The sequence below is a fragment of the Bacillus sp. 05T22 genome, from assembly GCF_056396765.1.
Genome location: NZ_JBFTMC010000071.1, coordinates 1 through 42,169 on the forward strand (window position 1 = coordinate 1; position 42,169 = coordinate 42,169).

Consider the following 42,169-nt stretch of genomic DNA (forward strand, 5'->3'; position numbering starts at 1 on the left):
CTGATTATTTTCAAGATGGCAGAATCAAGAAAGGTACAGAGTATATCCAGATAGATATGGAGGTTTTAATGAACTCTCTTCAACCAGGACAAACATGTGAAATATCCAACGCTTATGTAGGAATGACTGATAAAGTCCCAACTCGTGTGATTGTTCATCGACTAACAAAAGAACAACAACAAAAACGATTACAAGATCAAACTGTAAGAGAAAAAAAGAAAGGAATGAAGTATTCTGCTCGTAGTAAACGACTTAGCGGTATCAATGTATATATGACAAATACCTCTACAGATATTGTCCCGATGGGACAAGTACATGATTGGTATTCTTTACGTTGGCAAATCGGCGTGTCCAGATAAGGACACATTATCTAGTTGGTGAAAGTCCAATCGGGAGAATAGACTCCACTCCCGTAGCCTGAGAGGCGCCATGAAGTGAAAGCGACATGGCGAAGCCTTCTGACATCACATGCAAAAGGCATGTGGGCAAATCTCCAGGTTGTAACGTACAGTGAACGTAGACGTAGCCTCGTTACACGCAATTCCGGTGGCTGAGACGGTCGATAACGTGCGAAAGCAGCAAGAACTGACCGAAACGAGTCTGGAACGGCAGTTCTCACCGGCGGGGTATCAGCGGCGACATGGAGAGAAAGATAATGTAGAAACTGGAGAAGCCCTGGACACCCGATGAAGAAACCTCATCGAGGAGACCGTCTCTATAACCGCGATCGGGAAGTGAGAACGGTAGGTGTCAGGGTGGCGGAACGGATCGTAGTACCAGAGATCTGCGTGCAGCAAAACGCGCGGGGAGGAAAGGGTCCGAACCTGTAAACATTTCGTACGACCAAAGGAGGCAAGGGTGCCATGACAAAAACACCTATTACTTTGCAGGAACTAAGGCGACGAATCTATCAAAAGGCGAAGTCTGAACCTACGCATCGGTTTTGGGGACTATTTTCCCACATTACCAAACTAACAACCCTCCACGAAGCATATCAGCATGCGAGGAAAAACGGCGGTGCCCCAGGTATCGACGGTCAAAGTTTCGCTGATATAGAGCTAGAGGGAGTTATGCCGTTTTTAAAGAACATCCAAGCAGAACTACAGGCTGGAACATATCAACCACAAGCTAATCGTAAAGTAGAAATCCCAAAAGCAAACGGAAAAATGCGGACACTGCAAATCCCTTGTATACGGGACCGTGTGGTCCAAGGAGCACTAAAACTCATATTGGAAGCCATCTTTGAGGCTGATTTCTGCCCAAATCCCTACGGATTCCGACCAAAACGCTCCCCACATCAAGCGCTGGCAGAAGTGCGACGCAGTGTGCTGCGTCGTATGACCACAGTCATCGATGTTGATTTGTCACGTTACTTTGATACAATCCGACATAACATCTTACTGAGGAAAATCTCAAAGCGTGTCCAAGACCATCAAGTTATGCGCCTAGTAAAACAGGTGGTGAAGGCCGCGGGAAAGATTGGAGTCCCGCAAGGGGGACCGTTCTCTCCACTAGCGGCAAACATCTACTTGAATGAGGTAGATTGGACATTTGATGCCATTCGGCGTAAAACGACGGAAGGCAACTATGAGGCGGTGAACTATCACCGATTTGCCGATGACATGGTTATCACCGTAAGTGGGCACTCCAGTAAACGGGGGTGGGCTGAACTGGCACTGCGACGACTGCAGGAACAACTGGAGCCTTTGGGAGTTGAACTGAATCTTGAGAAAACTCGGATGGTCGATGTCTTACAGGGAGAGTCTTTTGCCTTTCTGGGATTTGATTTCAGGCGAATACTGAACCGAAATAAGACCCGACACTTCATATGCATGACCCCAAGGAAGAAAGCCCGTACGGCAGTGAAAGCAAGAATTCGCGAACTCATTCAAAACGCAGGAGCCAAACCAGCACAAGACTTAGTAAAACAAATCAATGCCGTACTAACAGGATGGGTGAACTACTTTCGGGTTGGAAACTCCAGCGGAGCATTTAGTGAAGTGCGTGACTATACGGAGATGAAAATCCGCACATTGCTGACGAGAAGGAAACGGCGACGAAAGCGTAGCATCGGATGGCAGAGATGGAGTAATGAATATCTCTATGGTGTACTGAGGCTCTACTGGGACTGGAAAGTCCATTCCCTCAAAAGTGCAGAGGGATACCGATGAAAGTGTCTGCCATTTGATAGGTCTCATAACCCTTTTGATGAAGTTTATGGGGTGAGCTGCTTGAGGGAAAACCTCACGAGCAGTTCTTATGGGGAGGAGCTGGAAACGGGTCATAACCGATACTGCGCCAGTTCTTTACCCGACAAATTTTATTTAAAACGTGGAAGTCATTCTTTCAAATTCATCAGTGTAAAAAGATAAAACCAGAAAGATGGGAGTGCCATTTGTATGGACAATTGATTGCCATTCTACTCTGTTCTTCTATCATGTTTCAAATGCGGCAATTACTTCTTATGAAAAAGAAACGAGAACTGAGTGAGTATAAGGCCATATATATGATTAAAGATTATTTTCTTCTTCTTTTCCAAGCTATACAGAAAGACACCCAAGAGCTATCAAAGGTTCTACTTCGCCTGTTCAACCTCCTACAGCAAAATGGGCGAAAATCTCATCGATATGAGAAGAAAACAGTCTTTGATATATTAGGTGTCGTATACAATTGTACCATGTCTGATAATCAAGCGGCTTAATTTAAAAAAGGAAACCCGTTAGGGTTTATTTCGTATGCAAATCTTTAAAGCATCTACATATAGACTTTCGAAAAAAGAAACAATCTTGCTTATCATTGACGTTACATGAGCTTAGCTTGATAGCGATGGGGCGGGACCCCTAATAAGAAGAAAACATCTTTTTTGTCATCATACTTTACTGATTTTATTTTTAAATACTTTGACTTACTGTTAAATAACTTTTTTATTTTTTGGTAGTATCATCAAGGATTGTTTGTCATTTCACTATCCGCGATTTTTAATTAATTTCGCTCTAAATAATTTTTCGCTTTCTAGAAGAATTAAGATAACCATTGATAGAATTATTAATTCTAATTTAACTCAAAAAAGGACATCAATATAAAATCTGGTTGCTGTAGAAATCCCTAATTTTTTCAGTTCAGGAGTGGCAGCCAACACAATAGATCCATTTCGATTTACGTCTCCAACAACAGCTAATTTCACTTTTAATGGATCTAATCCTCGCATCACACATGCACAACTGGCAAAAAATGAACAAAGGTCGATACAGAATATCATTCGATTCATACATTTTGAGTAATCGAACATCATTTTACCCTCCAAAAACAGAACGTTTGTTCTTATTATAAACCCATTGTTTTGTATTATACAATCCTTTTGTAAATAATTTTTAATACTAATTTGGTACGTGAAATTATATATAGTTCTTCAAAATTCGACTACGGAACAATTTAGTATCTCTTAACTTATTAAACTCGTTTTCATTTCTCTATAAATTAAGAAAGGCTCAAACCCTTATGTACCAACAGATTTGAGCTTTTCATTTTATAGGAATATCTGTTGCAACAAGTTGCCATTAGGCTAGTGTATAAGCAACTTGTAGCTATTACTATGAATGCTAGATTCCTCAAAATTATTACATATTTTTTTATCTTATTCTCTCTTAAACTATATGCTGTATCCAACAAAATTATTCACTTATCTAAAGTTTAGAAAACTAAAGAATTGGACATGCTCTTAATAAAATCTAACAATCGAGGTGAAACACATGTCTTGGTTTAAGAAACCTAGATCTAACTTAGGTAAGTTTTTAGACAATCATAATATCAAACAAGTAGATTTAGCCCAAAAATCCGGTGTAAGTGAAGGAACAATTAGTAAATTGTGTCGAGCAAATACTTTTTATCCCTCTTTTAAAAATGGACAAAAGATTATTAAAGCATTGAAAAGAATGACTCATAAAGAAATCCACCATGATGATTTTTGGATGTGACTAAAATAAATCATGCATTATAAAAGTTCTTAAAAACACATTTTGTTTTACAGCATATTGCTCTAATTTAGATTGCCGATAGTCTGATAGTGTGAAAAAGATAATTACTGGAACAATAGCATTCTGTCTTTTATAGATATCTGTTATATGGCCATATAACTGTATTTTATGTTCATTTGCTTTCATGTGTTGCATCCGATCTATTTCAACGAAATGAGGGACTTTATCATCAAAATAAGTTGCATCGGGAATAATTTGATATCGCTGACCACCAGTTGAAAATTCTATCGTTTGTTCTGTTTTCCACTCCGGAAATCCTAGCCACATCCAGGCTTCATTTCTCATTAATATGTGCTGTAATTGGATACTTTTTTTCACTTCTCTTGTAACACCCAATAAACTACGCCCTTTTTTATTGAGGTAATAAACATGCTCACGAGCTATTTTTGTAATGTGACAATACGGGTGCATATCCTTTAATACACGATTTGCATTTCGAATACTTCCTAAACAATGAATCGCTTGTAATTGTCTTCTTGTTGCAAAATCTAACTTACTCAAAGTGGATAAAATCTCGATTTGTCTCGCTTTCTGTTTGAGTGATTGATGCCTCATTTTGTTTCACCACCCTATATTGCTTTAGTAAATTCCACATATCTTTATCCTCCAAATAGGGTACTTGGATTTCTTCTGTACGATCAGTTTTAAATAATGCTCTTCCTGGAAGGGAAGGTAAATCCTCAAGCCCTGGTTCATCCAAAGCAACCTGTGAAGCAATCGCTGTTGGTAATCGAAAGCCTAATTTCGCATCAGCATTTTGTTTAATTTGCCTTGGTAATGTATCCGAAGTGGGATATTGAGTGCAAAATATGAGTCGGAATCCTAAGCCTCCTCCAACTCGTGCAATTTCGGATAACATCTCCTGACACATATATAATAAATCCCGTTGTTTTTTCGGAAGCCCTTGTGTCGGACAAAGATTTGCTCCTTCATCTACTATGATGAAACAGCGTTCTCTAATTGATGTGTCTATGATATTGGTAAAATAAGAATTCTTCATTATCTCAATTTGTCTTAGCATTTTTTCACGTACTTTAGCCAACATTTCTAACGCCTGTTGTGGGTTTTCAGCTACTTCTAATACTTGAGATAGATCCTTATAAGGACTAAATTCTAAGCCTTCCTTCAAATCGATAATAAAAAAACTCACATGTTGAGGTTGTTGTAAAATTAAACTCGTCATCACATTTTTTAGAAACACTGTTTTTCCAAAACGAGTCATACCCGACACGCACATATGAGGGGTTTTCTCGAAATCATGATATACATGTTTATCTAACGATTTCCCTATCATAACGCTCCATGTTTGCTCTTTTAACAGATCCTTAGACCAATTCCACTTCTTAGGTATTTTTTGCTTAAATACTCGAATATGAAGCTCTCTTTGCTGAAACGATATTTTAACAGGCTTATATAGTCCTTCTTCTAATACTTCAGCTAACTTTTTAATAAGTTGACTAGGTACACCTAAAGGTAACTTGTAAACATAATTCATACTTATGTTATCTTCTATTTCTTTTATAAAAATGGGGTATTGTAATTCCCCTTTATGCTGAACACAGATCTTTGCAATTTCAAAAAACGCAGTAATTTTTTTCTTATCACTCATCTCTTTACCCCTATAAAGATAAGCAACAGTTAAAAAGGTTGCTGGAATTAATAAAAGTGATAACATTTCCTCCATACCTCCTTAAGGTAGTTGAGCTTGTATGGAAGGGAAGAAATACATCTTATAGGTGCACTGTTATCCTATTTTTCAACTACCATATGTGATACTAACGTAGAAATACATCTAGCATATCCATTAGCAGGTACCAAACACTCCCAATAACCAAACATTTCAGACCAGCACGTAGCACCCAATCTGGCAGATGAAATCCTTTCTTTTTCAAAAATTTAATCCCTAAAACTGAGACACCTGTAACACCATAAACAACCCCTAATTCTCCGATGATTGTCATGTTAATCCCACCCTTTCGGTTTAATGGACAAATTCCCTTTACAATCCTTGTAGAGTTGGTAGTCATCTAATAATTCATTCCAGGACAAAGCATGTTCATCTCCGTACAGATCCTCTTCAATGTGTTGACTTAGATAATAGTACGCCCGATATTGTCGATCCAGATACACTTCATGCCTTAACATGTGGTCACGTATGGCACAAAGATTTTCCTCTTTATTAGTATCTTTGTACATTTTCCTTAGCGTTTTTGATGAATAAAGATAAGGTGTACTATACAACATCTGATATTGACTCATATGTCTCACCATCCATATAAAATTCTAGATGCATTTAATACATATGATGGCGATTCACTTTTTCGAATTTGTACAAAAATAAATTAGTGAATAATAACATAACTAATTTATGAGGCATTTAAACAAAAAATGTAGAATTTAGTCGAAAGAAATACATTTACAAAAATTTACCATATATGTATATTTTAGCTGTTAGGGATATTCAATTTTTAACTTTATATATAACAATTAAAGGAGTGTTTTGTATGAAGAACACAGGAGAAAATTGTGAAAAGGTTGATGAAATTGATTTGACTGTAGGTCAAGGTTCATTATGGTTAGCGAATCAAATGAAATTAACGGAAGGTGCTTATAATGAGCCTATTATGATTCACTTAAAAGGTAATATTAATATAGACTTTTTAAAACAATCATTCATAAAGGTTATACAATCCCATTCAGCTTTACGGACAGTATTTATAAAAAAAGATTCAAAGCCAAAACAATTTATTCAACAAAATATAGAATTCGACATTCCAGTGTATGATTTAACAGAATTCCAAGATGAAGAAAAAAAATTAGTTTTAAAAAAACATCTAGAAGAACCTTTATATAAAAATTTCAATTTAGAAAATGCCCCATTATTTAGAGTACAGTTAGTTAAATTGAATTCGAATGAATATATTTTTCATATGATTTTCCACCATATAATATTTGATGGCTGGAGTCTGGGTATATTGATTCGACAACTATCTGATAATTATTCAAAATTAATTTCTAACCAAAAAATTATTAATCAAGAGGCATCTTATAAAGAACTTGTCCAATATGAAATCAACCAGATTTATGGTGCTTCTTATAATGAGGCATGTTCTTATTGGAAAAAAGCTCTTGATCGTGAATTACCTTACACAGAATTCCCCTCTGATTTTAATAGAAATGGACACGATGAAAGGAAACATTCTGGAGATTGTATCAGTAAAATTATAGATACAAATGTATTTATTAAAATAAAGGATTTCGCTAAAAAAAATAAAGTAAGTATGTATCGAGTAATGCTAAGTGCTTATTTTAGTTTACTCCACCAAATGACAAATTCACAAGATATGGTTGTTGGTATGCCAATTAACACGAGACCACGATCACAAGAAGCGGATACTTTTGGATACTTTATTAATACTTTACCGATAATAGTATCAATTTCAAAAGAAGACACCTTTCAAAAATTACTTAACAAGATTAACAATCTTGTTAATGAAGCTATAAAACACCAAAATTATCCATTTGAGCATTTAGCCCAAAACTTAAAATTAATTGGAAATTCAAATTTCACATATTCAACTRCATTTAATATGGTAAAGCTGCCAGAAATACATTTACCAGGTATTGATGCAAAGGTGCTGACAGACAATAAAAGAGTGAGTATCTTTGATATGGTATGGAGGATTATTAGGGATACAACAAATGACGAATATAAAATTGAAATAGACTATAATTCGAGTTTATATAGACCTGAAACTATTAGTGATTTAATTGAAAGATTTGAAAATTTACTTCAAAAATTAATTCTACATGCGGATGAACCTATTTATTCATTAGATTTACTTTTAGATAAGGATCATAGTTTGTATAAGAATATAAATTCAAAAATTCAAAAATATCCTGAATATAAAACATTAGACCAACTCATTGACATTCAAGCAATTGAGTCACCTGATAAAGTTGCCATATCAATGGGGGATAAACAAATTACTTATAATGAATTACAACAACGTTCCAATCAGATTGCAAGCTATCTATGCCAAAATAAGTTAAAAAAAGGACAACGTGTAGGCATTATGATGGAAAGAGACATTAATACAATTGTTTCAATTATAGGTGTATTAAAATCAGGTGGAGTTTATGTTCCGATCGATCCGAATTTTCCTGAATCTAGAATACATTACATACTAAAAGATAGTAATAGTCGCATTGTCATTACAAGAAAAAAATATAAAGAACTTATTGAAGATAATAATATCCATACAATTAATATAGATGAATTTACCTATTGTAATTTTAAGGGATATATTGAGCAACAGCATACTAGCGAAGATATCGCTTATATTATTTATACTTCTGGTTCAACAGGCTTACCAAAGGGGGTAGCAGTACCACACAAAAATGTAATTAATTTATCCTACTCATTAAAAAGTAGTTTTTCATTAACAAAAAATGACGTATTCTTACAATTTGCATCTATGATTTTCGATGCATCAATAATAGAAATCTTTCCAGTTCTTTTATTTGGCGGGAAAATACATATAATTTCTGAAATTGAAAAACGTTCTGCTGAAGATTTTATAAATGTAATTAAAACAATTCATATAAATTATTGCGTATTACCAACTGTATTCTTCAAGTTGTTAGTAAGTATGCCACAGAGACTGTTAGATAAACTGAGTTCTTTAAAATGTATTTTTGTAGGTGGAGAAACTTTACCTACTGAAGCAGTGCGTAAATGGCAAAAAAAAATGGGATTAGACATTCCGATTATCAATGCATATGGACCTACAGAAGCAACTGTATGTACAACCATTTATGAAATTAAACAAGAAATATTAGATGAACTGTCTAGTATCCCTATTGGTAAGCCAATTCATAACAGTGAGGTATTTGTAGTAAGCCCCTTTGGCACGTTATGTCCTCAAAATGTGATTGGAGAACTATACATCGGGGGAGAGGGGGTTGCAAAAGGATATATAAATCAAGAAGAAAAAACGAGAACGGCTTTTCTTTCTGGATCAACATTAAATAATCCTAATAAGAGACTTTATCGTTCGGGTGATTTGGTACGTCTTTTACCAAATGGAAATCTAGAATTTTGGGGAAGAAAAGATAATCAGGTAAAATTGCGCGGATATAGAATTGAGCTTGATGAAATTGAGGAAGTACTATTAAAGCATCCAAAAATAAAAGATACAGTAGCAAGTGTATATGAAAATGATAAAATTGTTTGTTTTTATTTGTCACAGGGGAATGTAGCTATCAAAGAGGATGAGCTAAAAGAATTTTTAAATACAAAATTACCCGATTTCATGGTACCTAGTTATCTGTTTCACCTTGAACTATTTCCATTATCACCAAGCGGAAAAATTGATAAGAAGAAATTAGAAGCAGAAATACCATCTTTACTAGAAAAAACAGTTCATCAATACATGCCTCCTACAAGTCATACTGAAAAAGTTTTAGTTGGCATTTGGTCAAATATTTTAAATATAGAAAAAGAAATAATTAGTAAAGAGGATGACTTTTTTAGACTTGGTGGACACTCGTTAATTGCTGTGCAAGTATTAAATCAAATTCAAAAAAACTTTTATTTAAAATTAGAAGTTAAAGATATTTTTAAGTATCGAACGGTTTCTAGTTTGTCGGCTTATATTGATAAACTAAGTAGTACCCAAAACAATACTACTTATCATGAAAAAATTGCAAAGATAAAAGAGCAACAGCATTATAATCTTTCTAATGCACAGAAACGATTGTGGTTTTTAAACAAATTAAACCCTATAGGCAGAGTGTATGATGTACCAGTACAAATATATATAAAGCCAAGTTTACAAAAGGATTTGTTACAAACTAGTTTTGAGTTTCTTGTTAAACGCCATGAAATGTTACGGACAACTTTTGTTGAAAAAGCCGGGGAACCACAACAAACAATTTTAAAGTCAATGCCTATTGATTTTTACTATGAGGATATCACTCATATTGCTAAAGAAGAACAACAAGTATATGTAAATAGAAAAATACAGTCAAATGACCATACACCATTTGATTTGGAACAAGGACCTCTATTTCGTGTTCAATTGTTTAATACCAATAGGGAAAGTTCATATTTATATATAAATTTCCATCATATTATTACAGATGAATGGAGCTTAAAGTACTTATTAGATGAATTAATGAGGGTTTATCATGCTTTAGATAAAGGAAATACTCCAGAGTTATCTATTATGTCTAATCGCTATATTGACTACGTTAATTGGCAACAAAATCAGTTAGATACAGGGAAATGGAACAAAGAGAAGGAGTATTGGATTTCTGAATTAAAGACCCCTTTGCCGATATTAAGTCTTCCTATTGATTTTAATCATACTAATCAACAGGGCAATAGCGGGGATGTATTTCGAATAAAATTAGACAATGAGATTCACAAATCTTTAAGAGTAGTATGTGAACAAGAGAGTGTTTCCATGTACATGTTATTTTTTGCAGCCTACATCCAATTATTACACTACTTAACTGATCAAAAAGATATCATTGTTGGTACGCCGATTGCGGGGAGAAATCACGAGGCATTTGAACATATACAAGGATTTTTTGTAAATACTTTAGCAATAAGAACACAATTACATGATGCAAAAAATTTACAACAGTTATTACAAGTGGTTAAAGAGAACTGTTTAAATGCTTTTCAGAATCAATCTTATCCATTTGATAAAGTAATTGAGGCAATAAACCCAGATAGAGGCATTAGCAATAATCCGATTTTCTCTACAATGTTTAGTTACCAACAAGACATGTTACAGAGTGATGGCGAATATAGTCTTCAATTATTACCCTTTAATCAAACTATTAGTAAATTTGATCTTTCTGTGTCGGTTGAAGAAGGTATAGATTATATTGAAGTAGCGTTTGAATATAAGATTGATTTATTCAAAAAAGAATCTATTGTAAGGTTTACACAAAACTTTTCAAATATACTTCAAGGATTTATCAACCAACGAACAGCACCATATGAAAAACTCGTGTTTTTATCAGAGAAGGAAGAAGCATTATTTTCAAAAGTAAACAATACAGAGAAACCATATCCATATTTTAAAAGCATCCAGGAACAATTTTATAAGCAGGTAAGCCTATATCCAAATCAAATCGCTTTATCAACTAATGTTTATTCTCTGACTTATGAGCAATTAAATAACCGTTCGAATCAAGTAGCTCAACATCTCTTAGAAAACGGTATAAAGAAAGGAGATAAAGTAGCATTATTTTTAGATAGAAGTATAGATAGGATTATTACAATGATCGGAGTATTAAAAGCTGGTGGAGCTTACATTCCAATTGATGTGAAATACCCTAAAGAACGAATTGAATATATAGTACAAGATAGTGAGGCTTGTAGAGTTATCACAAAGCATGAATATAAAAAACATCTAAATTTAGATGCTGACAAAATTTCTACAGTTGAAGATATCCAGCAAACTAATGTAAATCACGATATTAAAGTTTTGACTGAACCAGATGATTTAGCCTATGTTATCTATACTTCCGGATCAACAGGGAAACCGAAAGGTACATTATTAACTCATAAAGGCGTTCTAAACTTAGCTCAATGGAGAAAAGAGGTATTTCATGTATCACACCTAGATAAAGTGACTCAATTCTATTCACATAGTTTTGATTCGTCAGTATCAGAAATTTTCTCCACTTTATTAAATGGTGCACAATTACACCTGTTAAATGACGAACAACGGTATTCAACCGCTGCATATACTAAGGCTATTCAAGAGATTCAAGCAACTATATCAGATGTACCAACAGTGTTTTTTAACGAGTTATCTATATCACTGAATCAAACAGAGAGTGAAAAGATAAAATCATTAAAATTTATTATAATGGGAGGGGAAGCCGCATCAGCAAGTGCTATTAGAAGCTGGCAGGAGACTTTACAAGATCAAGTACAAGTTGTAAATGAATATGGTCCTACAGAATCTACTGTTACAGCAATGTATTATCCAATACAAACAGGTATGCGTGACAGTTCTAAGACTGTTCCAATTGGAATGCCTATTTCTAATACAAAGGTTCATATATTAAATTCTCACATGCAGCCTTGTCCAATCGGTGTTGTAGGAGAGTTGTATATTGATAGTATTGGTCTAGCAAAAGGATATTGGAATCACGAGAGTAAAACAAAACATGCATTCATATCAAACCCATTTTCATTCGATAGAAATAAGAGATTGTATCGAACAGGCGATTTAGCAAAATGGTTAAAAGATGGTAATATAGAATTTATGGGCAGACGAGATAAACAGGTTAAAATAAGAGGCCATCGAATTGAATTAGGAGAAATAGAAGATTCACTTTTACAATTTCCAGAAATAACACAAGCTGTTGTCATTCCAACAAAAGATGGGATGTTATTACGAGCTTATTACAAAACATTAGACAATGAACAAATAAAAAATCAGCATTTAACTTCATATTTATCCGGTGTATTACCTGAGTATATGTTGCCTAAAGATTATATTCATTTATTAGAGATACCAGTAACTCCGAATGGAAAGGTTGACTCTAGTAAATTGTTAGAAATAGAAGTTGATAATAACAATGCAAATGAACCTATAATTCTGCCTGAAACCACAGTACAAAAAAACATTGCAAAAGTTTGGTCTGAGGTTTTAAGCATTGAAGAAATCAGCATTAAGGATGATTTTTTCAATTTAGGTGGGCATTCTTTAAAAATCATGCCGGTCTTAGTAAAATTAAAACCGTTATACCCGAATCTTAAGATTCAAGATTTTTTCAAGTATAGAACCATAAAGAAACTAGCTCATCATATTGAAGATATGAATAACTTACAAATAAAAGAAGATACAACGTCTAATGATTTAAGGATGAAAAACGATATAGCTGACATCCAGACCTATAATAAAACTGAACCACACGAATCTTTTAAAGACGTAGTAGAATATCCCAAAACAGTACTTCTTACAGGAGCAACTGGATACTTAGGTGCTCATATTCTAGAACGGTTATTAAAACTGCCTTCAACTCTCATATATTGTTTAGTACGTAAAAGTGAAAATCAAGAAATTCATAAAAAATTAGAAGAAAGAATGGAATTTTACTTTGGAACCGAAATCCTTTCAAAAATGAAGGGAAGAATTAAGTTTTTAGAAGGAGATCTATCTTTGATAAACCTCGGTCTCACTTCACAAATTATTAATCAGTTAAAAGGGGACCTAGACTCTATAATTCATTGTGGTGGAGATGTAAGACATTATGGAGAACGTGAACATTTTCAAAAAGTAAATGTTCAATCTACAAAATATTTATTACATTTAGCCAAGAAAGCAGATGCACGTTTTCATTATGTATCTACTTTAAGTGTGGTAGGCCATGCTGAAAATGATCCAAATAACTTCATATTTTTTGAATCAGATTTCGATAGAGGACAGATCCTAGATAATGTATATCTCGAAAGTAAGTTTCAAGCTGAAAAAATGGTTAGGGAAGCAATTAAAGAGGGAATAGACGGCACCATTTATCGTGTTGGAAATTTAGTAGGGCATTCTATTACAGGAAAATTTCAATATAATATAAATGAAAATGCTTTTTATCGATTACTAAAAGGTATATTTTTATCAAGAATGGCTCCAAAAGTTCATACTTATATTGACCTAACTCCTATAGACTATTGCAGCATGGCTATTACAGAATTATCTTATAGAACAAACACAATAGGTCGGACTATGCATATTTGTAATCCAGTACAACTTAACTGGGATCAATTCATTACTAATCTAAAGTATTTTGGATACGATATATTGTTGGTGGATGAACAAGAGTATATAGATAAGTTCTTTAATAATAATTTAACTTCTCAAAACCAACAAGCATTAGAATTGATAATGCCTTTATTAGAATCTGTAGAGGAGGGATCCGTGTCTATCCCTTCTTGTGAATATACTCAAAGGTTTCTAAACAGTATAAATATATATTGCTTAAAACCAAATCAAGAATATATAAACTTATTATTGAAATACGCTATAGAAATAGGATTTTTACCGCCAATTAAAGAACCTATAATGCTGTAAATTAGGTTCTGGTTCGAAAATTTCAAAACAGATACAAATAATCTCTAAATCTTGGCCAGGCTGATTCCGTAAATCAATCTGGCCTTTTTTATTGCTTTCCTTTTTTTTCATTTCTATAATCCTCAACATCAATATGAGCACCTTTTTGAGGGGCATAATCTAAGCGCCAATAAGGTATTTTATATATAGAATATGTAAAATTGTATACTAACTAAAATCAGTTTTAATCAATCCTTTTCAAAATAGATTTTTTTGTATGGTAAATATAGACTCAATAGATTTTGTTATAAGTAGGTAATAAAATATGTAGATTTATTTAAAAATCTTATATAAATATATATCTTATATATATTAAAAATATAAAGATAAAACTTATATAGGGCTAGTAAATATGATTTTATTCCTACTGTAACAAGGGATTTGAACATGCTATAGCGTAAAAAATCATAAATGCTAGAATTTAACGACGGAAAAATAGGCATTAGTAAGCTATAAAACCTACAAATAATCATAAACAAGATCACGTATTTCTACATAAAAAATGAAACAAATTGATGCAGTGTTAAATATATTTATTCAAGTGCTAAATTTCGAATTCATCCACTGTATGTCCACAATTTTACAATACTTACTCACAAAACATTCACAATATAGGCTAACTAATCAACACAATTAGAATTTGTCACATGACTCACGTAAATATTGATGATTTTTGATAGGTGAAGTGCCAAAATCCCTTTATTTCAATAATAATTACATAATATTATTCACATTAGGTTCTATTTATCTACTTATCCACGAAATTTATTGTTTTTCTTATGATTTTTTGTAGGTATTTATATGTATTTTAGATAAGAATAATGTGTTTATTTAAATATAGATGTGGAAAATTGGTTAATTGTATTACAGCTTTGTATAGGAATGTATAAAAAAAGACTCTATTATGAATAGAATCTAGTAAAGGTATCTATGTGGAAAAATCAGTAGAGGGCTTTTTTAAAATGGAACCAATACGAATAGCCCTCTATTTATAATTTTTTCAAAATAGAGAGCGAAGTATCATTAATTTATTTCTATTACCTCAAGTACTTGTTCGGCTGTTGTTACATGAATACCAGTGCGTACTAATTGTTCAAATACACGCATAAATGTAATCAAATTGAACTCATCCGGTACTTCAATAACGCGAAGCTTTTCTTTAGGTAGTCGATCTATCTTTTCAATGAACAATTCGCGAACATCACTTGGAATAAAGCGATCTTTATATCCTCTTGTTTTTAGAAGTTCACGTATTTCTATTTCTAAGGCCATATAAGCATTTAGATTTGCACCTTGTTCATAGGCGTACTTTCTAAATAATGTTTCTTCTTGATACTTTAGATAGTTACGGTGATACGATTCCTCTGTAACAGGTACAGCAAATTTGGATTTTAGTAACTCATATGTATTACGGAACAACTTTTTGATGTTTCGAAGAGAATACATAGAGAAATGTAATCCGAAATCAAATACAGCTTGCTCCTTTTGTTCTTTTGGAACATGTTGTGTAATAAGGGGGTAAATACCTTCTTTTGCTGCTGTATCAAGAATTTGATATTGTGATGTTTGATTCAATAGTTTTTTCAGTGTATACACTAACTTATTTGGATATTCTTCATTACGATCTATCATGTCACGTAAGCTGCGAATGACACTTCGAATTTGTCGATGACAAGTATACTTAAGTACATGAATAAATTTATTCATGTCTTGTGCAAACTCACCTATATTCAGTTCTTGTAGCACAGATTCAATAAAACGAGCTTTCCGAGCATACGTAACCTTAGGGGTGAATGGATCGCGATACTGTACTTCTCCAGCTTCTTTTGTACATAAGAAATCTGTATGTAAGGATAGATATAATGTCGTATATCTTTTTGTATTTTTAACCCCTTTTTGTAACTTGCAAATTTTGAATAGGGGAGTCCCTGTACATGGTAATGCAGTTGTTAATTCTGTCATAACCGCACGGATTTGATGTGGGTATTTCTTATGTAAAAAGCGGTACATTCCGCCAAAATGAGTTGTATTTCCTCTTTCATCCTGCTTGTCTAAGGAACGTTTAAGAGTCGTTTCACTGTGTTGTTGCATAGCAATGTCCAAGAATAGTTTCTTAGCCGCAACTGAAAGCGCAAAGAAAGCTTTTGTAAATACGACTGGGCTAATATACACATAGGAATTTACCTTTTCAGTTTCTTCGTTCATAAAATGAGTTAGCTTAATGGTATAGCGGCCATCTAATTCATTTTCTAGTGTAATAATGTTATGTAAACTTAATTTCTTTAATGCAATATAGAATTGAGAATGCTGTATATAAGCAAATTCCTCTTTATACTGCTTGTAATCTTCCCACATCATATGTACTGTTACATTTGGAATAATCCCATTCGTGTAACATTTCTTGTGTAGATATAAGAAGACTTCTAAATCTGCATTTGTAATGCCATATAATTTATGTTTTCGTCCCATTGTTTCTGAAATAGCAGATAGTGTACGACGTGAAAAAGATGGTTTCGCCTGGGCCACAAAGCCGTCTACATCAGCAATGCGTTCTTCATATGTCATATGATCGAGAATATCCTCAAGGTATGTATCTTTATAGCTGTAGTATTTCTCTTCAAAAGCTTCAACAAGTTTCTGCCAAGATTTTAATGTTACTAGAACTGCATTTGTATCTTGTCCATTTAGACTACGTTGATTACGAATAATAAATGATTGTCCCATCTTTTTCACCTCCTACACATAAATCCAGAAATATATGCCAAAACAATATAAAATATACCAATTATGATTATATCAAATTGAAATTTGATGAAATGTGCCCCTTTAAGAGAGAAAATGAAAAGATGAAATGCACGTTAATCCCTTATGTATCAAGGGATTTGAAGATTTATCGATTTTTTTTTATGGACATCATACCGCTACAGATTTTCATCTTTGTAGAAAATCAAAAAATCATTAGAAATAACCTCATAAACATTAATATAAMAACGTTTATGAGGTTTTTTTAAAAAAATGAAAGGGACATCATATAGCTATAAGTTTTCATATTTTTAGATATGAAATTACTCATACGATAGCCTTTAAACATTGATATTAAAGGATTTAAACCCGAAATTTCAATTTTTAAAAGGGACATCATATAGCTAAATCCTTTTCATCTTTTTATAAAAAAAGGGACATCATACCGCTACAGGTTTTCATATTATATAAATAGCCGAAAATACGAACAAAAGGCAGTGAATGTATGATGTCAAAGGGTTTACAGAACATTCACGTCATTCAAAAGGGACATCATATAGCTATGAGTTTTCATGTTTTTAGATATGGAATTATTCATAGAATAGTCTTTAAGCGTTGATATTAAAGGATTCAATCTCGAAATTTTAAATTTTAAAAGGGACATCATATAACTAAGACCTTTTCATCTTTGTATGAAAGAAGGACATCATACCGCTACAGATTTTCATATTATATAAATAGTTAAAAATACGAACAAAAGGTAGTGGGTGTATGATATAAAAGGATTAATAGAACTTTTACATCATTCCAAAGAGACATCATATGGCTATAAATTTTCATGTTCCAAATTGTAATTACAAAAGAAAATCTTTTATATCAAACTTTAGCCCTCTTTTTTAAAATTTTTTTGCAGCTGAATGGGTAATGATATAGCTACAGATTTTCATGTTATGAAAAATAAGACTAATAGAAGAGGGATCAATGAAAAAAGTTAGGATACTATGTAAGCCCTTGAATTAACTCGTATTTGGATTTTACAAATTAATTTGGTCTTGTATAATCATTAAAAGAGATGATTATAGGTATAAATACTAGGATCCCGTAAAGGTGTAATGTAGAAAATTTCAAATAAAATATTCTAATTATCTTTCTTGTTATTTAGAAAGGAACATCATATAGCTAAGTATTTTCACGTTTAAATAACACTTATTAAATTTGTGTAAGGAGAAAAATATATATGGAAGACGTTCTACAATTGTTTAGAGATGCATTATCAATAACAGAACCAATTTATAAACAGAACGAGCCATTGTGGCGTAAATGGAATTCTTACTATGTAGACGTTGAAGCAGATAATAGTAAAATTGTAACTTCAGAATACCTTTCTCCATCATTTTCAATGCTTGTACAGTGGGTGAAGCAGCAACAAGGAAAAGGTATTTCAGCTTTAGATATATTTAAAAATATAGATACTCACAAAGTAACAATTCATGAGACAATTGATGTCTTTATAGCCCAAGAGTTTCGTAATGATGAAACAGTTAATACTAAGACACATACACAAGTGATTGAACCTGATGCGAATATAGCGCATGAAAATTATTTAGAAGTAAATAATTCCGCCGTTTATTATAAGTTAAGAGATGGGATAGCAAAGAATCAATTTGAGGAAGATGAAAATACAAAATTAAAATCATATCCCATTGAAACGAAAGATAGTAATGGAGTAGCACAGCTTTCATCTCATAAAGATGAAGACCTAAGGTTAACGAATATTGAAGAAGCCGCAAGATGGAATACATTAGTAGATGGTGTAATGAGTAATATGGATGATTTAACAGCAGACGTACTAGATACCATCACCATTCAATGGCTAAATGAAGCAAACACACCTGATGAATTTATTGATTTTTCATATGAACAAGTTTTAGAAATGTGCAGTATTTCAAAAGCAAAAGCAAATGGTGTTGAATATTATAGAGTGGAAGATAAGATTAAGGTAGCTAAACGTATAGCGGCCCTAGCAAGTATTTTTATATACTTAAATGATGAGAATGAAGTAGTCGTACTAAATGATCGCGCTGAAACCGGGAAACATTATGAAGTAAAGCGTGAAGTAATTAAAAGGTTATTTGTATTAGATTCTGTAGTGCTTTGGAGAGATAAAAATACCAATGAATACATGGGTATAGAATCGTGCCGAATTAAACCGGGCAGTTTCTTATCCAGTTACCTATATGGATCTAATAGCACTACGGCACTATTATCAAAAAAGGCCCTTGAATATAATAGCTATAGACACAAATATCATAAAAGGTTAATTCGTTATTTGACATGGCAGTGGAGAATTCGTCAAATGTTTTCTAACTTAAAAAGGCCCTATTCTATAGGGGGAGATAAAGGGTTATTAGCAGTAATGGGTATAAACCAAAAGCAAAAGCCTAACCGTATTCGTGAGCAATTAGAAAATGTTTTAAGTGATTTAGAAAAAGAAGGTGTAATTTCTCATTGGGGATATGATAAGGGATTAGATGAGGATCAATTGACGAAGAAGAATTGGTTTAAAAAATATTATTCGCAGTTAGGAATAGTAATATTACCACCTAAAGAATTAATTCATTCAATGGAAAACTTAGCAAAGAAGAAGGCTACTGATGTAATTCATTCAACGGAAAGCTTAGCGAGGCAGACTATTGATGTAATTCATAGGGAGAATCAGTCAGTAAAAACTGAAGAAAAGCCCTTAGATATGAATAGAAATGAACAGTTAATTCGGGATAGAATAGAATTTATGCATCGGAGAAAGAACATAACTATGCGAGAGCTCTCAGCAGAGATAGGCATATCACAACCCACTCTTTCAAGATTCTATAATAAAAAAACAAAGCGTCTCTCTGGAACTGCGAGAGACAAATTAAACCGATGGTATAAAAGACAAATGATCATCGATAAAATGTAAATTAAAGCTAAAAATTAGTATTAAAAAGAGTCCTAGAAATAGGACTCTTTTTAATGTAGTTATTGAATTTGCCGATTTTGAAATATACTACGGAAATATAGAAATATCCCTTTTTGGAAATAGGGATATTTCTATATTATAAAGAAGCTTATATTAGTGAAATGTGGTACATACAATAGAATCAGCAATTTATATTACTCCAGTAATTTTTCAAAGGCTCCCCCTATACCTCCATTTCTGATAGCATAAGAAGGGATATAGGGAAATATCTAATTATAGAAATAGGGATATTTCTATAATCGACAAGGATTAGGCCTTTTTTATTTCTAGAGATAAAACAAAAACTAGGTTACTTAGAAAAATGGACAAGTTAGATGAAATAAAATAATTTTTTGTTATTTTTTAAGGATGGAAGAGGACTAATGGTCTTTAATCAAACCTAATTTCAAAGCTACACATTTTTGGGTGGAGAAATAGGAGTATCTTCGCTATTTTTGGTAACAAAAGAAGGGATATATAGAAATATCTACTTATAGAAAAAGGGATATTTCTATATTGTAGAGAAGAGCACAGCGATGATATGTGGTACATGTAATAGAGTTATAGAATTAACGGATAATGCCTAAACAATTGATGTCAAAAGAGATTATTTACTTTTCATTCTATTCAATAATCGGGCCATTTAATTGAATAAATCTAACCATTTCTAGAAGAAACGGTTAGATTGACGAGAGAAAGTTTATTCACTCGTATTTCTTTAAAATAATAGCTGCATTATGACCTCCGAAGCCAAATGAGTTAGATAGACCCGTATTTATTTTCACTTGGCGAGCAACAGACGGTACATAATCTAGATCACATAATGGATCAGGATCTTCTAAGTTAATTGTTGGAGGAACTATCTCTTCCTTTATGCTCATTGCTAAAGCAATTGCTTCAACTCCACCAGCTGCCCCTAACATATGACCAAGCATAGATTTATTAGCTGTTACTGGAATCTGATAAGCTTGTTTTCCAAACAGCTGCTTAATAGCCATCGTTTCAGATATGTCTCCCACTTTTGTACTTGTTGCATGGGCACTAATAACATCAATTTCTTCAGGCGATATATTGGCATTTTTTAAAGCTGAACTCATTGCAAGATAGGCACCTTTACCTTTCGGATGTGTAGCTACGATATGGTGTGCGTCTGAACTTGCACCATATCCAATGACTTCTGCATAAATCTTTGCCTCTCTACGCAAAGCATGAGATAAAGATTCTAAGATTAGAATTCCAGCTCCTTCTGACATGACAAATCCATCTCGACTTTCATCAAATGGACGACTAGCTTTAGTGGGATCATCGTTTCTTGTTGATAATGCTGTAGCATTACCAAAGCTTGCTATTGATAAGTCTGTTATAGCTGCCTCTGTTCCACCCGCAAACACAACGTCAACTTCTCCAGAGCGAATTAGTCTAAAGGCTTCTCCGATAGCAGTATTTCCAATTGCACAAGCAGAAACAGGCGACATAGAAGGTCCCATCGCGTTCCACTTGATACTAATTTGTGCTGCAGCAGCATTAGAAATCATGGCAGGTACTAGAGTTGGGCTGACTTTTCTTGGCCCCTTCTGCCTAAGCGCATCAATATTTTTAATCAAGGTTTCAATTCCTCCTATACCTGAACCTACGTATACGCCTAACCTTTCTACATCTATACGATCGAGGTCTAACTTAGAATCTGCCCAAGCTTGTTCAGCTGCAGCCAAAGCAAATTGAGAAAAACGATCTAAACGTCTTGCTTCTTTCTTTCCTAAAACTTCATCTGCATCAAAATCTTGGACGATACCTGCAATTTTTGTCTTATGATTAGTAACATCAAATGTATCAATAGTGGATATACCAGATTCCCCGTTAATCAAATTGTTCCAAAATGTTTGGATATTGTTTCCTATAGGGGAAACTACCCCCATACCAGTAATCACAACTCGTTCCACTTTTCATCCCTCCAAATCAATAATTTACTAGTATTTTACATCTTTTTTATCCTATTACAAGGGATAGTTTATCCTGGTATAATTACTACTAGGTTAAATTGATATGATAAGGAGTTTTAAAAGTGAATGATAAAACTAGGATTGAAGCTTTGTCGACATTCTTAAAAGCTAAGCGTGCCCAAATTAAGCCTGAGTCTATTGGTTTACCTGCCGGAACCCGGAGAAGGACACCTGGATTACGAAGAGAAGAGGTTGCACAATTAGCAGGTGTAAGTACCACTTGGTATACATGGCTAGAGCAAGGAAGGGATATAAAAGTTTCTTCGATCGTACTTGATTGTATTTCTACAGCTTTACAATTAAATAATGATGAAAGAGACTACTTATATAACCTGGCATTAGAGGCAAAGCCGGAAATTACAAATCCAAAAAATGATCAATCAGAGCTGAATCCTTCTTTAAAACGAATACTTGCTGAATTAAAATATTGTCCGACTATCATTACGAATCGACATTGCCATATTGTGGGCTGGAATCCTGCAGCTGCTCATGTTTTTTTAGATTTTGAACAAATACCGAATGATCAAAGAAATTTGATTCGTTTAGTGTTCACAAGAAAAGAATTTAAAACATTGGCCGTCAATTGGGAACATTTTGCTAAAGGTTTTCTTGCTATTTTCCGTACCTATTATGGACACTATTTAGGCGATGAATGGTACAACCAATTTATTAAAGAAATGAGTCATTCACATTCAGAATTCCAGGATTTATGGCAAGAAAGTCAAGTAAGTAAGGCTCCAGAAATGATAATTGAATTCAGACATGCTAAAGCAGGCAAAATGTTGTTTAATTTAACTTCTCTTCAGGTTCAAGGTGATATGGATTTACGGTGCAGTATCTATACACCAGTAGAGGAAACAGATACAGAAAATAAATTAAAGCGATTAATGAAGAGGGTTTCCGTTGAAAATTAATAAAGTAATTTCATTACACTAGCGAAATGATACTAATTACTAAACGAAGTCATTATTCCTTATGGGAAAAAGAGTTAACTTTACTGTTGCCCTCTTGTTCCACGGGCGGATGGCGTTAGTTGAAAAAAATAAGCTAATTTGCATTCGTGTTTCTATTTTCGTTATTCCATTATAGGGCGCGATTGTGGAATAATGGAAAATGATTAAACTTTTTTATAAAAAATTATTCACTAGCAACAAACAACCTAAGCATTTTGATCAAACTTTTTTCAAAATGTTTGGGTTTTTTCTGTTGAAAAATCAATTTTTGTAGCATGCTTTTGACCAAACTTTATTACAAACCAACAGTATCTTCGCTATTTTTGATAACAAAAAGTAGGGATATATAGAAATATCGACTTATGGAAATAGGGATATTTCTATATTACAGGAAGAGAGCAAGGCGATGATATGTGGTACATATAATAGAATTAACGAATAATGCCTAAACCATTGATGTCAAAGGCGATTAACTACAATGAAAATAAAGGATATTCCAGATTTTGAAGAGATAAAAAGAATGGCGCTACTGGCTTATAAACAATGGAGGGATCTCTTTTAATAATTTAAATTTACTTTTCTGTTCGGGAGTTAATTGATTTTCTACTGTGAATTTAAAAGAAAGTCGCGAGGTTTATAAAAACATCCCTTTAGATGGTTATCTAAAGGGATGTTTTTATAGTGAAAAGGAAAATAACATCTGAATTGCAAGATAGATTAAGGAACTGTTGAGTGGCAATAAGTTATTCCGTTAAAGGGCCATTTAATTGGATAAGGGCGTATTTTTTTGAATTGGACCATTTTGTTGAAAAAGGATATCTCCAATTTTTAACGAATACAGGGTTATAAATAAGCAAAAGTGGTGAGATAAATAGGAAAAGAATTTAATTTCTTTTTGGACAATAAAACGGAAAAATGTATAATTAACAGGCTTCAGAGCGCGGGTTGTGTTTTCGCAGAAGATGAGACCCGGTTACTTATTTCAGAGGCACGAACTCCAGAGGACCTCAAGAAAATGGTGGAAATGCGAGCCGATGGTTTACCACTTGAATATGTTGTTGGATACGCAGAATTCTGTGGGTTGCGGATAGAAGTGGACCGAGGCGTTTTCGTGCCTCGTCAACGTACTGAGTTTCTTGTTCACCAGGCAAAAGCTCTGTCATGTTTTGGTGATATCGTCGTTGATCTATGTTGCGGGTCAGGTGCTGTGGGTGTAGCACTGGCGGCAGCTTTAGGACGAGTTGAACTGTATTCTGTTGACATTGACCCTGTCGCAGTACGATGTGCAAGCCGCAACGTAACAGATTTCGGTGGCCATGTTTTTGAAGGTGACTTGTATAAAGCTCTGCCTCACTCACTTAAAGGCCATGTGAACACCCTAGTTGCGAACGTACCTTATGTTCCTACCGAGGCAATAAAGCTGCTCCCACAGGAGGCTCGCCTACATGAACCGAAGGTGGCGCTTGACGGAGGAGAGGATGGACTTGACATTCAGCGAAGAGTAGCAAAAGAAGCATTTCTCTGGCTAGCACCGGGAGGACATCTTTTAATAGAGACGAGCGAAATGCAGGCAACTCAGACCTTTGAAATCTTTGCTGGTGCTGGGCTTACCACGAAAGTGGCTAGAGACGAGGAACTAGACGCTACTGTCGTTATAGGATCGAATTCTGGTTTTTAGCATAAATCAGCACATAGTCTTATTCACAAATGAAATGATAATTTCCTAGCAATATACAAATAAACAAAAAATCCTTATTCAATTAAAGGGCGCTATTGTTGAAGAAAACTTAGATTTTTAAACGACTTTATTGTTATATTTTTTAGTGTAGTGAAGTATCTTACATCAAAAATTAAACAACTTTATTTTTAACCCCGTTCTAGATTTAGGATGGGGTTATGCTTATTTGAGCTTTTAAAATTAAATAGCTTTATTGTCATTTTACATATATCACTCTAGTTATTTTCTAAAAAAATCCCTATATCCCTATTTCTATATTATAAAGAAGGATTCTAGTAGTGATAGTTATTACATGCAATAGAATCTGCCATTTATACTACTCCAGTTATTATTCAAAAAATCCCCTATATCCCTATTTTCGCTATCGAAAATAGGGATATAGGGAGATATCTATTTATAGAAATAGGGATATTTTTTATATTGTAAAAAGATTACAGCAGTAAAATGTGGTGCATACAATAGAGTCATAGAATTAACAGATAATGCCTAAATCATTGATTTCAAAAGAGATTATTTATCGTTTTCCGACAGAAGACTCCTTCCTCAAAAATGTGAAGGTGTGAAACACCAATTTTAGGTGGGAGATGAATGTCGGTAGGCGTAAGCCGACGTTTTTTAGTATACTGTAGGCATCATACAAGAAAGTGAGGTGCAACCCATGTTAGTAAATAAAGCATATAAATTTCGTATCTATCCAAATAAAGAACAAGAAATATTAATTGCTAAAACCATGGGGTGCACCCGCTTTGTATTTAACCATTTTCTTGCTCTTTGGAATGATACCTATAAAGAAACAGGAAAAGGATTAACCTATCCTGTGAGTAGTTCAAAAGAAAGTTTAACCGTTTTGAAAAAAGATTAACTGTTTTGAAAAAGTAATACCAACAATAATTTTTTTAGTTTATAATTGCAAGACTTTTCAAACATTTGTTCATATGTAAAATGCAAAAATGGAGTGCTTTCTCTAATTAGTAAGCACTCCATCATGTTATTATGCGTCTAGTTGTTTTTGCTTCGTTACTTTTAAACGGCTTTATTCTTGTTATAATTCAATTTTATAACGTAGTAATGCAGGTTACAAGGTATAGAATGAATCACATTATTGTCACTCCATACTCGTATTAATCAAAAATCCATTTCCTCATTATCTTCTTCAGAAATCCCACCAAGTACTTCCCTAGCGTCAATAATTTTACCTTCTTGAAGTACGGGCTCTTCCGTTTTTAGATCTTCCTGTTTCGGTACGGGAACAAGTCCATTAGTAAGAAGAAGATTCAATTTATTTTCAACTGTATCCAAAAGATTTAATCTCTGTTCTACATTATCTAATTTCTGTAGCAGTTGCTCATAACGTTTTTCATTTTGTACTAATTCAACAACAAATGCTGTTAATTGCCTACTATTAGCTTTTTCATTAAGAATCTTATATACATCTTCAGGCATATTATCAGCACGTAATGCCATTTTTCTATTTTTAGCCATTATCTGCACGTCCCTTTATTCTAAGCTAACTGCCCCTTCATTTCATCAATTGCTTTTAATTCTAATGCAGCTAGGTTAATTGTACGTGAAGTTGGAGCAAATACCTCTTTCTCGCTATTTTGAATAATATCATTCAAGAAGAAGTGATTGTTTTTAGCAGCCGTTTCAGACATATGATTCAATAAAGCAAGACGGATATATGGTTCTAAAACTGGTGCTTCGCCTCCGATATAGATAAATTTCAATACTGTATTCGTACTAGAGGGAATGAATACATCAAGAATTTTAGCAACTACAATTCTTGCATACTCTTTTAGTGCTTCTACAATTTCAGATGTGAAATCATATTCTTCACCAGTATTTTCATTCGATAGTACATACTTTTGTGCTTTATAWTTATTAACWATAAATTTCTCTAATGTTCTTAGATCTTTAAAGTATTGAATCAATTTTTCTTTTCTAAAGCGTTCTAGGTATCCTAAGAATGGTTCAATATCGATAACTTGGAAAGAATCTCTGTGCTTAGGTGTAGTGAGTCCTTTACCTAATTGCACAGCATCTGTAGAACCGCCACCAATATCAGTTAAAACCACTTCATAGTCATCGAATCTCTCGGATTCATATCGCTTTTCAATACTAATTACATTTGTATTCTGATCTCTTGAAACCATTTTATATTTTAAAGAATGTCTAGCAACTTCTGATTCATTTCTACATTTTGCTGAATTAACTGTAATAGTTAGTTCTCTTTCCATTCCTGGTGTTAACACTTTAACTTTATGTTCACCGATAAATCTTTCTTCCATTTTTTTATGAGCAATGCTAAATTTCTCTTCGCGTTTTAAAAGCCAGATTGGAAGCATCATACTCATGTTTTCAATTTCAACTTCATTATCTTCTTGCTCGGCGTTAAGGGCATGATAATATGCAATTGCTCCTAAAAAGCTTATGTAAGGGATAGGACTATTAATTTTATCGTGCATCTTATTTACATGAGAGTTTGCTAATTGATTATCTTCAGCTAATTGTCCAACTAAATAGAAAGATTCTTCACCATCAATTTCAGTAGAAATTAATAATCTATCTAGTAAATCTTCCGGTCTAGAAATACGATCAACAAGTAAATCCTCAGCTTTTTTCTTTGGAATTTTAACTACATTCGTTGCAAGTTCAATATAATAACCATCCACCATGAAATTATTAAAACTATTTCCGAAATCCGCTACTTTTCTTCCAATTTTCATTTGCAATTCCTCCTTCATACATTAAGTACGACTTAAGTGATACTTTTGATTATATTTTAGCACATTTAACCAAAAATAAGAACACTTTTTATAATAAGTAAGACTTAAATCGTACTTATTATTTAATTAACCTATACACTTAAAAAATTCAAAATAAACAAGGAAATACCTTCTTTCAAACGAATTAGACACATAACAGTTAGACGCCGACATGTCGGACATAAATGATGATGAATAACAGTAAAACAACAACATGACCGACATAAATGATGATCAATAACAACGTAATGACAACATGACCGACATGGATGATAATCAATAACAATGCAATGACAACATGTCGGACATCGATAATAACAAATGACGATGAGGGGAGGACGATGAAATGGATAGGGAAGAACCTTACAAGAAAACATATTCCCTTGCAGATATGGCAAGGATGCTTGGAAGGCCACGGACAACTCTTCAAGCCTGGCGGGATCAATTCAAACCATATTTACCAACTGTCGCTGGGACGAAGGGACGAACACTGAGATATGAACAAGAAGCATTAGAGCTTTTTAAATTAATTGCTAATATGAAAGATGCACAAGAGCCACCGGAAATAATAGAACAGATGTTAAAACAAAATGTAGCTTATATTGTAGTAGAAGAGAGTGATGAAGACGACGAAATAACGAAGCCAATTATTCAGACGATGTATGAAAGTATGAAAGAGGTTTCTATATATTTTCAAGAGCAAAAAGCTATGAATATGGAACTTTTAAAGCGTATAGACCATTTAGAACAAACTAATCAAACGTTACTGAATAAGGTTGATGAACAACAAAAGAATATTGATGGGAAAATAAATAACAGAGATCAACAGCTATTAGAAGTAATTCGTGAAATACAAGAAACTAAGAAATTAGTTGCATCTACTCAACAAGAAAAATCATGGTTCGCTAAATTATTTAAAAAATAACTTAAATAATTTATAAAAAAGTAGGGAAGCTTGTATGTTTTTACAAGCTTCCCTACTTTTTTATAAATTTGATATTGTGGATTTGAAATAAAGTCGACACGCTTTGAAAAAAGTTAAGATGGAGTCGAAAATAGAATAACTTTAGGCAACTCCATGAAGGTGTGCAGTGACAATAAAAATATGAAATTAGCGATTCTGTTTATTGGTATAATTTATAATAGCGTTATATAAAAATTCAGCTAAGTCTTCATTACTAAATTGATTTATATAATTTTTGAATCGATTATCAAATTTATACGTATTTGCAATACACGTCAACATTTCAGAGTCACATACAATAGATTGTTCGAGATAACTTTCCCATTCTACAATTAATTTCTGTACTTTATCGGAAGAAGGGGATTGATTAATACAGGATGCAATTTTTCTAAATACTTTTTCCATGTTTAGTTCAAATTCAGAAAATATGTTCGCTTTTTCACTAGGAGAGAGTTTTTTCAGTTTCCCCTCAAATTCTTTGTATTTTTCTGTTTCTCCATAGATGAATTTCGCTTCATGAGCATATTGTTCTTGTAATGGTAAAATGGATGAATTATTAAAAATATTTAAATTGTAGATATCCTTTCCTGATACATACTCATCCACCGTAGTAATAATTGTTTCTAAACGTTGTTTTTTAAACAATAAAGTTTGGTTATGCTTCTTTAATAATTTTTGCTGTTCTTCTCTCGTAAGTTTCAAAATATCCGCAATTTCCTTTAGAGAAAAGTCCATTTCCTTAAAAAATAGAATCGTTTGAAGTTTTGCTAAACTGTTCCTATCATAGATTCGATAACCATTTTCTGTTAAGTAAATTGGCTTTAATAAATTTATTTTATCATAATATTGTAAGGTTCTTTTTGTTATGCCTGTAATTTGGACAATATCTTTAACCGTTAATAATTGTTTCTTCATCCCAAAATCCTTTTATTTCATCTAATATTAGATTGGCAGGAGTTATTGTGGCTTCAAAGATATTTTTACCTGTTTTTTCTAAATAGTATTTAATTAAATAGTATCCACAGGCATAACCAGCAGCATAAGACATATTGACTGGCATATAGTTTTGAAGTTTTGCTAATTCGTCACCATAAAGATACGGTGCAATTTTATCAAATCCTGTTAATTGTAATTGTTCCTTGAGCACAGGTTTAATATGTCTATTAAGCATTTCCATAGTTGTTTTCGATACCCAAGGACCGAGTAGATCTTCCCCAAAAATAGAAGTAGCAAAGTTTTCTGCTAACCCTTCACTAACAATTAATTCACCTAAAGTAACAGTATGGTCCCACTGAATAAATTGATATCGAACATTATGATTACATTCATGTGCTAAAGCAGCTTTCATTCGAGGTATTGTGTATTCATTTGGCACAAGAGTACACAAAATATAGCCAGGGATACCTCCATCACCACTATATCCTTCATTTAACATTAATGAAGGGCTATTTGGATCCCCTAATAGAATCGTGAACAAGTAATCGGATACACGAAGGTTCACATCATGCTCTCTAAATAAATGAAGGCTTTCCCTAACAGCTTCTGTGCACTCAGACCAAAAAGAATCAGACGAAATCAATTCTAATTCTGGTGTAATCTCATTTGTAATCTGAGTAGGAGAAATGCTCATTATATTATTCAATGTAATAACATCAAAACTATTTGGCTCCTCAGCTTTAAAAGGAACATGTTGAATTTTCCATTTCCCCATAAACGGAGCCAACATTTCTTGTCTGTATAACTCAACCTTTTCCTCTTTTGAAGCTTGTGAAATTTTTCGATATATTTTATCTGAGCGTAATGATTTTATATTCATTTCTTTCACCCCTTATTTAATATAGTTAAAATTATGCACTATGACGTAGCGTTATAGTCAAGGGGGTTAACTAAAAATATAGTAGGAGGATGGGATTAGGTGTTTTTTGAAATATTAATAGGACACCTTCACTTGTAAGTACCTTAGCTTAGTTTGGACGTTGAATGTACTTAAAAATACCTTCAAAGCCGAATGGTGAACAACTTTATTGTAATTAATCTGTGGGTTAATCAGACTATATAATGAATGGTTGCAAAGTGACGTTAGGTGAATATAAACACGGGGATGTAATTGGTATGCGAGTGATTGTACCAGCACAAGATAATAGAAATGAATATCAAATTTTCGTCACAAATAGTAGGTTATCAAAAAAAGAGCTAGAAAAATTCTTATTTTCAATAGTGGAATAGAAAAGGGATATGTTTATGATTATATATTCGGACAAATAGCCATTATTTTTTGTTTAGATGGGGGAATATTTGATTAAAAATTATTGGTACATTCAATATTAATGATCAAATTTCAATTCAAACTTACAATTATACATATAGTTTTATGAATATTATTAAAACCATATCGCTAAATAAAGAAAATACCTATAATGTTGTTCTTTTAGGATAGAATACTATATTTATTAAGTCTTGTTTAAAAAATAAAACCATTATAAACATTAGAATCTATTTTAGAGATGCTAGGCTAAATATACCAAGCGATTCAAGATTTTATCTTAGTAAAATTCAAGGTTAATCTGTTAGTAAATAAGTGAATTTTCAGTTTTATGTAAGTGTAAATTTCATAGTAGAATAGTCTAGAAAATGAGAGAGAATCATAGGAACTGAGAGGTGTTTTGAGTTTCTTTGTGTCGAAAAAGGATAGGTTGCTTGGAGGTTATAAGAATACAAGACAAATAGCCTTGCTAATTACCGTTTTTTTGAGCAAGGCGGGGTTTTAGATGTTTTTTTAATTAGGAATTTAGAGCGCCCATTTTTTGCAAAATGGAATCCATTTTTTTGCTATTAAGCCAGTCTATAAGTGGAAGTTTGCTTTCGTATTTTTGTTCGTGTTCCATATTAGTTAAGGCTTCTTTTACTTCGTAATCGTTACGCTCTTTTCTTTGTTTAGATTTTTCAGCGAACATTTTCATAAAATGAGCAGGATTACTTATTTCAGCTTGATTATATTCAAACCATTCAACGCATTTTTCAAAATCCCATCTTTGATAACGATCAATTTCTTTCGGCATTCTTAAGGCTATAGTATAAGCGTCCTGTTTGGTTAAATATGTTACTGGTTGACTTGTTATATAGCGATAGGCTTTTTTCTGATCTTCACTTAAATAACCATCTAAATCTTGGGATCTATCAGTAGTGTTTTTGGTATTAATATTTGGTTTTTCTATTTCTTCAAAATTTAAAATATATATGCCATTAGATAAAATATTCTTTTCCTCATGCTTGGATTCAACAGCTTTTTTAAAGAGCCTCTTCTTTAAAAATTTAGTGAAAGTAGAACATACATCAATTGCTACAGCCCATTTTACCTTGAAATATTCAATGATTTTTAAGTAATTGTTATGTAGAGTTAAAATGTAAATTGAAGGGGCAATTTTACCATGTCTTCGTACTTTGATTTGTTGGCAYACTCCCAAGTCTTGTAACCAATTAAACACRTAGTTAATAATKGGTTTTGAAATMCCTGAYTTTTTGCTGATATGATCTTGCTTTACTTGAGAATACCCTTCTTGTACCAAATAGGATAAAACTGTTTCTAATGCTTCATATTTTCGTTTGGTAAGATAATCTTTTGTAGTAACACCCTCATATTCTAGGACAATATTATCAATATAAGTAGTAACTTTCTTGATTGCTTGATTAATAGCCCCAGGTGTTTTGGATAAGTGTTTGATTCGGGGACTTAATTCGGCTTTTGCTCGACTGAGCAAAAAGTTGTGCAATAACACAGAAAAAACCTCCTATTTTTCCCACCACAAATAAACAGGAAAACAAAGGTTTTATATTCACATCGTATGCACCTTATGATATAATTTTAATATCAAGTATGATACTAAAGAAAAACACATACATTTGTAGTGTGAATTAAAACCCTATCTTTTGGAGTTTTTGATTGGATCCGGTCGCCAAACTAGAAGCCAATTAAAAACTGGACGGTGGGGTTTTTTTTTGTTTTGGTTTATAGAACCTGCGTACATAGATAAGTTATTTATATTCTACAATTCCGTTTGAAGAATATCAACACTTAAAGTTCATATTTAATGCTAAAGAGAAAAATATAGATAAAATTATTATCCATTCGCCTAAAATTAACTGAATATTCAATTAATAAATGAGAAAAATAGGGAGTTTTTAGTTATGATATAATCGCCTTAAATGCATATATCTCTGAATATTTTATAAACTCAACTGAATACCGCTGAAAAAGAGGTGAATATATATGGAGAATCTAGCTAAAGAAATTGATGATTACATATCATTTAAGAATAAGACATACACAGACCTTGCAAAAGAAGTTGGTGTTGCTAAATCAACCATTTCAAATTATCTTAACAAGGATAATGCATTATCAGTGTACACCTTTTCCAAAATTGTATATATTGTTTTTGAAAATGATAAAGATAAGCAAGAACAAATGATTATTAATTATTTAAGTACTTTAAAAGATAGAATGAATATAAATATAAAAGTTGCATTTGCAATTGCCCATTTAAATGATTACTTGAAATTAATGAAGTTTATTTCGCAATTATGTAAGAAAAGTGACGACATTGAAATGAAGCGATTGGAAAAGGTTTTTAGTTTATATATTGCCCGTTTGGATGGAGAGAATGTTAAAAATATATATTTAGATATCGAGAAGGCGAGAACCATAACCAATAAAAAAAATTACGATATAGAAATCTATTGTGACATACTTAGTATGCTAATTTTATGTGATTTAGGTGATTTTGGATTGATGGAAGGATATAAGATTAGGATTGAAAATAATATGAAATTAGTGACTAATAGTTATTTAAAGAATTTATATTATTTTTGGGTAAAAGAACTATGGAGTTATTCTCTTTTAAGAACAGATATGTGTCAAGATTTTGAAGAACATAATACATACTTAAGAACATATAGAGATCTGAAGTTTTTCCCGGTCATGGAAGCGTTTTTGAATATTAGGCGTGGAGAAAGTTACATGTTCTCTGATTACAATAAGTCTTTAAAATTCTTTTTGGAAGCTTTAGATATTTTGAGTGGGGCGAAAGAAAGTTTAAAATTTATGATAGCGTTAAACGATATCAATTTTATAAGAATTGTCTGGTGGAAAGATATAGATAAAATAGAATTTAATAAACTTCATCCAGCTGAGTTTGCGCTTTTTTTAATTAAGGAAGGGAAAAAAAGTGAAGCTATAAGTATACTAGAAAAAATTGAAATCAAAAAAGGGTACTTATCACCAATGCAGACATGCTATATGGGGATGGCTAAGGATGATTTAGCATTAATAAAGAAATCCATTAATATGTTTAAGTCAAATAATGATTTCCTGTACGGGAAATTTGCGGAAGGAGTATATGATGAATATTTAGAAACTGTAATGTAGTTTTTACAGAAAGGAGAGAATTGAGTGGAAAAGTTATTTAGATTGATAATAGTTACCTTACTCTTGATAACAATAGTAAATGGTTTATCAGATAAAATGGTATCGTATCAATGTTATTTTAAAATTAAACATGTAGATAATCGATTTGTTTCTTATATGAATGTAGATCCTGGTGAAGGCTCTCCGAGTTTATTCGAATCATATGAATCTAATTTGGAATATACAGTTAATAGATCCATAATGCATAGAATGGCCGATCCCGGTGGTGGAGGCTGATTCTTAATCTTATTTATTTAAAAAAGACATCGTTTAAACGGTGTCTTTTGTGCTTTTAAAAAATGTTTTATAAATTTCTAAGTAAGGAATTGCGAAATTTATGTGTCCATATTCACAATCTAAAAATGGAGGGATAGACATGAAATTAAGTATATATGAGCTTACAGAGATTATAAAAGAGATGGATTTACAAACATTTTGCGAAATTATTGAATTATGCTCAGAATATAGCTGTAAAGAAGAATAAGAGAGTCTCAATCATAGGGACCCTCTTATTCTTCTTTATCAATTTGCATTTTTAGTTTGTTTGCATATTTTAGTAACTCTTCTTCAATTCTAGGTTTATGTTTATCTGGAACGCTCATGTACTTTTCATAAAGCAATCGGGCTAGACGTTCAACAGGATCTTCACCCTTTATAGTATTTAATAATTCTTTATCAGGGATTTCACTCTTTAATAAAGAAGCCGTATTAACGTCAAAATAATTTGCGATTTCTTCTAACTTGTTTAGGCGAGGCTTTTTTTCTCCTGTTTCCCAACTAGAAACAGTCCTATACGTAGTTTTAAGATCTTCCGCCATTTCTTTGCGATTTACTCCTTTTAAAGCCCTTAATTTTTTTATGTTTTTTCCTAGTACGTTTTCTTCAATTTTCATATAAGTTATCACTCCAATTTTAAACAAGTAGGTTTTAAGAAGATTATCCTTATTTTCACACCTAAAGTGTTATAAATATGAACTTTAAGTGTTGACTTTAGGCTTAAAGGCTAATAAACTGTAAATAAGGAGGTGAGACATTTGACAGTTCTAAGAGAAATTCGTGAATCAAAGGGCTATACAATTAATGAGGTTTCAAACGGTTCCAAAATCCCAGTCAGTACTTTGTATGATGTAGAATCAGGGAGAAAAGGCCTGATTTCTAGTCGGGCAAAAAGTATTGCGGATTTTTTTGGAGTACCTATCGAGAGCCTCTTTTTTACAACTTACTATCGAGCAAAGTTGGAATAATCCTTTTTCACAAAAAAATAATTATACATTTATATTGTAAATGAACAATGAAGAAAAGATATAGTTTTATTGTTATTTTTTAAGTTTATAAATCTGAAAATTTAAAAAATATAGATCTTTGAAAACTGCATATATGAGGGAGCTGTTAGTCATGTTGAAACGATGGTATCAAACGTTACTCATTGCTATGAGTATGCTTCTAGTTGTTCTGAATTTTGTATTTCCACTGACGAAAGCGAGTGCTGAAGTCATTAATCGTGAGAGATATGAAATGAAATGGAGTTATAGCCCCATGTACGGGAAAGAACTACGGACAGAATTACTGAAGAATACAAATGGTCAAATTGCGTACTGTTTAACGTACAGTAAAATGAGCCCAAATGGAAACGACCTTCCGGAGATGGGGCGCACAGATAATGTTGTGTATCGTGTTCTTCTAAATGGGTATCCACAAAAAAGCCCGGAAGAACTAGGTGTTTCTAATTGGAAAGAAGCACATTACGCAACACAACTTAGTGTCTGGGCAGCGTTAGGGCAAATTGACATTAATAATGTTCAGCATAAAAATGCGAATGTTGCCAAAGCTGTAAAGACAATTATTGCTGGGGCAGATGCTAGTCAGGAAACACAAGAACTGTACATGAATGTAACACCAACAGACAATCAAGAAGCAAAACTAAACGGTGAGTACTTTGAGACGACAACCTATCAAGTAGAAAGTAATGCAAAAAACGGTGTATTTGCAGTCCGACTAACTAATGCACCAACTGGAACAAAAGTTGTTTCAACAAAMGGWGAAGMRAAACAACAATTCAATYTAGGAGAACAATTCCGTATYYTKRTACCGAAATCCTCTCCAAGTGGTACTTTTTCCTTGAAAGTATCTTCTAATCTTTCTAAGTTGCATGCAGTAGCCTATAAGGGAAATGACAAAATTCAGGATGCAACGGTCTTATTAGAAAGAACAGAGGAAAAAGTAAGCACAGATTTACAGGTAAACTGGAAATCCCTTGGTGGATTAAAGGTTATAAAAGTAGGAGAGCAAAAAGAAGTGTTACAAGGTGCTGTATTTGAAGTATTCAACAGTGCAAACGAAAAGGTAGGCACGATTACTACCAATGAGGAGGGGACAGCGAGCCTTTCTGGTTTAGAGACTGGAAAGTACACGTTAAAAGAAGTGAAAGCTCCTACTGGTTATGTATTAAATGACCAACCTAAAATCCTTGAAGTGAAAACTGGTGAAGTTGCAACAATTACTGTAGAAAATACAAAAATCAAAGGGAATGTGCAACTTTTGAAAGTAGATCAGGATGGTAAAAAGAAATTAGCGAGTGCCGTGTTTGTCCTTGTAGATGAAAAAGGAAATCAACTTCAGGAATATACAACCGATAAAGACGGTTTAATCAAAGTTAATAACTTACCGTTTGGAAAGTATCAATTCATTGAAAAATCTTCACCAACTGGTTATATCTTAGTGAAGGATCCAATTCCTTTCAATGTTACTGAGAATGGAAAAACAATTGAATTAATCGCAAAAAACACACAGGCAAAAGGTTCACTTGAAATTACAAAAGTAGATGTAGCAAATGGAAATAATAAACTTCCAGGAGCAGAGTTTACGATTTATAACGAGAAAGGTGAGGAAGTAGTAAAAGGGAAAACAAACGAGAAAGGAATTGCGAAGTTTGAAAAACTTCCAGCAGGAAAGTATACGTACAGAGAAACACTTGCCCCACAAGGTTACGTAATTAATGAAGAGACCTTCTCTTTTGAAATCAAAGAAGATGGTGAAATTATTAAACATACGGTGAAGGATCAGAAACAGCCGACACCACCAACACCAGAGACACCACATCAACCGGACCAACCACAAAAACCAGAACAGCCAGAAACACCACAGACACCAGAACAACCAAAAGTAACAGAAAAGCCTGTTACACCACAACCAGAGAAACCACAACAGATTATTAATAAACCACAACTAGAACAAACACCAAAACAAGTAGAAAGTAATCTTCCGACAACAGGCGGTAAAGCTGAGAACCCATACTTAAAATGGATTGGCTTTGGATGTATCGCACTTGCTCTAATAGGATTTGTATTTGCAATGAGAAATCGTAAAAAAGCAAATTAAACCGAAAAGGAGATGAAATGTAGTGACAGGAGTCTATGTCGGTAAAACGAAGAATTTAGGGAAACTTGGGGAAGACGTTATGCAGCGCAAAAGTGCTTGGCTTTCTGAAGAACTGATGCAAGCAGTTTCAATCGCTCAAACTGTAATCAAACCAATAAAACATCATGATTATTGGATAGAATCCGCTACGAAATTATTAGCAGGAAGTATTTTGTATTTAGATCAAAAACATAAGAACTTGTATTACCTTGATGTGAAAAAAGTAATTGAGTTTATAGAAAAAATATATGAAAGTGAAGCAAATTTGGTAAAAGTAGTAGATTCGCTAGAAAATGAGCACCCAGCGTATCCAATATTTCATGAGCTAGGTTTATATTCAAAAGAAACAAGGGATACGATAGTGATCAATTTGTTATACATTCTTGAAAAACATCAACGAGAGAAGCAAGAGGAACAAAAAGAGTATTTTTGGTTTCATTAATCGCCAGTAGATACAAGTGAAATAGGAAGGAGAGCAATCATGTTAGGTATAGCTAAGAAGTACACAAAGGTAATTAGAGTTTTGAAAGAAATGGATGAAGGGGAAAAGGAAAAGGTTGCAGGTGTTATAAAAGCTCGTTTCGGGGCTTATAGATCGGTTATAGAAAGAGTAAAAGAAGCGAAAGATCATTTTATCTTTATTTTTGATCCGAAAGGCATGTTTTATGAAGATACTCATAAAGCGAAGCAAGAACAAGGATATCACATAGTCGAGCATGATTTATTTGCTGGTTATGAAACACTTCAAATTGATAGGTATCAAAAAGTAGTTGTTTATATCCGTGTAGAAACAGAACGAAGCACATATGAAGATAGAGGAGAGGCGTTATCGAATTTTCTTCAACATCTAACAGAATGTAAGAATATAAGACCAATTCATCTTGTATTTCATCAATATGATTTGTACCCAATCCCTCATATGGAGCAGTTTTTAAAAGACAGTGCTACATATCACATTCATAACTCAATCGTAGTTGAATCTCACTCCACATTACAACACATATATGGAAAAGAAGCAGCGCAACGCATTATCACTTCGTACAACACAACGATCCTAGCATGATTTGAAGCTCTCAAGTACTATTTTGCAATATCTAGATGGCTAGAAAACTAGACAAGGGAGATGGAGTTTTCTCCCTTCTTCTTAAAAATAGGAGGCGATCATATGGGAAAAGAACAAAGACTCACATTTTATGATCTTGCGGCATCCAATGCTCATTGTGTCAAGACCTTTGATGGGAAAACGTATGATTTGAAAGGTGCAATTGCAATTGAAAACGGCACAGGAAACATTGAAAAGGTTGCGCAAATTTATTATCAAGTTCGTTCGGTTAGAGATGAACATAAAAATTTAATTGCCAAACGAAAAAATAAACAAGCGGAATTAATAGCCGTAAATCAATACTGTAAATAACCTAAGCGATTTTGAAGTGTGCTGAGAACATGGCACAAAGTAAGTGGCTCCTTGAAAAATAAATATTGCGTGCCTCCCTTGAAACGGTCACTAGAGGGATTCGGTATACGATTATCGTTAGAAGAGTGGGTACGTAAAACTCATATCTGTGACCAACGAAAAACACGGTGTATCAAAGATCTGTGCGTATTAGTAATCGTGAGGAATATCCCATACTGACATTCTGAAGAAGCGATGAACATCACAAGCGGTAGATACATAAGGTTCTACGTTCATGCCAAAATACGTTGTGCGGTATTGGGCATATAAAAGCTAAGTCGGGATTAGCTTTTATATGCATGCCAATACAGGGTCGTCATTCCAGCCACAAATGACATTTCCATTATATAACCCTATTTCCTTTTAATGTTATTATAAAGACAGGTGTTGAAGGCAAAATGTTTCTCAGTAGACTTCAAAATCGCAAATAAAAAATATTAAAGGGAGGAAGTTTTATGAGCCGTAAAGGGTGGATTATATCCGCTGTTGTTGGACTGTTTATTGCAATCGCTATTGGTTCAACATTTGTCTTTAGTTCAGGAAAAGGGGAGGTAATGGAACTGAGTCCGTTAGAAATGAAGAAGTTCATGAGTGAGGATGGTACAGGATTTGTTATGCTGAATTCTAATAGATGGCATAGTGATGACTGGATTTATCTTGTAAAGAAATTAGCTGAACAAGAAAAAATAGAAGTAAGGGGATTAAATGAAAATCGAAAAGATGTTCCAGGAACAAGTAATCCGTACGATTGGGGCTTGTCGCAAAGGAGGGATTCACTAGCTTACTATGAAAAGGGAAAACTTAAAAAAGATATCGATTTTTCGAAATATAAAAAGTCAGATGTAGATTTAGAAAAAGCGGTCAGTAATTTTATACAAAGTTGTAAAGAGCGTTACCAAAAGTAATCACATAATCCTTGAAAGGTGGTGATAGAGTGACGATTACGCAAAAGGATCTAAAAAAAGAAAAAGAAATGGTATCTAATTTACTAAAAGCCAATGGTCAAGATTATAACCATTGGCTTCATTTACATCATCAGAAATGTATTGAAGAACATCAGGATTTGGTTTTGAAAGCTTTACAGGCTTATAAGGCAACGTCATCACAAGAAAATGAAGTAGTCAGCAAGGGAAATGAACAAATGAAGATTGAAGCAAATGAACAAATTTAAAAATGAAAAGGGAGTGAAGGTATATGTTTGAAACATTAGCTCAAATGTTAGTTTTAGGGGATGCGATGGATGGGCTAGTCAGTACCGGGAATGCATTTATTAAATGGATGCAACGGGGGGCATTGGTGAGTACAGCGATTGTATTTTGCTGGGGGGCTTATCTATTGATCTGGGGTGGTGAACGAGGAAGACACAAATGTATTTGGTGGTTTATTGGCGGGGCAGCCGGACTCATTATCGTAATGGGATGCACATATTTAGCTGACAGTGTAAATAGCAATATTAAATTTGGTCAAATCTTATTTCCGTTTCTGTGGTTCAAATAGTTAAAACATACAAATAGGGCAATGAGGAAGCTATGCAAAGGGTATGGCTTTTTTTCTTGCCCTTTTTTCATGGATTTTGAAATCAACAGAAGAAAGGAGACGCTATGTTAGTTCTTTTTAAGAGTAATAATCTAACAGAAATTGACTCAAGTAAGCAATATCAGTTTCACGAAGCCTATGCATTAACCAAGCGTTTAGAACATTCTTTTAGGGAAAAGGGGCGTAAGGAAAGTATAGATTTTGACTTGTTAGATGAACATTTGAATGAAATTTACAGTGGGACTCTATCAATGGGTTCAGGATATGCAAATGATATTTTTGATCACATTCACAAAAAGATGAACGTCATGCAATTAACGCCAGATCAAGAAGAACAAAAGAATGAGATGTTAGCGAGGTTAGAAAGTGAAATCAATGATTCTCCATTCGAGGAAGAATATGAGTATCAAGAGCAACAAGGGGAACAAACAAAACAAGTAAAAGAAAAAACATATAGTTCACCACCAATAAAAAAAGAAAAACCTGTAAAGAGAAATAAAAGAGTATTAAAGATTGTCGCTAGTGTAGTAGGAAGTGTTGTTTTAGTAGGTGCTGGGGCTATCTTCGCTTTTAAAATTTTCTCTTCCAAGCCATCTAGTGCAAGTGCCGGTTCTGAAAATTATCTAGTCAAAGGATTACAAAAAGCAGCCGTTCAGCAATATGGTGAGGCAGCTCAACAATTCGATAAAGTGAATTATGCTGACTTAGATAAGGATAGCCAAAAGGCTGTTTTATTTACTTATTTGCTGAATGGGAAAGCAAGTAAGGCATTGAAATATGAGCCGAAATTCGCTGAGAGTGTTGTAGCTTACTATATCGGTATCGACAATATGAAAAAAATAAATGAGATTGATATTAAAAATGATGTGATTGATTTTGAAAAGGCGGCACTCAATAAGAAATATAAGGATGTGATCCGATTAAAAGCAAAAGTCAATATGGATGGTAGACGTGAAAAGCTTGTAGCTGAAGCCTATGTGAGTCAGAAACAATTTGATGATTGCTTTACTTTTGCGAAAACACAAGGGAATAAAGCTCTTATGAAGGAGGTGAAAGAGTTACAAAAGAAAGACGTGGAGAAATCCACTCTTAGTGAAGAAGAAAAGAAGAAAAAAATTGAAGGAATTGATAAGGATTTAAAAGAGTTGTAGGAGGGGAAACGTAAAATGCCTTTAAATTACAATAAATTATTCAGGCAGATGGGAATTGTAGCTGTGGGCGGATCGTTATTACTAGGGAGTGCTGGTTGTAGTTGGTTTGGAAGTAAGGAAACAGCAAAAAGTAAGTCAGCTATAACAAAAAAAGTTGATAAGAGTAAACCAGATGAAAAGAAAGAGAATCTGAATAAAAAAGATTTCGAAACAATTACAGAAAATGCAATTCAAGGTCAGGATAAGGATATAGCATACGTTTTAGAAATAGATGAAAAGAAAGTGAATTATAAGGACAAAACAATTGCAAGTAATGTTCAAAATGGAGATGAAACAACTTCTCGTGTGCTTGCACTATTTGACAAAGAAACTTCTGACAAAACGATTCATGATACAACGAAGGATAATGTGGTTGCGGCTGTTACAGATGGAAATCCACAAGTGACAGTAAAAGGTGATCAATTTGCATTTGGTGATCAAAATACGGGCTTGTCTTTAGCTAGCATTGTAGATGTGGCTCCAACAGAGCCAGATAAGCCAAAATCACCAGTAGAGCCACCAACAGAGCCGGATAAGCCAAAACCACCAGTAGAACCGCCAGTGGATCCAGATAAGCCAAAACCGCCAGTAGAACCACCAACGGATCCAGATAAGCCGAAACCGCCGGTAGATCCGCCAGTGGATCCAGATAAGCCAAAACCGCCAGTAGATCCACCAACGGATCCAGATAAGCCAAAACCGCCAGTAGAACCACCAACGGATCCAGATAAGCCGAAGCCACCAGTAGATCCGCCAACGGATCCAGATAAGCCAAAACC

At 33.4% G+C, this 42,169-nt stretch carries 31 protein-coding genes and 5 pseudogenes; 23 read left to right on the plus strand and 13 right to left on the minus strand.

The window, feature by feature from the left end:
* From AC1DIT_RS18930 to AC1DIT_RS18940, 3 genes and pseudogenes are all read left to right on the plus strand, one after another.
* Positions 1-350, plus strand: a pseudogene (locus AC1DIT_RS18930) (IS4 family transposase); the annotation flags it as partial.
* A gap of 513 nt (positions 351-863) precedes the next feature.
* Complete coding sequence (ltrA, locus tag AC1DIT_RS18935; protein WP_016133002.1) at positions 864-2,171, plus strand: group II intron reverse transcriptase/maturase; 1,308 nt, start codon at positions 864-866, stop codon at positions 2,169-2,171.
* Between the two features lie 143 nt (positions 2,172-2,314).
* Positions 2,315-2,701 (plus strand): annotated as a pseudogene (locus tag AC1DIT_RS18940) (IS4 family transposase); the annotation flags it as partial.
* Positions 2,702-3,079: 378 nt separating this feature from the next.
* Here the strand turns inward: AC1DIT_RS18940 and AC1DIT_RS18945 are convergent.
* A pseudogene (locus AC1DIT_RS18945) lies at positions 3,080-3,289 on the minus strand (Y-family DNA polymerase); the annotation flags it as partial.
* A 460-nt stretch (positions 3,290-3,749) separates the two neighbouring features.
* Between AC1DIT_RS18945 and AC1DIT_RS18950 the strand changes: the two are divergent.
* A complete protein-coding gene (locus tag AC1DIT_RS18950; protein WP_016113529.1) occupies positions 3,750-3,974 on the plus strand; it encodes a helix-turn-helix domain-containing protein in 225 nt (74 codons plus the stop codon).
* Here the strand turns inward: AC1DIT_RS18950 and AC1DIT_RS18955 are convergent, their stop codons facing one another.
* The 4 genes from AC1DIT_RS18955 to AC1DIT_RS18970 all read right to left on the minus strand — a co-directional run bounded on the left by AC1DIT_RS18955 (position 3,975) and on the right by AC1DIT_RS18970 (position 6,293).
* Positions 3,975-4,589, minus strand: a complete 615-nt coding sequence (locus AC1DIT_RS18955) for a replication-relaxation family protein (protein ID WP_016113530.1) — start codon at positions 4,587-4,589, stop codon at positions 3,975-3,977.
* On the minus strand, positions 4,528-5,709 hold the full coding sequence (locus AC1DIT_RS18960; RefSeq protein ID WP_016113531.1) for an FtsK/SpoIIIE domain-containing protein: 1,182 nt from the start codon (positions 5,707-5,709) through the stop codon (positions 4,528-4,530). Before AC1DIT_RS18960 ends, AC1DIT_RS18955 begins: the two co-directional genes overlap by 62 nt.
* A 100-nt stretch (positions 5,710-5,809) precedes the next feature.
* Positions 5,810-5,995 carry a hypothetical protein gene (locus AC1DIT_RS18965; RefSeq protein ID WP_016113532.1) on the minus strand — a complete coding sequence of 62 codons (186 nt, stop codon included), beginning with the start codon at positions 5,993-5,995 and terminating at the stop codon, positions 5,810-5,812.
* 1 nt (position 5,996) lies between these two features.
* Positions 5,997-6,293, minus strand: a complete 297-nt coding sequence (locus tag AC1DIT_RS18970; RefSeq protein WP_033671300.1) for a phage protein — start codon at positions 6,291-6,293, stop codon at positions 5,997-5,999.
* Between the two features lie 245 nt (positions 6,294-6,538).
* On the opposite strand from AC1DIT_RS18970, the gene AC1DIT_RS18975 reads away from it, so the two are divergent.
* On the plus strand, positions 6,539-14,134 hold the full coding sequence (locus tag AC1DIT_RS18975) for a non-ribosomal peptide synthetase (protein ID WP_476998347.1): 7,596 nt from the start codon (positions 6,539-6,541) through the stop codon (positions 14,132-14,134).
* 1,062 nt (positions 14,135-15,196) lie between these two features.
* On the opposite strand, the gene AC1DIT_RS18980 is transcribed toward AC1DIT_RS18975, so the two are convergent.
* Positions 15,197-16,897: a hypothetical protein gene (locus tag AC1DIT_RS18980; RefSeq protein WP_016113535.1), complete on the minus strand. Its 1,701-nt coding sequence runs from the start codon at positions 16,895-16,897 to the stop codon at positions 15,197-15,199.
* 1,255 nt (positions 16,898-18,152) lie between these two features.
* Between AC1DIT_RS18980 and AC1DIT_RS18985 the strand changes: the two genes are divergently transcribed.
* Positions 18,153-19,874: a helix-turn-helix domain-containing protein gene (locus tag AC1DIT_RS18985; RefSeq protein WP_016113537.1), complete on the plus strand. Its 1,722-nt coding sequence runs from the start codon at positions 18,153-18,155 to the stop codon at positions 19,872-19,874.
* 743 nt (positions 19,875-20,617) lie between these two features.
* Here the strand turns inward: AC1DIT_RS18985 and fabF are convergent.
* Complete coding sequence (gene fabF, locus AC1DIT_RS18990; protein ID WP_016113538.1) at positions 20,618-21,853, minus strand: beta-ketoacyl-ACP synthase II; 1,236 nt, start codon at positions 21,851-21,853, stop codon at positions 20,618-20,620.
* Between the two features lie 122 nt (positions 21,854-21,975).
* Here fabF and AC1DIT_RS18995 point away from each other — a divergent pair, with 122 nt between their 5' ends.
* From AC1DIT_RS18995 to AC1DIT_RS19005, 3 genes and pseudogenes are all read left to right on the plus strand, one after another.
* Positions 21,976-22,827: a helix-turn-helix transcriptional regulator gene (locus AC1DIT_RS18995; protein ID WP_016113539.1), complete on the plus strand. Its 852-nt coding sequence runs from the start codon at positions 21,976-21,978 to the stop codon at positions 22,825-22,827.
* Positions 22,828-23,761: 934 nt separating this feature from the next.
* Positions 23,762-24,544, plus strand: a complete 783-nt coding sequence (locus tag AC1DIT_RS19000; protein WP_033671301.1) for a putative protein N(5)-glutamine methyltransferase — start codon at positions 23,762-23,764, stop codon at positions 24,542-24,544.
* Between the two features lie 718 nt (positions 24,545-25,262).
* Positions 25,263-25,460 (plus strand): annotated as a pseudogene (locus AC1DIT_RS19005) (helix-turn-helix domain-containing protein); the annotation flags it as partial.
* 269 nt (positions 25,461-25,729) lie between these two features.
* Here the strand turns inward: AC1DIT_RS19005 and AC1DIT_RS19010 are convergent.
* Both AC1DIT_RS19010 and AC1DIT_RS19015 read right to left on the minus strand, forming a co-directional pair.
* Positions 25,730-26,086 (minus strand): hypothetical protein, encoded by a 357-nt coding sequence (locus AC1DIT_RS19010; protein WP_016113547.1) that lies wholly within the window; start codon positions 26,084-26,086, stop codon positions 25,730-25,732.
* Positions 26,087-26,106: 20 nt separating this feature from the next.
* Positions 26,107-27,330 (minus strand): Alp7A family actin-like protein, encoded by a 1,224-nt coding sequence (locus AC1DIT_RS19015; RefSeq protein WP_476998348.1) that lies wholly within the window; start codon positions 27,328-27,330, stop codon positions 26,107-26,109.
* Positions 27,331-27,715: 385 nt separating this feature from the next.
* Between AC1DIT_RS19015 and AC1DIT_RS19020 the strand changes: the two genes are divergently transcribed.
* The gene (locus AC1DIT_RS19020) at positions 27,716-28,294 is read left to right on the plus strand and encodes a DUF3967 domain-containing protein (RefSeq protein WP_016133006.1); all 579 of its coding nucleotides are present in this window, start codon (positions 27,716-27,718) and stop codon (positions 28,292-28,294) included.
* A gap of 186 nt (positions 28,295-28,480) precedes the next feature.
* On the opposite strand, the gene AC1DIT_RS19025 is transcribed toward AC1DIT_RS19020, so the two are convergent.
* The gene (locus tag AC1DIT_RS19025) at positions 28,481-29,248 is read right to left on the minus strand and encodes a MerR family transcriptional regulator (protein ID WP_016133007.1); all 768 of its coding nucleotides are present in this window, start codon (positions 29,246-29,248) and stop codon (positions 28,481-28,483) included.
* Positions 29,223-30,149, minus strand: a complete 927-nt coding sequence (locus AC1DIT_RS19030) for a DUF2268 domain-containing putative Zn-dependent protease (protein WP_016133008.1) — start codon at positions 30,147-30,149, stop codon at positions 29,223-29,225. The genes AC1DIT_RS19025 and AC1DIT_RS19030 overlap by 26 nt, the downstream gene beginning before the upstream one ends.
* A 257-nt stretch (positions 30,150-30,406) precedes the next feature.
* Here AC1DIT_RS19030 and AC1DIT_RS19035 point away from each other — a divergent pair, with 257 nt between their 5' ends.
* The gene (locus tag AC1DIT_RS19035) at positions 30,407-30,559 is read left to right on the plus strand and encodes a hypothetical protein (protein ID WP_154214513.1); all 153 of its coding nucleotides are present in this window, start codon (positions 30,407-30,409) and stop codon (positions 30,557-30,559) included.
* Between the two features lie 554 nt (positions 30,560-31,113).
* On the opposite strand, the gene AC1DIT_RS19040 is transcribed toward AC1DIT_RS19035, so the two are convergent.
* Positions 31,114-32,109, minus strand: a complete 996-nt coding sequence (locus AC1DIT_RS19040) for a hypothetical protein (protein WP_016133009.1) — start codon at positions 32,107-32,109, stop codon at positions 31,114-31,116.
* Positions 32,110-32,600: 491 nt separating this feature from the next.
* On the opposite strand from AC1DIT_RS19040, the gene AC1DIT_RS19045 reads away from it, so the two are divergent.
* Both AC1DIT_RS19045 and AC1DIT_RS19050 read left to right on the plus strand, forming a co-directional pair.
* Entirely contained in the window at positions 32,601-33,755 is a 1,155-nt protein-coding gene (locus AC1DIT_RS19045; protein ID WP_016133010.1) for an AimR family lysis-lysogeny pheromone receptor, read from the plus strand.
* A gap of 24 nt (positions 33,756-33,779) precedes the next feature.
* Positions 33,780-34,031, plus strand: coding sequence for a hypothetical protein (locus tag AC1DIT_RS19050; protein ID WP_016133011.1), 252 nt, complete (start codon positions 33,780-33,782; stop codon positions 34,029-34,031).
* Positions 34,032-34,303: 272 nt separating this feature from the next.
* On the opposite strand, the gene AC1DIT_RS19055 is transcribed toward AC1DIT_RS19050, so the two are convergent.
* Positions 34,304-34,687: a helix-turn-helix domain-containing protein gene (locus tag AC1DIT_RS19055; protein ID WP_016133013.1), complete on the minus strand. Its 384-nt coding sequence runs from the start codon at positions 34,685-34,687 to the stop codon at positions 34,304-34,306.
* Positions 34,688-34,828: 141 nt separating this feature from the next.
* Between AC1DIT_RS19055 and AC1DIT_RS19060 the strand changes: the two genes are divergently transcribed.
* The 10 genes and pseudogenes from AC1DIT_RS19060 to AC1DIT_RS19105 form a co-directional block, all read left to right on the plus strand.
* Positions 34,829-35,038: a helix-turn-helix domain-containing protein gene (locus tag AC1DIT_RS19060; protein WP_016133014.1), complete on the plus strand. Its 210-nt coding sequence runs from the start codon at positions 34,829-34,831 to the stop codon at positions 35,036-35,038.
* A 151-nt stretch (positions 35,039-35,189) separates the two neighbouring features.
* A complete protein-coding gene (locus tag AC1DIT_RS19065) occupies positions 35,190-37,172 on the plus strand; it encodes a SpaA isopeptide-forming pilin-related protein (protein ID WP_476998349.1) in 1,983 nt (660 codons plus the stop codon).
* Between the two features lie 79 nt (positions 37,173-37,251).
* A complete protein-coding gene (locus AC1DIT_RS19070) occupies positions 37,252-37,653 on the plus strand; it encodes a TRAG family protein (RefSeq protein WP_371399240.1) in 402 nt (133 codons plus the stop codon).
* A gap of 39 nt (positions 37,654-37,692) precedes the next feature.
* A complete protein-coding gene (locus AC1DIT_RS19075) occupies positions 37,693-38,274 on the plus strand; it encodes a hypothetical protein (protein WP_016133017.1) in 582 nt (193 codons plus the stop codon).
* Between the two features lie 102 nt (positions 38,275-38,376).
* On the plus strand, positions 38,377-38,625 hold the full coding sequence (locus AC1DIT_RS19080; RefSeq protein ID WP_016133018.1) for a hypothetical protein: 249 nt from the start codon (positions 38,377-38,379) through the stop codon (positions 38,623-38,625).
* A gap of 494 nt (positions 38,626-39,119) precedes the next feature.
* Positions 39,120-39,569 (plus strand): hypothetical protein, encoded by a 450-nt coding sequence (locus AC1DIT_RS19085; RefSeq protein WP_016133019.1) that lies wholly within the window; start codon positions 39,120-39,122, stop codon positions 39,567-39,569.
* Between the two features lie 29 nt (positions 39,570-39,598).
* Positions 39,599-39,835, plus strand: coding sequence for a hypothetical protein (locus AC1DIT_RS19090; protein WP_016133020.1), 237 nt, complete (start codon positions 39,599-39,601; stop codon positions 39,833-39,835).
* Between the two features lie 23 nt (positions 39,836-39,858).
* Complete coding sequence (locus tag AC1DIT_RS19095) at positions 39,859-40,161, plus strand: hypothetical protein (protein WP_016133021.1); 303 nt, start codon at positions 39,859-39,861, stop codon at positions 40,159-40,161.
* A gap of 104 nt (positions 40,162-40,265) precedes the next feature.
* Positions 40,266-41,351 (plus strand): hypothetical protein, encoded by a 1,086-nt coding sequence (locus AC1DIT_RS19100; RefSeq protein WP_016133022.1) that lies wholly within the window; start codon positions 40,266-40,268, stop codon positions 41,349-41,351.
* Between the two features lie 15 nt (positions 41,352-41,366).
* Positions 41,367-42,169, plus strand: a pseudogene (locus AC1DIT_RS19105) (hypothetical protein); the annotation flags it as partial.

What these genes read in the sequence shown, in the direction of transcription:
- AC1DIT_RS19075 (WP_016133017.1), top strand. Translation starts at nt 37,693, where the DNA reads ATGTTAGGTATAGCTAAGAAGTACACAAAGGTAATTAGAGTTTTGAAA.
- AC1DIT_RS19080 (WP_016133018.1), top strand. Translation starts at nt 38,377, where the DNA reads ATGGGAAAAGAACAAAGACTCACATTTTATGATCTTGCGGCATCCAAT.
- AC1DIT_RS18985 (WP_016113537.1), top strand. Translation starts at nt 18,153, where the DNA reads ATGGAAGACGTTCTACAATTGTTTAGAGATGCATTATCAATAACAGAA.
- AC1DIT_RS19020 (WP_016133006.1), top strand. Translation starts at nt 27,716, where the DNA reads ATGGATAGGGAAGAACCTTACAAGAAAACATATTCCCTTGCAGATATG.
- AC1DIT_RS18980 (WP_016113535.1), bottom strand. Translation starts at nt 16,897, where the DNA reads ATGGGACAATCATTTATTATTCGTAATCAACGTAGTCTAAATGGACAA.
- AC1DIT_RS19025 (WP_016133007.1), bottom strand. Translation starts at nt 29,248, where the DNA reads ATGAAGAAACAATTATTAACGGTTAAAGATATTGTCCAAATTACAGGC.
- AC1DIT_RS19085 (WP_016133019.1), top strand. Translation starts at nt 39,120, where the DNA reads ATGAGCCGTAAAGGGTGGATTATATCCGCTGTTGTTGGACTGTTTATT.
- AC1DIT_RS18960 (WP_016113531.1), bottom strand. Translation starts at nt 5,709, where the DNA reads ATGTTATCACTTTTATTAATTCCAGCAACCTTTTTAACTGTTGCTTAT.
- AC1DIT_RS19070 (WP_371399240.1), top strand. Translation starts at nt 37,252, where the DNA reads ATGCAGCGCAAAAGTGCTTGGCTTTCTGAAGAACTGATGCAAGCAGTT.
- AC1DIT_RS18965 (WP_016113532.1), bottom strand. Translation starts at nt 5,995, where the DNA reads ATGACAATCATCGGAGAATTAGGGGTTGTTTATGGTGTTACAGGTGTC.
- AC1DIT_RS19100 (WP_016133022.1), top strand. Translation starts at nt 40,266, where the DNA reads ATGTTAGTTCTTTTTAAGAGTAATAATCTAACAGAAATTGACTCAAGT.
- AC1DIT_RS19055 (WP_016133013.1), bottom strand. Translation starts at nt 34,687, where the DNA reads ATGAAAATTGAAGAAAACGTACTAGGAAAAAACATAAAAAAATTAAGG.
- AC1DIT_RS19010 (WP_016113547.1), bottom strand. Translation starts at nt 26,086, where the DNA reads ATGGCTAAAAATAGAAAAATGGCATTACGTGCTGATAATATGCCTGAA.
- ltrA (WP_016133002.1), top strand. Translation starts at nt 864, where the DNA reads ATGACAAAAACACCTATTACTTTGCAGGAACTAAGGCGACGAATCTAT.
- AC1DIT_RS18970 (WP_033671300.1), bottom strand. Translation starts at nt 6,293, where the DNA reads ATGAGTCAATATCAGATGTTGTATAGTACACCTTATCTTTATTCATCA.
- AC1DIT_RS19030 (WP_016133008.1), bottom strand. Translation starts at nt 30,149, where the DNA reads ATGAATATAAAATCATTACGCTCAGATAAAATATATCGAAAAATTTCA.
- AC1DIT_RS18950 (WP_016113529.1), top strand. Translation starts at nt 3,750, where the DNA reads ATGTCTTGGTTTAAGAAACCTAGATCTAACTTAGGTAAGTTTTTAGAC.
- AC1DIT_RS18955 (WP_016113530.1), bottom strand. Translation starts at nt 4,589, where the DNA reads ATGAGGCATCAATCACTCAAACAGAAAGCGAGACAAATCGAGATTTTA.
- AC1DIT_RS19095 (WP_016133021.1), top strand. Translation starts at nt 39,859, where the DNA reads ATGTTTGAAACATTAGCTCAAATGTTAGTTTTAGGGGATGCGATGGAT.
- AC1DIT_RS19045 (WP_016133010.1), top strand. Translation starts at nt 32,601, where the DNA reads ATGGAGAATCTAGCTAAAGAAATTGATGATTACATATCATTTAAGAAT.